Source organism: Sandarakinorhabdus cyanobacteriorum (assembly GCF_002251755.1).
GTDB lineage: Bacteria > Pseudomonadota > Alphaproteobacteria > Sphingomonadales > Sphingomonadaceae > Sandarakinorhabdus > Sandarakinorhabdus cyanobacteriorum.
Genome location: NZ_NOXT01000095.1, coordinates 1 through 42737, shown reverse-complemented (window position 1 = coordinate 42737; position 42737 = coordinate 1). Strand labels below are relative to the sequence as shown.

The 42737-nt window shown below is 67.3% G+C and carries 42 protein-coding genes and 1 tRNA gene; 27 read left to right on the top strand and 16 right to left on the bottom strand.

Going from position 1 to position 42737, the window contains the following annotated elements:
- A partial coding sequence (locus CHU93_RS05725; protein ID WP_207759231.1) for a DUF6733 family protein occupies positions 1 to 586 on the top strand: 586 nt, incomplete at its 5' end.
- A 64-nt stretch (positions 587 to 650) separates the two neighbouring features.
- On the opposite strand, the gene CHU93_RS05720 is transcribed toward CHU93_RS05725, so the two are convergent.
- Positions 651 to 2999: a putative bifunctional diguanylate cyclase/phosphodiesterase gene (locus tag CHU93_RS05720; protein ID WP_094473162.1), complete on the bottom strand. Its 2349-nt coding sequence runs from the start codon at positions 2997 to 2999 to the stop codon at positions 651 to 653.
- A gap of 113 nt (positions 3000 to 3112) precedes the next feature.
- On the opposite strand from CHU93_RS05720, the gene CHU93_RS05715 reads away from it, so the two are divergent.
- On the top strand, positions 3113 to 5452 hold the full coding sequence (locus CHU93_RS05715; RefSeq protein WP_094473161.1) for an ATP-dependent helicase: 2340 nt from the start codon (positions 3113 to 3115) through the stop codon (positions 5450 to 5452).
- Between the two features lie 66 nt (positions 5453 to 5518).
- Here the strand turns inward: CHU93_RS05715 and CHU93_RS05710 are convergent.
- From CHU93_RS05710 to CHU93_RS05685, 6 genes are all read right to left on the bottom strand, one after another.
- A tRNA-Lys gene (locus CHU93_RS05710) sits at positions 5519 to 5594 on the bottom strand.
- 97 nt (positions 5595 to 5691) lie between these two features.
- A complete protein-coding gene (gene rodA / locus CHU93_RS05705; protein WP_094473160.1) occupies positions 5692 to 6801 on the bottom strand; it encodes a rod shape-determining protein RodA in 1110 nt (369 codons plus the stop codon).
- Positions 6802 to 6811: 10 nt separating this feature from the next.
- The gene (gene mrdA / locus CHU93_RS05700) at positions 6812 to 8812 is read right to left on the bottom strand and encodes a penicillin-binding protein 2 (protein ID WP_094473159.1); all 2001 of its coding nucleotides are present in this window, start codon (positions 8810 to 8812) and stop codon (positions 6812 to 6814) included.
- Complete coding sequence (gene mreD / locus CHU93_RS05695; RefSeq protein WP_133064329.1) at positions 8805 to 9365, bottom strand: rod shape-determining protein MreD; 561 nt, start codon at positions 9363 to 9365, stop codon at positions 8805 to 8807. The genes mrdA and mreD overlap by 8 nt, the downstream gene beginning before the upstream one ends.
- Positions 9362 to 10351, bottom strand: coding sequence for a rod shape-determining protein MreC (gene mreC / locus CHU93_RS05690; RefSeq protein WP_094473157.1), 990 nt, complete (start codon positions 10349 to 10351; stop codon positions 9362 to 9364). The genes mreD and mreC overlap by 4 nt, the downstream gene beginning before the upstream one ends.
- A gap of 31 nt (positions 10352 to 10382) precedes the next feature.
- Entirely contained in the window at positions 10383 to 11423 is a 1041-nt protein-coding gene (locus CHU93_RS05685; RefSeq protein ID WP_086116894.1) for a rod shape-determining protein, read from the bottom strand.
- 155 nt (positions 11424 to 11578) lie between these two features.
- Between CHU93_RS05685 and mutL the strand changes: the two genes are divergently transcribed.
- The 3 genes from mutL to bfr all read left to right on the top strand — a co-directional run bounded on the left by mutL (position 11579) and on the right by bfr (position 15151).
- Positions 11579 to 13363: a DNA mismatch repair endonuclease MutL gene (gene mutL / locus CHU93_RS05680; RefSeq protein WP_094473156.1), complete on the top strand. Its 1785-nt coding sequence runs from the start codon at positions 11579 to 11581 to the stop codon at positions 13361 to 13363.
- 180 nt (positions 13364 to 13543) lie between these two features.
- Positions 13544 to 14083 (top strand): DMP19 family protein, encoded by a 540-nt coding sequence (locus CHU93_RS05675; RefSeq protein WP_133064328.1) that lies wholly within the window; start codon positions 13544 to 13546, stop codon positions 14081 to 14083.
- Between the two features lie 588 nt (positions 14084 to 14671).
- Entirely contained in the window at positions 14672 to 15151 is a 480-nt protein-coding gene (gene bfr / locus CHU93_RS05665; protein WP_086116791.1) for a bacterioferritin, read from the top strand.
- A 73-nt stretch (positions 15152 to 15224) separates the two neighbouring features.
- Here the strand turns inward: bfr and CHU93_RS05660 are convergent, their stop codons facing one another.
- Positions 15225 to 16319 carry a tetratricopeptide repeat protein gene (locus CHU93_RS05660; protein ID WP_094473154.1) on the bottom strand — a complete coding sequence of 365 codons (1095 nt, stop codon included), beginning with the start codon at positions 16317 to 16319 and terminating at the stop codon, positions 15225 to 15227.
- Positions 16320 to 16572: 253 nt separating this feature from the next.
- Here CHU93_RS05660 and fabD point away from each other — a divergent pair, with 253 nt between their 5' ends.
- The 9 genes from fabD (at position 16573) to CHU93_RS05615 (ending at position 24599) form a co-directional block, all read left to right on the top strand.
- A complete protein-coding gene (gene fabD / locus CHU93_RS05655; protein ID WP_086116893.1) occupies positions 16573 to 17511 on the top strand; it encodes an ACP S-malonyltransferase in 939 nt (312 codons plus the stop codon).
- Between the two features lie 26 nt (positions 17512 to 17537).
- Positions 17538 to 18278 (top strand): 3-oxoacyl-[acyl-carrier-protein] reductase, encoded by a 741-nt coding sequence (gene fabG / locus CHU93_RS05650; protein WP_094473153.1) that lies wholly within the window; start codon positions 17538 to 17540, stop codon positions 18276 to 18278.
- A gap of 437 nt (positions 18279 to 18715) precedes the next feature.
- On the top strand, positions 18716 to 18952 hold the full coding sequence (locus CHU93_RS05645; RefSeq protein WP_086116788.1) for an acyl carrier protein: 237 nt from the start codon (positions 18716 to 18718) through the stop codon (positions 18950 to 18952).
- 149 nt (positions 18953 to 19101) lie between these two features.
- Entirely contained in the window at positions 19102 to 20364 is a 1263-nt protein-coding gene (fabF, locus tag CHU93_RS05640; RefSeq protein WP_094473152.1) for a beta-ketoacyl-ACP synthase II, read from the top strand.
- Between the two features lie 50 nt (positions 20365 to 20414).
- A complete protein-coding gene (gene mltG / locus CHU93_RS05635; protein WP_094473168.1) occupies positions 20415 to 21338 on the top strand; it encodes an endolytic transglycosylase MltG in 924 nt (307 codons plus the stop codon).
- The gene (locus tag CHU93_RS05630; protein WP_341476562.1) at positions 21335 to 21958 is read left to right on the top strand and encodes a YdcF family protein; all 624 of its coding nucleotides are present in this window, start codon (positions 21335 to 21337) and stop codon (positions 21956 to 21958) included. Before mltG ends, CHU93_RS05630 begins: the two co-directional genes overlap by 4 nt.
- A complete protein-coding gene (locus CHU93_RS05625) occupies positions 21916 to 22677 on the top strand; it encodes a lysophospholipid acyltransferase family protein (RefSeq protein ID WP_243375291.1) in 762 nt (253 codons plus the stop codon). Before CHU93_RS05630 ends, CHU93_RS05625 begins: the two co-directional genes overlap by 43 nt.
- Positions 22678 to 22718: 41 nt before the next feature.
- A complete protein-coding gene (locus CHU93_RS05620; RefSeq protein ID WP_133064327.1) occupies positions 22719 to 23636 on the top strand; it encodes a hypothetical protein in 918 nt (305 codons plus the stop codon).
- Between the two features lie 96 nt (positions 23637 to 23732).
- A complete protein-coding gene (locus CHU93_RS05615; RefSeq protein ID WP_094473150.1) occupies positions 23733 to 24599 on the top strand; it encodes an SH3 domain-containing protein in 867 nt (288 codons plus the stop codon).
- A gap of 30 nt (positions 24600 to 24629) precedes the next feature.
- Here CHU93_RS05615 and CHU93_RS05610 read toward each other — a convergent pair whose 3' ends face one another.
- Both CHU93_RS05610 and hisC read right to left on the bottom strand, forming a co-directional pair.
- On the bottom strand, positions 24630 to 25529 hold the full coding sequence (locus tag CHU93_RS05610; protein ID WP_094473149.1) for a prephenate/arogenate dehydrogenase family protein: 900 nt from the start codon (positions 25527 to 25529) through the stop codon (positions 24630 to 24632).
- The gene (gene hisC / locus CHU93_RS05605) at positions 25529 to 26629 is read right to left on the bottom strand and encodes a histidinol-phosphate transaminase (protein ID WP_243375288.1); all 1101 of its coding nucleotides are present in this window, start codon (positions 26627 to 26629) and stop codon (positions 25529 to 25531) included. Before hisC ends, CHU93_RS05610 begins: the two co-directional genes overlap by 1 nt.
- Positions 26630 to 26722: 93 nt before the next feature.
- On the opposite strand from hisC, the gene metX reads away from it, so the two are divergent.
- Genes metX through CHU93_RS05590 form a run of 3 tightly spaced genes read left to right on the top strand, consistent with a single transcriptional unit; the run spans position 26723 to position 28843 of the window.
- On the top strand, positions 26723 to 27826 hold the full coding sequence (metX, locus tag CHU93_RS05600; protein WP_094473147.1) for a homoserine O-acetyltransferase MetX: 1104 nt from the start codon (positions 26723 to 26725) through the stop codon (positions 27824 to 27826).
- Positions 27823 to 28416, top strand: coding sequence for a methionine biosynthesis protein MetW (metW, locus tag CHU93_RS05595; RefSeq protein ID WP_094473146.1), 594 nt, complete (start codon positions 27823 to 27825; stop codon positions 28414 to 28416). The genes metX and metW overlap by 4 nt, the downstream gene beginning before the upstream one ends.
- 28 nt (positions 28417 to 28444) lie before the next feature.
- The gene (locus CHU93_RS05590; protein WP_094473145.1) at positions 28445 to 28843 is read left to right on the top strand and encodes a DUF1905 domain-containing protein; all 399 of its coding nucleotides are present in this window, start codon (positions 28445 to 28447) and stop codon (positions 28841 to 28843) included.
- A 141-nt stretch (positions 28844 to 28984) separates the two neighbouring features.
- Here CHU93_RS05590 and CHU93_RS05585 read toward each other — a convergent pair whose 3' ends face one another.
- The 4 genes from CHU93_RS05585 to CHU93_RS05570 all read right to left on the bottom strand — a co-directional run bounded on the left by CHU93_RS05585 (position 28985) and on the right by CHU93_RS05570 (position 32306).
- Positions 28985 to 29386: a PaaI family thioesterase gene (locus CHU93_RS05585; RefSeq protein WP_094473144.1), complete on the bottom strand. Its 402-nt coding sequence runs from the start codon at positions 29384 to 29386 to the stop codon at positions 28985 to 28987.
- 30 nt (positions 29387 to 29416) lie between these two features.
- The gene (locus CHU93_RS05580) at positions 29417 to 29935 is read right to left on the bottom strand and encodes a class I SAM-dependent methyltransferase (protein ID WP_094473143.1); all 519 of its coding nucleotides are present in this window, start codon (positions 29933 to 29935) and stop codon (positions 29417 to 29419) included.
- Between the two features lie 123 nt (positions 29936 to 30058).
- Positions 30059 to 31234, bottom strand: a complete 1176-nt coding sequence (locus CHU93_RS05575) for an acetyl-CoA C-acetyltransferase (protein WP_094473142.1) — start codon at positions 31232 to 31234, stop codon at positions 30059 to 30061.
- 73 nt (positions 31235 to 31307) lie between these two features.
- Positions 31308 to 32306, bottom strand: a complete 999-nt coding sequence (locus tag CHU93_RS05570; RefSeq protein ID WP_243375285.1) for an alpha/beta hydrolase — start codon at positions 32304 to 32306, stop codon at positions 31308 to 31310.
- 80 nt (positions 32307 to 32386) lie between these two features.
- Between CHU93_RS05570 and phaR the strand changes: the two genes are divergently transcribed.
- Together phaR and dksA are read left to right on the top strand one after the other, a co-directional pair.
- Positions 32387 to 32974, top strand: coding sequence for a polyhydroxyalkanoate synthesis repressor PhaR (phaR, locus tag CHU93_RS05565; RefSeq protein ID WP_086116776.1), 588 nt, complete (start codon positions 32387 to 32389; stop codon positions 32972 to 32974).
- Positions 32975 to 33111: 137 nt separating this feature from the next.
- Positions 33112 to 33633 carry an RNA polymerase-binding protein DksA gene (gene dksA, locus CHU93_RS05560; RefSeq protein ID WP_243375282.1) on the top strand — a complete coding sequence of 174 codons (522 nt, stop codon included), beginning with the start codon at positions 33112 to 33114 and terminating at the stop codon, positions 33631 to 33633.
- Positions 33634 to 33697: 64 nt separating this feature from the next.
- Here the strand turns inward: dksA and CHU93_RS05555 are convergent, their stop codons facing one another.
- On the bottom strand, positions 33698 to 33856 hold the full coding sequence (locus CHU93_RS05555; RefSeq protein ID WP_094473141.1) for a YdcH family protein: 159 nt from the start codon (positions 33854 to 33856) through the stop codon (positions 33698 to 33700).
- A gap of 216 nt (positions 33857 to 34072) precedes the next feature.
- Here CHU93_RS05555 and CHU93_RS05550 point away from each other — a divergent pair, with 216 nt between their 5' ends.
- Positions 34073 to 34270 carry a YdcH family protein gene (locus CHU93_RS05550; protein WP_086116774.1) on the top strand — a complete coding sequence of 66 codons (198 nt, stop codon included), beginning with the start codon at positions 34073 to 34075 and terminating at the stop codon, positions 34268 to 34270.
- Positions 34267 to 34830 (top strand): tetratricopeptide repeat protein, encoded by a 564-nt coding sequence (locus tag CHU93_RS05545; protein WP_094473140.1) that lies wholly within the window; start codon positions 34267 to 34269, stop codon positions 34828 to 34830. Before CHU93_RS05550 ends, CHU93_RS05545 begins: the two co-directional genes overlap by 4 nt.
- Here CHU93_RS05545 and CHU93_RS05540 read toward each other — a convergent pair whose 3' ends face one another.
- The gene (locus CHU93_RS05540) at positions 34831 to 35304 is read right to left on the bottom strand and encodes an Hsp20 family protein (protein ID WP_094473139.1); all 474 of its coding nucleotides are present in this window, start codon (positions 35302 to 35304) and stop codon (positions 34831 to 34833) included.
- Between the two features lie 64 nt (positions 35305 to 35368).
- Between CHU93_RS05540 and CHU93_RS05535 the strand changes: the two genes are divergently transcribed.
- From CHU93_RS05535 to CHU93_RS05510, 6 genes are all read left to right on the top strand, one after another.
- The gene (locus CHU93_RS05535) at positions 35369 to 35812 is read left to right on the top strand and encodes a DUF1465 family protein (RefSeq protein WP_094473138.1); all 444 of its coding nucleotides are present in this window, start codon (positions 35369 to 35371) and stop codon (positions 35810 to 35812) included.
- Positions 35809 to 36222 (top strand): VOC family protein, encoded by a 414-nt coding sequence (locus CHU93_RS05530; protein ID WP_086116770.1) that lies wholly within the window; start codon positions 35809 to 35811, stop codon positions 36220 to 36222. Before CHU93_RS05535 ends, CHU93_RS05530 begins: the two co-directional genes overlap by 4 nt.
- A 240-nt stretch (positions 36223 to 36462) precedes the next feature.
- Positions 36463 to 37212: an ABC transporter ATP-binding protein gene (locus tag CHU93_RS05525; protein ID WP_094473137.1), complete on the top strand. Its 750-nt coding sequence runs from the start codon at positions 36463 to 36465 to the stop codon at positions 37210 to 37212.
- Between the two features lie 6 nt (positions 37213 to 37218).
- Positions 37219 to 39777 carry an FtsX-like permease family protein gene (locus CHU93_RS05520; RefSeq protein WP_094473136.1) on the top strand — a complete coding sequence of 853 codons (2559 nt, stop codon included), beginning with the start codon at positions 37219 to 37221 and terminating at the stop codon, positions 39775 to 39777.
- Positions 39777 to 40823 carry a lipocalin-like domain-containing protein gene (locus CHU93_RS05515; RefSeq protein ID WP_094473135.1) on the top strand — a complete coding sequence of 349 codons (1047 nt, stop codon included), beginning with the start codon at positions 39777 to 39779 and terminating at the stop codon, positions 40821 to 40823. The genes CHU93_RS05520 and CHU93_RS05515 overlap by 1 nt, the downstream gene beginning before the upstream one ends.
- A gap of 59 nt (positions 40824 to 40882) precedes the next feature.
- A complete protein-coding gene (locus CHU93_RS05510) occupies positions 40883 to 42121 on the top strand; it encodes a Coenzyme F420 hydrogenase/dehydrogenase, beta subunit C-terminal domain (protein ID WP_243375278.1) in 1239 nt (412 codons plus the stop codon).
- The last annotated feature ends 616 nt before the right edge of the window (positions 42122 to 42737 follow it).

Sequence of the window (42737 nt, the reverse complement as noted above, 5' to 3'; positions counted from 1 at the left end):
TCAGGCCGCTATTGGCGAGGGGTTTTTGGAGGTGCCCACCTTCTGGACCCGCCCGGCCTTTGGCATCACCGGCACCGGTGACAGCCTGTGGACCGAATTCGGTGTGGGCGCCGCCTTCCGCCCCAGCGATGGTCTCATCATCAAGCCGCAGATCGGCCTGACCAACGGCTCGCTGCTGTCGGGCGGGGCGCGTGGTGCCGCCGGCGCGCGCGGCGCCGCCTTTGGCGATGGCATCGTGCCCAGCCTGACGGTGAACTACAGCGGCGACAAGATCGAAGCCGAATATTATGGCGGCTATTATGCCGCGCTGCGGAACCGCAACAACACCAGCGGGCTCGATTTCCTGCACACCTGGATCAACATTGGCTACAAGGCGTCCAGCACCGTGTCGTTCGGCCCGCATTACGAGCTGCTGTCCAACACCCGCAACCCCGGCGGCCGCGCCAACAAGACCTATGAATGGCTGGGCGCCTATGTGCAGTTCACCCTGCCCAAGGGCTTTTTCGCCCGCTTCACCGCCGGTGCCGATCTGGACAAGGACAACACCGGCGATTTCTACAAGATGAGCGTTGGCATGAGCTTCTGATCCCCCCTGTTTCAGGAGCATGGTGCCCGGATGGGGCGCGTCCTGCCCGACGCGCCCCATTTCTTCATGCCGGCGCCAGATCGGCGACCAGCGCGGTGGCCTGTTCCGGCGGCATCGGCCGGCCGAACAGAAAACCCTGCACCTGGGTGCAGCCGAGATCGCGGCACAGTTCGAAGGCGGCGCGGGTTTCGGTGCCTTCGGCGGTGGTGGCCATGTCGAGGCTGGCGGCCAGCCGCACGATGGCCTGGATGATGGCGCTGGCATCATCGCCCAGCGCGGTGGCGCGTTTGACGAAACTGCGATCGATCTTGATGCGGCTGAAGCTGGCATTTTGCAGCGTGCCGAGCGCCGAATAGCCGGTGCCGAAATCATCCAGCGCGAAGTTGAGGCCCAGCGCGGTCAATTCGGCCAGCAACTGCTGCACCACCGGCTTTTCGGCGAGGAACAGGCTTTCGGTGATCTCCAGCTCCAGCCGGTCGGCGGTGACGCGGTGGCGGGCCAGCGCAGCGGCGATGTGGACGGGCAGATCGACATCCTCCATCTGCACGGCGGACAGGTTGACGGCCACGCGCACATGCTGGGGCCAGCGGGCGGCCCAGGCCAGCGCCCGGTCGATCACCCAATGGCCGATGGGGACGATGAGGCCGGTGTCCTCGGCGATGGGGATGAAATCCAATGGCGGGATGGTGCCCAGTTCGGGATGGTGCCAGCGCAGCAGCGCCTCAAACCCGGTGATGCGTTCGTCGGCCGCGTCCACCACCGGCTGGAACATCAGGGCCAGTTGATCCTGATCGAGCGCGGCGGCGAGATCGCCTTCCAGCCGGCGGCGGTGGGCGGCAGCTTCGGCCATTTCCGCCGAATATTGGCAGGCGGCGCCGCGGCCCTGGCCCTTGACCTGATAGAGGGCAAGATCAGCGCAGCGCAGCAGGCTTTCTGGCGTGCGGGCATCATCAGGCACGCGGGCCCAGCCCACCGACGCGCCGACCACGGCTCCGGCGCGGCCGGTGTCGCCCAGCGGGAAGGGCCGGGCCAGATCCTTGACGATGCGTGCCGCGAGTCGATCGGGCCGGTCACCACTGCCATCGGGCAGCAGTATGGCGAATTCGTCGCCCCCCAGCCGGGCGATGGTGGCGCCGCCCTTCACCAGCCCCTGCAGCCGTTGGGCGACCTGGCGCAGCAGATAATCGCCGGCAGCATGGCCAAAGCCATCATTCACCGCCTTGAAGCGATCGAGATCGACAAACAGCAGCGCCGCCGGCCGGCCGCTGGCGATGGCGCGATCGACCACATCCTCCAGCGTTTCGCGGAACAGGCTGCGGTTGGCCAACCCGGTGAGCGGATCGAAGCGCGCCAGCTGGGCGATGCGTTCCTGGCTGCGGCGCACCTCGGTCACATCACGGCCGACACCGCGGAAGCCGGTGAAATTGCCCTTGCCATCCTGTTTCGGCGTGCCCGACAACGCCCACCACCGAAGATCGCGGCCCAGCGGCACCGGCACCACCAGATCGCGGAACGGCTGCGCATCGTTCAGCGCGCGGGCCAGCGCCACCGCCGCCGCGCCGCCCTGGGTGGGATCAATCAGGCTGAGCAGCGGCTGGCCGATGAGATCGCCGCGCGGCCGCCGCGCCACATCGGCAAAGCGCGTGGTGACATGGGTGAGCCGGCCGTGCGCATCCAGTTCCAGCAGCCAGTCACTGCCGTTGGATTCATATTCGTTGAGCAGCAGGCGCACCACCTCGCCCTGGTCTTTCAGATCGGCATCGCTCTTCAGCCGCGCCATGGTTTGATAGGTGGTGGCCAAGGCCGCGCGCAGCTTGATCAGGGCAAAACTGGCCAGCCCCAGCGCCACCATCGGATGTTCCAGCGGTGCGCCGGCCGGCAGCGCCGCCCACATTGCGCTGGCAATCGCCGCCACCACCGCCAGCACCGCCACCGGCATGGTCGCCGCCGCGTTGCTGATGGCGCCCATGAAGATCAGCGAGAAGATCATCAGCACCGCCTGGCGATCGGCCGGCAGCACCGGCAGCAGCGCAAACAACAGCCCGGCCCAGCACAGGCCAAGGCTGCTGATTTCCGCCGTCACCCGCCAGAAGCGGCCGTGGCTGGCTGTGCCCGGCACGCCGGCCCGCCCGCGCCTTATGGCCCGCACGGTCCACATCAGCGACAGGCCGGCAAAGCCCGCCAGACAGGGCGCCAGCTGGGCAAAGGGCACCGCCGGGCCGAACAGGGCGAGGAGAACGGCCATGTTGATCACAAGCAGGCCGATGTTGAAGGGGATGGCGGCATTCAGGAGCAGCAGTTGCTGGCCGCGCACATGCGCCCAAAAGCCATCGCCGCTCTGCCCGGCGCCCAGCACCTGGCGCCACCCCAGATTGCGCGCCACCTGCACTGGCGGTTTCAGCATGGCTGTCATCGTGCGTCCGCTCCCATTGGTCGTGCCGGCTGAAACGGCGAGGCGCGCGGCAGATTGAATCAATCGGGCGGAGAGGCTTGGCAGGCGAGTTTTTGTTCCATACTCGTTCACCCATGCTGCCTGCCCCCACGCCTGATTCGTTGCAGGGCCCGCCCTGGCTGGCCGGGCTGAACCCGGCCCAGCGCGACGCGGTGACGACGACCGAAGGGCCGGTGCTGATCCTGGCCGGCGCCGGCACCGGCAAGACCAAGGCGCTCACCGCCCGGCTGGCGCACATCTTGTTCAACCGGCTGGCCTGGCCGTCGCAGGTGCTGGCCGTCACCTTCACCAACAAGGCGGCGCGCGAGATGCGCCACCGCACGGAGCTGCTGCTGGGCAGCATGGCCGAAGGCCTGCCCTGGCTGGGCACCTTCCACGCCCTGTCGGCCAAGATGCTGCGCCGCCATGCCGGGCTGGTGGGCCTGAACCCGCAGTTCACCATCCTTGATACCGATGACCAGCTGCGCCTGCTGAAACAGGTGGTGACGGAGGCCGGGCTGGACGAGAAGCGCTGGCCGGCCAAGCAGCTGGCCAGCCTGATCGACCGCTGGAAAAACCGCGGCCTGTTGCCCGAACAGGTGCCGCCGGGCGAAAGCTTCGCCTTTGCCGATGGTGCCAAGGGCGGCGGCGCGGCGCTTTATGCCCGTTATCAGGAGCAGCTGGTGCAGCTGAACGCGGCGGATTTCGGCGATCTGCTGCTCCACATGCTGACCATCTTTGCCCGCCATCCCGATGTGCTGGCCGATTATCGCGAGCGCTTCCGATACGTGATGGTGGACGAGTATCAGGACACCAACCAGGCCCAATATCAATGGCTGAAGGCGCTGGTGGGCGATCGCCGCAACATCGCCTGCGTGGGCGATGATGACCAGTCGATCTACAGCTGGCGCGGGGCGGAGGTGGCCAATATCCTGCGCTTTGAAGCGGATTTCCCCGGGGCCAAGCTGATCCGGCTGGAGGAGAATTACCGTTCCACCCCGCACATCCTCGCCGCCGCCAACCATCTGATTGCCCACAACAATGGCCGGCTGGGCAAATCCCTGTTCACCCAGCACAGCACCGGCGAAAAAGTGGCGGTGACCGGCGTTTGGGACGGGCCGGAGGAAGCCCGCAGCGTGGGCGACGAGGCCGAACGGCTGGGCCGCGAGGGCGTGTCATTGAACGACATGGCGATTTTGGTGCGCGCCCAGTTCCAGACCAGGCTGTTTGAAGACCGGTTCATTGCCATTGGCCTGCCCTATCGCATCGTTGGCGGCTTCCGCTTTTATGAGCGGGCCGAAATCCGCGATGCGCTGGCCTATCTGCGGTTGGTGCAATCCCCCGATGATGCGCTGGCGTTTGAACGCATCGTCAACGTGCCCAAGCGCGGCCTGGGTGACAAGGCGATGGGCACGCTGCACGCCGCCGCGCGCCGGCTGAACCTGCCGCTGTCGCGCGCCGCCGCCCATGTGGCCGAAGGCGATGATCTCACCCCGGCGGCGCGGCGGGCGCTGCGCGGCTTCCTGACCGATGTGGCGCGCTGGCGCGATGCTGCCGACACGCTGAACCATGCCGAGCTGGCCGAGCTGGTGCTGGAGGAATCGGGCTATGTCGCCATGTGGCAGGCCGACAAGTCGACCGAAGCCGATGGCCGGCTGGATAACCTGAAGGAACTGGTGCGGGCGATGGGCGATTATCCCAGCCTGACCGCGTTCCTGGAGCATGTGTCGCTGGTGATGGACAATGAGGCGGCGGCCGATGGCGAGAAGATCACCATCATGACCCTGCATGCCGCCAAGGGGCTGGAATTTGATCATGTTTTCCTGCCCGGCTGGGAGGAAGGCGTGTTCCCCAGCCAGCGCGCGCTGGATGAAGGCGGCACCGCAGCGCTGGAGGAGGAGCGGCGGCTGGCCTATGTCGGCATCACCCGCGCCCGGGTGCGCGCACATGTGCTGCACGCCGCCAACCGGCAGGTTTATGGCCAGTGGACGGCGGCGCTGCCCAGCCGCTTTGTTGCCGAACTGGGCGAGGCGCATGTTGATGAACGCTCCACCCTGTCGGGCGGGCCCAGCCTGTGGCGCGCGGCGCTGGCCGGCGGCGATCCCTTTGCCGATATGCAGCGCGGCACCGGGCGCGGGCCAGGCTGGGACCGGGCGCGATCGGGGCAGACGGGTTCAGGCTGGCAGGCCGCCAAGCAGGGCTTCAGCCAGTCCGGCCGCGATTTCGGCCCGCGCAGCGCCGCCCCGCCGCGCGAGGCGCGGGTGAGCGCCATCAGCCTGGCGCCCATGCCGGGCTTCAAGCGCGGCGCCCGCGTGTTCCACGCCAAGTTCGGCGAAGGCACGGTCGTGCATGTGGATGGCAACAAGCTGGAAATCGATTTCCCCGCCGCCGGCCGCAAGCGCGTGCTCGACAGTTTTGTCAGCCTGAAGAACTGAACGCACCGCGCCAGCTCAGGCCAGTGTTCCGGCTGGCTGGATGAAATGGGCAATCAAAAAAGAAAATGGTGGACGCACTAGGGCTCGAACCTAGGACCCGCTGATTAAGAGTCAGCTGCTCTACCGACTGAGCTATGCGTCCATCCTGCCGTTGCGGGCATCGGAACCGGCGGGGTGCCGCCGTTCGGGAGCGCGCCTTTAACAAGGGGCTTGGGGGTTGTAAACCGGTTTTTGCGTGTTCAATCGCGGTTCGGGCGATTGGCGCGGGCGACGCCCATCACCAGGCTCAGCAGGATCATCACCGTCATCATCGAGCTGCCGCCCCAACTGATCAACGGCAGGGGGATTCCGACAACCGGGGCGAGGCCCATGACCATCATCATGTTGATCGCCAGATAGAAGAACAGGGTGGACATCAGGCCCAGCGCCAGCAAGCGCTGGAACTGGCTGCCGGCGTTCACGGCGGTGCGGATGCCCCAGGCCAGCACCAGGCCATAGAGGATGATGACGAACAGGCCGCCCATCAGGCCCCATTCCTCGGCCATGGTGGCAAAGGCGAAATCGGTGTGCAGTTCGGGCAGATAATCCAGATGGCTTTGCGTGCCCTGCAGGAAGCCCTTGCCGGACAGGCCGCCCGAACCGATGGCAATCTTGCTCTGGGTGATGTGATAGCCGGCGCCGCGCGGATCGCTTTCGGGATCAAGGAAGATCAGGACGCGCTTGCGCTGATAATCGTGCAGAAGATTCCACGCCACCGGCAGCAGGGCGCCCACCCCGGCGATGGCAGCGCCGAACAGCCACAGCCGCACGCCGGCCAGGAACATCACGACAATGCCGCCAAACATGATCGACAGGGCGGTGCCCAGATCCGGTTGCAGCATCACCAGCCCCACGGGCATGGCAATGATCGCCAGCGCGGGCAGCAGCACATCGGGTTTGCTTTCATAACCCTTTGGCACATATTGGAAATATCGTGCCATGGCGAGAATGATGGCCAGCTTCATCATTTCCGATGGCTGGAATTCCATGAAGCCCAGGTTGAGCCAGCGCTGGCTGCCGCCCTTCACGGCGCCCACCAGCTCCACGCCGACGAGCGCCAAGAGCAGCGTGAAATAGATCGGCCAGGCCAGCGCCAGCCAGCGTTCAGGCGGCAGCATTGCCAGCGCCAGCGCGCCGACCAGCAGGATGGCAAAGCGCACCCCATGCTTCAGCGCCCAGGGATCGAGCGAGCCGCCACCAGCGGAATAGAGCACCATGGTGCCAAAGCCGGCGATGGCGCTGATCAACAGCACCACGCCCCAGGGCAGGCGGGCCAGTTCGCGGCGCCACGGGCCGTTGAGCAGATCCATCGCCCGGCCCCTATTCCGGTTCGCGCGGCGGTTGCGGCGCGTCGGGATCGGCCACTTCGAACACCGGCGGCTTGATGTCCAGTTTGAGCCAGCTGGGCATCAGGCGGCGGTTTTCCTCGGCGATGCTGTCGGCCTGCTCCAGGCTGGCACGGCTCGCGCGCCGCTCGGCCACCTCGGCCTCGATCGCCGGCAACACGGCGAGCGCGCGTTCGGGCTCGAACAGATAGGTGAGGACATCGCGCGCGACAGGCGCGGCATAGCGGCCGCCGGCAATGCCATGTTCCAGGATCACCGACACGGCATAGCGGGGTGCGCCGGCCGGGGCAAAGGCGACGAACAGCGCATGGTCGCGCTGCTTCCACGGCAGCGCTTCGTTGCGGATCACGCCGCGCTTGCGTTCGGCCATGCTGATGCGGCGCACCTGGGCAGTGCCGGTCTTGCCGGCGATCAGCACATCGGGCACCGGGCTGCGTGCGGCGCGGGCCGTGCCGTAACCGGCGTTCACCACATCCACCATGCCCTGGCGCACGATGGCCAGATGCGATTCCGGGATGCCCAATGAGGGGAAGTCTGGCGTCTGGCCATCATCGATCAGGCGCGGCAGCACCGCCTTGCCGCTGGCCAGCCGCGCCGTCATCACCGCCAGCTGCAGCGGATTGGTGATGATATAGCCCTGGCCGATGGATGCGTTCAGCGTTTCGCCCTCGCGCCAGCTTTTGCCATAGCGCTTCTGCTTCCAAGCCTTGTCGGGCACGATGCCGCCAGCCTGGCCGGGGATGGGCAGGGGATATTCCTGGCCCAGGCCCAGCCGGCGGGCCATGGCGGCGATGGCATCCACGCCCACCCGGCGGCCCATGGCATAGAAATAGGTGTCGCAGCTCAAGGGCAGGGCGCGGTGCATGTTGACCCCGCCATGGCCGCGGCGGGCATGACAATGCCAAGTGTTGCTGCCCAGCCGATAGGCGCCCGTGCACAGCACCGCCTCATCGGGATCGATCCCGGCCTCCAGCGCCGCCAGCGTGCTCACCATCTTGAAGGTGGAGCCGGGGGGATACAGGCCCATCGCGCTCTTGTTCAACAGCGGGGTGTGGTCATCCTTTTGCAGGGCGTTCCACAATTTCGCCGGCACGCGGGTGGAAAAGATGTTGGGATCATAGGCCGGCATCGAAACCATCGCCAGCACGTCGCCGGTCTGGCAATCCATCACGATCACGCTGGCCGAATTGTCGCCCAACCGGCGGGCGGCATAGTTCTGCAGGTCGCGATCGATGGTCAGCTTCAGCGTGTCGCCCGGCTTGTCGGGCCTTGTGCCCAGCTCGCGCACCAGTTCGCCGCGCGCCGTCACCTCCACCCGGGCGGCACCGGCAGACCCGCGCAGCCGCCGATCCTCGTGGCGTTCGATCCCATCCTTGCCGATGCGATAGCCGGGATAGATCAGCAGCGGGTTCTTCTCCGCGCGATACTGCTCCGGCGTCGGTGCGCCGACATAGCCGATCAGATGCGCCAGCCGCTCACCCTCGGGATAGTGGCGGGAAAAGCTCTGCACCGCCTCCACACCCGGCACCGTGGCCAGTCGCACGTTGCAGGCGGAAAACTCCGGCCACGACAGGCCCTGCCGCACCACCACCGGCATGAAGCGCGGCTGGCTGGCGATGTCGTCGCGGATGCGCAATTCGTCGTCCGGGCTGATGTCGATCACCTGGCGGATGGCGATCAGGGTCGCATCAAGATCGCGGCCAGCATCGATGATGTCGGCCGGCCGCAGTTCCAGCCGGTAATCCGGACGGTTCATGGCAATCGGTTTGCCATGGCGATCAACGATCCAGCCCCGGCGCGGCGGCACCAGCCGGTTCTGCACCCGATTGCCTTCGGCCTTCAGCCGATATTCATCGCCGTGGAACAGCGACAGCCAGGCCATGCGCCCAGCCAGCAATGCGCCGGTGCCGGCCATGCCGGCCCCCAGCAGCAGCGCCCGACGGGAGAAGCTGGCCCGGCGAACGGGATCATCCATGGCGCCAACTGGGGGCACTGCGCGCCAGCCGGCGCTGCACCGCGACACAGGCGCTGAGCAGCAGCGGCCAGGCAATCATGCTGGTCAACACCTGCCACAGCATCGGCAGCACCGGCACCGGCCGCCCCGCCAACGCCATCAGCGGCCCGGTGGCCAGCGCGCAGGCCAGCACCAGCAGGCTGGCCCCCAGCCAATCCACCAGATGGCTGCGATCGACCAGCAACAGATCAAGCAGGCGGATCGACCCGGCCGCCACCGCAAACAGGGTGGCGTTCACCCCCAGCGGCATGCCGAACAGCAGATCGCCGAGCGCGCCCACCACAAAGGCCAGCCACGGCGGCATCAGCGCCGGTTGCAGCATCACCCAGGCCAGCACCGCCAGCAAGGCCAGATTGGGCATGGCCGGCACCGGCAACGGCAGCGGCGCCAGCATCAGCACCATCATCAGCGCCGAGATCAGGGCCGGCACGGCATAGCGCCACAGGCTCAACAGCCAGCGCCGCCGTTCATCCGGCGTCATCAGCAGGGCCGGGGGAGGGGGGGATGCGATCATGGCACCCCTGCCGGCGATGCGGGCACGGCTGTGGGCGGGGTTTCGGCGCTGCGCAGGCGCGGCGGCGGGGCACCGCGGCGACGGGCCTCCACCGGCACCGGCGCGTCGAACACCGGCCCCTTTGGTGCGGTGTCGGGAATGGGCAGCCAGGCGCGTTCCACCGCCACATAGCCGGCACCAAGCGGGCTGGCTGCCAACCGGATCACCGGCGCATCTCGGCGCGGATCGGTGACAACGCCCACCAGCACGCCGGGCGGGAACACGCCGCCATCGCCCGACGTCACGATCCGGTCACCCACCAGCAACGGCACCTCGGGCCCGATGCGATCGGCCAGCACCAGGCTGGGCAGGCCACGCCCGGCCGCAAGCCCGGCCTGGCCGGTGCGCTCGACAATCACCGGCACCCGGCTTTGCGCATCGGTCAACAACAGCACGCGGGCGCTGTGGCTGCCGGCCTCCACGGTGCGGCCAATCAGGCCGTCGGCGGCGATCACCGGCAGATCGCGGGTGACGCCATCCGCCATGCCCACGGCCAGCATCGCCGTGCGCACCACGCCGCCGGATGTCGCGGCAGCGATCCGGGCGGTGGCCACCACCTGGCGGCCCGGTTCACGCACGGCCATCAGCCGCTTCAGCTGGGCCAGTTCGCGGGCCTGGGCGCGGGCGATGCGCAGCCGGGCATTGGCCTTGTTCAGTTCGGCCTCCAGCGCGTCGGCGCGGGACACGGCACCAAAATAATCCCCGACATGGCCGCCCACTCGGGCGGCGCCATCAATCGGGGCGCGCACCACATCCCACACCGGGGCGACAAGATCGCTGGCCACGGCGCGCACACCGGCCCCGGTTTCCGGGTTCACCCGCGCCACCAGCAACAGGATCAGCCCGGCTGCCACCACGGCGCCCGACACCACGGCCGACACCAGCGCAAGATTCTGCTCCCGCCGGATGGCGGTCGGTCGGCGCGGGGATTGGCTCCAGTCCAGCACAGGCAGGGGCTCCGGGCCGAGAGGGGGCGGCTCAGGCGGTGATCAGCACACCGCGGTACATCGGATCTTCCAGCGCACGGCCGGTGCCGATGGCGACACAGGTCAACGGCTCTTCGGCCACGGTCACCGGCAGGCCGGTGGCTTCGCGCAGCACCACATCCAGATCGCGCAGCAGCGCACCGCCGCCGGTCAGCACGATGCCCTGGTCCACGATGTCGGCGGCCAGCTCCGGCTGGGTGTTTTCCAGCGCGGCGCGCACGCCTTCCACGATGGTGGCCACCGGTTCGGCCAGCGCTTCCGCCACCTGGGCCTGGTTGATCTGGATCTCGTTGGGCACGCCGTTCATCAGGTCGCGGCCCTTGATGTCGATGGTTTCGCCAACGCCATCGGCCGGCCGCTTGGCGGTGCCGATTTCCTTCTTGATGCGCTCGGCGGTGGCTTCACCGATCAGCATGTTGTGGTTGCGGCGGACATAGTTGATGATGGCTTCGTCCATCTTGTCCCCGCCCACGCGCACGCTGGTGGTATAGGCGAGCCCCTTCAGCGACAGCACGGCAACTTCGGTGGTGCCACCGCCGATATCCACCACCATTGAACCAATCGGTTCGGTCACGGGCATGCCGGCGCCGATCGCGGCGGCCATCGGCTCCTCGATCAGATAGACCTGGGTGGCGCCGGCATTGTTGGCGGCATCGCGGATGGCGCGCTTTTCGACGCTGGTCGAACCCGACGGCACGCAGATGACGATTTCCGGATAGCGGCCGAACCGGCTCGACTGCACCTTCTTGATGAAGTGCTTGATCATCTGTTCGGCCACATCGATGTCGGCAATCACACCATCGCGCAACGGGCGGATGCACTCCACATTGCCCGGCGTGCGGCCCATCATCACCTTGGCCTCGTTGCCCACCGCCTTGACGATCTTGTTGCCGCGGATGGTCTCGATGGCGACCACGCTCGGCTCGTTCAGCACGATGCCGCGGCCGCGCACATAAACCAGCGTGTTGGCGGTGCCCAGATCAATGGCCATATCCTGGGCAAGGAAGGAAAACATCCGGGAAAAAGGCGACATGGCGGTGGTTACCATCAGGGCATGAGAAAGGGATTCGCGAACGGGCGCGACGGATGGGCCGCCATAGTCACGCCAACGGGGTTTTTGCAAGGCCGCTCGCCATTTCGGCAGCGCCAATGGCTGACAACACGCCCATCTGCCCCTAAAACAGGCCAGTGCCCATTCGCCGCCTGCCCGAAACCCTGATCAACCAGATCGCCGCCGGCGAGGTGGTGGAACGGCCGGCCAGTGCCCTGAAGGAACTGGTGGAAAATGCGCTGGATGCCGGCGCCACCCGCATCGCCATCCGGCTGGCCAACGGCGGCATCGACGGGCTTGAGGTCGCCGATGATGGCCATGGCATGGCGCCCGATCAGCTGCGTCTCGCCGTCGAACGCCACGCCACCTCGAAACTGCCCGATGATGATCTGTCGGCCATTGCCACCATGGGCTTCCGAGGGGAGGCGCTGCCCTCGATCGGCTCGGTCGCCACCCTGGCCCTGACCAGCCGGGCCGGTGGGCAGGAGGGCTGGCGGCTGGTGGTGGACAATGGCCGCATCACCCACGACGGCCCGGCCGCCGCCGCACCCGGCACGGTGGTCAGGGTGGATGGCCTGTTCGCGGCGGTGCCGGCCCGGCGCAAATTCCTGAAATCGCCGCGGTCCGAACTGGCAGCCTGTCTTGATCATGTTCGCCGGCTGGCCATGGCCAATCCCGATGTCGGCTTTTCACTCGAATCCGAAGGCCGGCGGCTGCTCAATCTGCCGCCCTTGCCCGATGCCACCCCGGCCTCGCTGCTGGCGCGGCTGGCGGTGATCATCGGCAGTGATTTTGCCGACAATGCGGTGGCGGTCGATCTGGAGCGGGAGGGGCTGCACCTTGGCGGCCTGGCAGGCCTGCCCACCTACAACCGCGGGGTGGCCGATCACCAATATCTGTTCGTTGGCCGCCGGCCGGTGCGCGACCGGCTGCTGCTGGGGGCGCTGCGCGGGGCCTATCAGGATCTGCTGGCGCGCGATCGCCACCCGGTGGTGGCGCTGTTCCTGGATGTGCCGGGCGACTTTGTCGATGTGAACGTGCACCCGGCCAAGACTGAGGTGCGCTTCCGCGATGCTGCCTTGGTGCGCGGCCTGATCGTGTCGGGCGTGCGCCGGGCGCTGGATGCTGCCGGTCACCGCGCCGCCACCACGGTGGCCGATGCAGCACTGGCGGCCTTCGTCAGCGAACCGGCCTTGGCGCCGTCCAGCTGGGCTCCGCCTGCCATGCAGCCACCCAGCCTCGCAGAGCCACCCCGCCTGTTCACCGAACTGCCACCAGCCTTTGCCCCCAACGGCATCGCCGGGCAGACGGCGCCGCCTGCGCCGCCGTCGCCGGCGACTCGCTTCCCGCTCGGCGCGGCGCGCGGCCAGGTTGCCGCCACCTATATCATCGCCGAAACCGATGATGCGCTGGTGCTGGTCGATCAACATGCCGCCCACGAACGCCTGACGCTGGAGCGCATGAACCGCGCCCTGGCCGGCGGCCGGGTCGCCACCCAGGCGCTGCTGGTGCCCGAGGTCATCGACCTTGATGATATTGCCGCCGCCCGTATCACCGCCCGCGCCGAGGAACTGGCCGAACTGGGCCTGGAGATTGAGGCCTTTGGCCCTGCCGCCGTGCTGGTGCGCGGCACCCCGGCGCTGCTGGGGACGTGCGATGTGAAGGGGCTGATCATCGATCTGGCCGATGATCTGGCCGCGTTTGGCAAGGCGCTCACGCTCAAGGAACGGCTCGACGCCGTGGCCGCCACCATGGCCTGCCACGGCAGCGTGCGCGCCGGCCGGCATCTTTCGATCGCCGAAATGAACGCCCTGCTGCGCGAAATGGAAGTGACCCCGCACAGCGGCCAGTGCAACCACGGCCGCCCGACCTGGGTGCGCCTCGCCAAGACCGACATCGAGAAATTGTTCGGCCGGCGGTGAGAGTGGGTCTGACAATCGGGGACATTCTCTGAATTGATGAAGCGATAGCGCAGCTTCGGGCATTCATTGCCGAAAATGACAAGATATAGCTCAAATATTGAAGTCAGCATCCGGATGCTATACGCATTGCCGGTACCTTATGTTTTGGAAAATGCTGACATGAACGATACGCGACCGATCATGAGTGATGCTGAGTTTGATCAGGCAGCAAATTATGTGGACGAAGGTTGGTGGATGACAGGCGAAAGCCTGATCCACGTTAAATCTGTCATGGACGTATTCGGATGGGATCGATATGGCCATCCAGGGAATTTGTCGCTTACTCCGGCCCAGCGCGTCTTGATGATGTGGTCTGACATCGTTGGCCAGGTCGCCAACGGCGGCTTTGAGCAGTATTGCGACAACTATGCCAAGGATCTTGCACTGGGCTTGGCGGCCGTTCGGGCGCTGAAATGGCCAGATCTGCAGGCGCGTTTTGAACGAGCGATGATCGAACAAGCCGGGAGTTTGGCAGATCCAGTGCTGAAGCAGCCTGTGGCACTGACGGACGAGCCTGAAAAATGGCAAGCCAGTCGAAAGCGGCTGATCCGTCATCTCGCTGGCTTGCGCAAGCCTTGGTGGAAACCGATAACCCGGGCAAATCTGGCCTTTGTGGAAGAGCATTACTGGGAGGTTCGGCTGCAGTTGGCTTATCAGCAATTGGTGTTGTCGGGCGAATAGAAGAGCGGCGGTGAGCGCCTGTTCGATTTTGTGCCGCCACCAACGGTCGAAGCCGATGCCTTCGATAGCTGGTTTTACGAACACAGCACCAGGGCAGCGTCCGCCATCCATGTCGGCAATTTCATCAGGCAGAATCGGGATGAGCTGTACCGGAAAGCATGAACGCATGGCTTCAGCCCCTCGCCATCCCCGCCCGCGTCACAGCCGGCCAGCGCTGTCAACTCAGATAGTGCGAACCACTTGCATTAGCGGTGGAGATCATTGATAACGTCTCGCAAGAGCAAGCCTCTGGCGATTCGAAAGGGCGTCCGTGTTCGTTTGTGTGTGCAATGCGCTGAAGGAACGGGATGTGCGCGAAGCCGCGCGCGCCGCTGGCAAATCCTGCCCCAAGGCCGCCTTTGCCCAGCTGGGTTGCAAGCCCAAGTGCGGTCAGTGCTTGCCTTTTGCCCGCGAAGTTGTGGAAGACGCACACGCCTGCCGTTGATACTGCAAGTGCGTTGCAGTACTAAGCATCAGAAAAATCACGCTTTTTCTTGACCGCCGTCAAATTTGCAGGCATCTCCTCCGCAACAGTGAGGAGATGGTGCCATGCGTGGCGATGCCAAGGTGATCGAATTTCTGAACGCCGTGCTCAAGGGTGAGCTGACGGCGGTCAACCAATATTGGCTGCATTATCGCTTGCTCGACAATCTCGGGATCAAGCGGCTGGCCGATTATGAGCGGCACGAATCCATCGACGAGATGAAGCATGCCGACCGGCTCATGGAACGGATCTTCTTCCTCGAAGGCCTGCCGGGCATGCAGGCGCTCAATCGCTTGCGCATCGGTGAGACGGTGGAAGAGGTGTTGCAGGCCGATCTCGAACTGGAGTTCGAAGCCATCGCCCTGTTGAAGGATGCCATCCAGCATTGCGAGGCCGTGCGCGACTTCGCCAGCCGCGACCTGTTCGCCGAAATCCTCAGCGCCGAGGAAGAGCATGTCGATTTCATCGAAACCCAGCAGACGATGATCAAGCAGATGGGTCTGGCCAATTATATCCAGTTGCAGTCGCGGCCCGCCGGCGAATAGGCGCCCCGGCGACGCACGGAAAAAGGGCCGCCGTGGCATCCCACGGCGGCCCTTTTCACATATGGCCTGTCGCTCAGCGGGTGCTGGCGTAGAGGCTCCACAGATTGGCGACGTCCTTCATGCCGCCCTTTTCGTCAACCGCCTTGAACGCGGCCTGGGCCACGGCCTTCTGGCCACCCTTCACCGCCGCGATGCCCTTGAAAACGCGGGCAAAATCGGCATCCGGGCCATTGGCGGCAATCGCCTTGTCATAGGCCGCGATGGCCTTGGCATATTCGTTCAGGCCCAGATAGGCGTTGCCGCCCTTGAAGGCGGTGTTGGGCGCGGCCGAAAGCTTGACCGCCTCGCCGGCTTCCTTGGCCACACCAGCCGTCGCGGCGGCGGCCAGCTTCTGGCTCATGGTGTCGCTGCCACCGCCGGCCTTGTCCAGCGCGGCCTTGGCCACGGCGGCCTGGCCGGCAATCAGCGCCAGCTTGGCGAATTCGGTATAATCCTGCGCGCGGTTCAGCGTGCCGGTGGCCATCATCAGGTGGAACAGCGCCAGCTTGGCTTCGCTGCGCATGTTCTGGCCCTGCATCTCGGTCAGCAGCACCTTCCAGCGTGACGGCGACGGATCAGATTTGATCAGGCGGGTGGTGGTGGCGAGATAACCCGCCTTGTCGCCGGCCTTGAACTGGGCGCCGGCCAGATTTTCCAGATAGACGCTCTTGGCGCCATTGCTGGCGATCAGCTTGTTGTAGGCGGCAACAGCGGCCTTGTGGTTGCCCTGGCGCGACATCGACTGGGCGACCAGGATCTGGCTGGCCTCACCCGGGCAGCCCTTGGCGATGGCGACCGCCTTGTCGAGCTGACCAGCGCGATAATAGAGCGGACCCAACTGGCCGCAGGGAGCGCCGACCTGTTCCAGCGCGGCAGCGGCCTGGCCATATTGGCCCACCGCGGTGAAGGCAAAGCCGGCCATTTCCGCCGTCTTCTGCTTTTCTTCGGCCGTGCTGGCCGCGGCGCGGGCCTGGGCAATCGCAGCGGCCACGCCGGCGGCGTTGCGCGACTTTGCGGCAGAGGCCGCCGCATTCAGCGCATTGCCAACCGCCTTGGAAACAGCCGCGTGCGCAGGCATGGCGGCAACAATCAGGCTGGCGGCGATCAGCAGACGGGCATTGATCGACATTGGCTCTCCTTGGTCTTCTTGTTCCAAACCCTGTCAGCCGGCCCGTTGTCACGCCGGCCCCACACACAGGCGAACCAAAAGGGAATGGCCGTGGCGAATCCCTCCCGCTCCCTCCCTGAGCGCGAGGGGCAGCCCATAAAGCAAAGTTGCGCCCGCGCAACGGGGCAAATGGCCCCAACTGCGGGCGATGGTTGCACGGCAGCGGCGAAGCGCCTAATCGCGCCCACACAGCAGCGACATGAGGAGAGGGACCATTCGCGCCTTCATTTTCCCCGGACAGGGCAGCCAATCGGTGGGCATGGGCAAGGGCCTGGCCGATGCCAGCCCGCACGCCCGCGCCGTGTTTGAAGAGGTGGACGAGGCGCTGGGCCAGCATCTCACCCGTCTGATGTGGGAGGGTCCGGAAGACGAGCTCACCCTCACCGCCAATGCCCAGCCGGCCATCATGGCTGTCGGCATCGCGGCGCTCCGCGTGTTGGAAAACGAAGCCGGCATCCGCCTCGCTGACAAGGCCGCCTTTGTCGCCGGCCACAGCCTTGGCGAATATACCGCCCTGTGTGCCGCCGGCTCGCTCAGCCTGGCCGACACCGCCCGCCTGTTGCGGCTGCGTGGGGAGGCCATGCAGGCCGCCGTGCCGCCCGGCGTTGGCGCCATGGCCGCGCTCCTCGGCCTGGATTTCGAAACGGTTCAGGCCATCGCCGCCGAAGCCGCCGGAACGCAGGTGTGCGCCGCCGCCAACGACAATGCCAACGGCCAGGTCGTCGTCTCCGGCCATGTCGAGGCAGTGGCCCGTGCCATGAACCTGGCCAAGGCCAAGGGCGCCCGCCACTCCGTGCTGCTGCCGGTCTCGGCCCCCTTCCACTGTCCGCTGATGCAGCCGGCTGCCGATGCCATGGCCGCCGCGCTGGCAGCCGCACCGATCGTGGCGCCCACCGTGCCGCTCGTCGCCAATGTCACGGCCGCCCCGGTCAGCGATGTCGACATGATTCGCACGCTGCTGGTCGAACAGGTGTGCGGCACCGTGCGCTGGCGCGAATCCGTGCTGGCCATGGCTGGCCTTGGCGTCGAACAATTTGTCGAACTTGGCGGCAAGGTGCTCGGCCCCATGATCCGCCGCATCACGCCTGATGTGCCCACCATCACCGCATCCGACATGAGCGGTGTGGAAGCCATTGCGAAATCAATTGCCTGAGGGGCCATCGCCCGAGGAGACCCAGCATGTTTGATCTTTCCGGCATGACCGCGCTTGTCACCGGTGCCTCTGGCGGCATCGGCAGCGCCATCGCAAAGACGCTGGCCGCCCGCGGCGCCCGTGTTGCCCTGTCCGGCACCCGCGCTGAAGCGCTTGCCGCCGTGGCTGCCGAATGTGGCCCCGATGCGGTGATCCTGCCCTGCAACCTGTCTGACAGCGCTGCTGTCGATGCGCTGGTGCCCCAGGCCGTCGAGGCGCTGGGCGGCCGGCTCGACATCCTCGTCTCCAACGCCGGCATCACCCGCGACAACCTCGCCATGCGCATGAAGGACGAGGAGTGGGCGGACGTGATCCGCATCAACCTTGAAGCCACCTTCCGCCTCTATCGCGCTGCGGCCAAGCCGATGATGAAGCAGCGGTTCGGCCGGCTGATCTCCATCACCAGCGTGGTGGGGGCAACCGGCAACCCTGGCCAGGCCAATTATGCCGCCTCCAAGGCTGGCCTGATCGGCATGACCAAGGCGCTGGCCCAGGAACTGGCCAGCCGCAACATCACCGTCAACGCCGTCGCGCCGGGCTTCATCGTCTCGGCGATGACCGATGCGCTGCCAGACGCCCAGAAGGAGGCGCTGACCGGCCGCATCCCCGCCGGCCGTCTGGGGGCAGGTGAGGATATTGCCGCCGGTGTCGTCTATCTGGCGTCGAAGGAGGCGTCGTACGTGACGGGGCAGACGCTGCACATCAACGGCGGGATGTACCTGGCGTAACGCCGCGAGCGTGCAGTGCGCAGCACTGCACGCCGACAGGCGCAAGCCCGGCCGGCGACCAAAAATGGCGGCGCTCCGGTCGACATTTTCGTGTGTCGTCCGACGGCGTGGCTCTGCCACGCCGCACCTGATCCTCGGCCTGTGGTAGGCCAAGGCGACGGAGGGGGCGGCGGGCGCTCTTCGTGCGAGGTCGGGCGGAGCCGCCGAGTCTGCTTGGCTGTCGGAATCAAGGAAGAAAGAAAGAGCGTGGCGGAGCCACGCCGTCGAAGCTGTTCCGCCGGCCTGCTGCCGGCAGCCAGCCCGGCCGAGCTTCCGCCTGTCGGCGCGCATTGCTGCGCGCACGAGGCGCTGCGCTCTTGCCACAATTCCGCCATCAGGCTATCGCGCCAGAGCAAGCTGAATGGCGCCCCGGCGCCGCAACCCAAGGGGACATGCAAATGAGCGACGTTGCCGAGCGCGTGAAGAAGATCGTGGTGGAGCATCTGGGCGTGGAAGCCGACAAGGTGACCGACACCGCCAGCTTCATCGACGATCTGGGCGCTGACAGCCTCGACACCGTCGAGCTGGTGATGGCCTTTGAAGAGGAATTTGGCGTCGAAATCCCGGACGATGCCGCCGAAAAGATCCTCACCGTCAAGGACGCCATCGATTTCATCGCCGCCAACGGCAACTGAACTCAGGCGCGAAAGGCCGCCCGGCTGTGCCGGTGCGCTTTGCCGGAACGGCCTTTCGTCCACCACGGGCGAAGGGCCGTTCGCATTTTGAATTGCGAAATTGAACCACGCGGCCGCGGCAGGGCCGGCAAGGGATGAATGGAGCGCATATGCGCCGTGTTGTTGTTACCGGTCTGGGCCTCGTGACGCCGTTGGGCGGCAGTGTCGAAACCACCTGGGCCAATATCCTCGCCTCGCGCTCCGGCGCCGGGCCGATCACCCGCTTTGATGCCAGCAACCAGGCCTGTCGCATCGCCTGCGAGGTGAAGGCCGGCGATGGCAGCGGCATGACCTTCGATGCCAACCAGCGCGTTGACTACAAGGTGCAGCGCCAGGTCGATCCCTTCATCGTCTATGGCATCGATGCCGCCGGCCAGGCCATTGAAGACGCCGGCCTGACCGACATGACGGAGGAGGAACGCTTCCGCGCCGGCTGCTCGATCGGGTCGGGCATTGGCGGCCTGCCGGGCATCGCCTCCGAATCGATCATCTGCCACGAAAAGGGCCCGCGCCGCGTCTCGCCGCACTTCGTGCACGGCCGCCTGATCAACCTCATCTCCGGCCAGGTTTCGATCAAATATGGCCTGATGGGCCCCAATCATGCCGTGGTCACAGCTTGCTCTACCGGTGCCCATGCCATCGGCGATGCCGCGCGCATGATCGCGCTGGGCGATGCCGATGTGATGCTGGCCGGTGGTTCCGAAAGCGCGCTGTGCCCGCTGGGCATCGCCGGCTTTGCCCAGGCGCGTGCGCTCTCCACCGCCTTCAACGATGATCCCACCCGCGCCAGCCGCCCCTATGACAAGGATCGCGACGGCTTTGTGATGGGCGAAGGCGCCGGCGTCGTCTGCCTCGAGGAATATGAGAAGGCCAAGGCCCGCGGCGCGAAAATCTATGGCGAAGTCATCGGCTATGGCCTGTCGGGCGATGCCTATCACGTCACTGCGCCGCACCCGGAAGGCTCGGGCGCGTTCCGTTCCATGGAAATGGCGTTGAAGCGCGCCGGCCTCAGCCCGGCCGACATCGATTATATCAACGCCCACGGCACCTCCACCCCGATGGGGGACGAGCTGGAACTGGGCGCGGTCAAGCGGCTGTTCGGCGCGGCCATCGACAATGTCTCGATGTCGTCGACCAAATCAGCCATCGGCCACCTGCTCGGCGGCGCCGGCGCGGTGGAGGCGATCTTCTGCCTGCTCGCCCTGCGCGATCAGGTCGCCCCGCCCACCCTCAACCTCGACAACCCGTCCGACAGCTGCATCGGCGTTGATCTGGTGCCCCATGTTGCCAAGCAGCGGCGCATCCGCGCCGTGCTCAACAACAGCTTCGGCTTCGGCGGCACCAACGCGACGCTGGTGATGCGCGGCGTCTGATCGGCCACGCCGTGCGCCGCCTTGGCCTTCTGATCCTGACCGTCGGGGTGATGGCCGGCCTGTATCTGCTGGCCCCCTGGTATGGCTGGGGCGCCAGCCCGGCCAAGCCGCAGGCCTTTTCGGTGGCCAAGGGCGCCAGCCTCAATCGCGTTGCCCGCGATCTCGAGGCGCAGGGCATCATCGCCGACGGCGGCCGTTTCCGGCTGGCGGCGCGGCTACTGGGTGGCGATGCGGCGGTGCAGGCCGGCACCTATCGCCTCCGCCCCGGTCAGAGCTGGGCCAGCATCCTGGCGGCCCTGCAGAAGGGCGAGGTGCAGCGCTTCACCGTTACCATTCCCGAAGGCTGGCCGGCGGTGCTGGTGGCCGAGCGGCTGAACGCCATTCCCGGTCTGAAGGGGACAGTCAGCGCGCCGCCCGAAGGCAGCGTGCTGCCCGACACCTATGAGTATCAGCCCGGCGAACCCCGCGCCGCCGTGCTGAAGCGCATGCAGGCGGCGATGGACAAGACGCTGGCCGATCTCTGGCCCAAGCGCACAGCCCGCGCAGTGGTGAAAAGCCGGCAACAGGCCGTGATCCTGGCCAGCATCGTCGAAAAGGAAACCGGCAAGGCCGAAGAGCGCCGCACCATTGCGGGCGTCTATTCCAACCGGCTGCGCATCGCCATGAAGCTGGATGCCGATCCCACCGTGATCTACCCGATCACGCAAGGGCGCCCGCTCGGCCGGCGCATCCGCCGCTCCGAACTCAATCGCGACACCGGCTACAACACCTATCTGAAGCCCGGCCTGCCCAAGGGCCCCATCGCCAATCCGGGGCGGGACAGCATCATGGCCGTGCTTGATCCGGCTGACACCGATGCGCTCTATTTCGTTGCCGATGGCAGCGGCGGCCATGTCTTTGCCAAAACGCTCGCCGAACAAAATGCCAATGTGGCGCGCTGGTTTGCCCTGCGCCGGCAGCGGGGCGAGATGTGAGCCGCAGGCCCGCCTCGCGGCCGGCGGTGAAGCCTTCCACCCGCACGCGCGCGCAACGGCGCAGCCGGCTGGCCGTGATCGGCCTGTGGGCGGCGCGCCTGCTGGCCATGCCGGTGCTGGCCTGGATGCTGGGCCTGTTGTGGTTCAGCCTCACGCTGCCGGGCGCTGCGCCGCTGTCGGTCAAATCCGATGGCGTGGTGGTGCTCACCGGCGGCGTGGGCCGCTTTCAGCGTGGGCTGAAGGTGGTGGAAAGCGGCGCTGCCCGGCGCATGCTGATTTCCGGCGTTGGCCGCACCACAACGCGGCGGCAGCTGGCGGCGGCCTATCACATCGGCACCCGCCGGCTGCGCACCACCGATTTGGGTTATGAAGCCATCGACACACGATCGAATGCCGAGGAAACCGCGCGCTGGGTGGCGGCCAACAAATTCGCCTCCATCCGGCTGGTCACCAGCGCTGGCCACATGCGCCGCGCCCGGCTCGAACTGGCGCGCGTGCTGCCGGCCGGCATCGCCGTGCTGCCCGATGCGGTGCCATCCGAACCCAAGGCGCCCAGCCTGGCGGTGGAATATTCGAAATGGCTCCTGCGCCGCGCGGCGCTGCTGGCGGGGGCGGCCTGATGGGCGTGGCTCGGCTGGTGCTGGCGCTGATCCGCACCATCATCTTCCAGATCGCCTTTCTTGGCGGCTCCCTCGTGCTGGTGCCGCTGGCGCTGCTGCTCGGCCTGCTCTCCGGCCAGGGTCCTTTGCTCTACATCGGGCCCAAGCTGTGGGCCGGCTGGTTCCGCCTCACCAGCCGGGTGATCACCGGCATCCGGATCGAGATTGACGGCGAAATCCCCGCCGGCCCGCATCTGTTTGCGCTGAAGCATGAAAGCGCGCTGGAAGCCATCCTCACCCTCTGGTGGTTTGAACGCCCGGCGGTGGTGATGAAGCAGGAATTGCACCGGATCCCGATCTGGGGCCTGGCCTCGGCCCGGCATGGCTCCATCTTCGTTGATCGCGCTGGTTCGGCCGCCATGCTGCGCGAAATGATGGCCCGCGCCCAGGCCGCCGTGGCGCTGGGCCGGCCGGTGGTGATCTTCCCCGAAGGCACGCGGGTGGAGGTCGGGCAGACGCCGGAGCTCGCCGCCGGTTTTGCCGGCCTCTACAAGATGCTGAAGCTGCCGGTGGTGCCGATCGCGCTCGACAGCGGCAGCGTCTGGCCGAAAAGCTTCATCAAATATCCCGGCACCGTGCGTCTGTTGGTTGGCGCGCCCATTCCGCCCGGCCTGAAGCGGGACGAGGTGGAAGCCCGCGTGCACGCTGCCATCAATCTGTTGCAGGGAACCCGGCCATGATGCGCCGCCGCTGGCCCCAAAGGGCAACCTTGCTGTTCTCGTTGCTGCCGCTCCTACTGGGGCTGGCGGCCTATGCCTGGGCCTGGCGCGGCTGGGCGGCGGATTTTGAAACCACGCTGGCCGGCTGGTTCCCCGGCCGCACGCTGGTGGCGACCGGCTTCCCTTATCGGCTGGAGGCGGAACTGGCCGGGGTGGAGCGGCGCCATGATGGCCCGGTGCAACTGGTGCTGCGGGCGGAGCGCTTGCGCCTCAACCGCGGGCCATGGCGGCCGGAACTCACCGTGTTCCAGGGCCAGGGCGTGGCGCTTGCCACAGCGCTTGGCCCGCTGGCGGCGCGGGTGGTCGCCGGCAGCGGCAATGCCAGCCTGCACCTTGTCGATGGCCGGCTGCGGCGTCTGTCGCTGGTGCTGCCCGCCGCCAAAGGCAACGCCGGCTTCGGCCCGGATTTCACCACCAGCGCGCTGGAACTCCACCTGCGCGAACGCCAGCCCGGCGCCGCCGCCGATGCCGCCCAGCCGCAACCGCGCGGGCAATTGGTCATCGGCGCCACCGGCCTGCGCCTGGGGCAGGGCGCAGCCTTGTCGCTGGATGCCGATCTGGTGGCGCGCGGCCGGGCCCGGTTGACCGATTATCGCGCCTGGGCCAGCGATGGCGTCATCGATGCCAGCGCCACGCTGCGCGACGCCACGGGCGAAGTGTTGAAACTGGATGCCAGCATCGTGCCGCTGGGCAGCGCCATGCGGCTGGCTGGCACGATCACCACCGTTTGCCCGCTGGCGGTGCAGGCGCTGCTGGCCGGCACCGCAGCGCCGGCCGAAGCCCGGCTGCGCGCGCCCGTGCGGCTGGCGGTGGAAACCGCCTTGCCCGCCGGCGGCCCCGTGGCGCTGTCGGGCCTTCCGGCTGATCTGGCGGGCCGGTCGCGGCGCGGCCAGCTGCCGCCATGCCCGCATTTGCGCTGAATTCCGCCCCAAACTGTCCGTTTTTTACAATCCTGCCGGCCCGACCAGGCGCAGCATTCCCCCCCGCGCGCGACCGCGCCACAGATTGGGGGACTCATGACAAGCAAGACCATCGCCGCCGCCCTGGCCACTGCCCTTCTGGCCATGCCGGCTGCGGCCAAGGATCCACCGCCCACGCTCACCAAGTGCCAGGCCTCGCTCGGCACCGTGGCCGTGGTGGATGGCGACACCCAGGGCTGGACCAAGTTCGGTCTCGGCTCGCCCCGCCCGCTGCTGGCGGCGCTGGCCAATGAATCGGACTGTTTTGCCATCCATGATCCGGCCAGCGGCAAGCCGGCCAATTTCCTGATGAGCGCCATCGCCGGCAGCCAGGAGGACATCGACAAGGGCGTGGAGGTGGCAAAAAGCGTTGCCACCGAAGCGCTGGTGCGGTCGGGCGCGCTGGGCCGCGTGCCTGGGGTGGGCGGCATGATGGGCATGTTCGGCGGCTTTGGCGGCAAGAAAAAGACCATCGCCGCCGCCATCCGGGTGATGAGCCCGGCCACCGGCATGGCCCTGGCCAGCGGCAGCGGCAGCTCGCAAAGCAGCAGCGTCACGCTGGGCGGCATGGCGGGCGTTGCCGCCGGCATGGCCCAGGCCGGCTATGCCAGCAAGGATGGCCAGATGCTCACCGAAGCCTTCATCAAGGCGTTCAATGCCGTGGTGGCGCAAGGATCGGCGCTGCAGGCCGGGGCCCAAGCCTCCATGATGCAGGTGGCGGCCAGTGCGCCGGCCGTCGCGCCCGGTGCCACGGTGGCGGTGGACACATCGATGCGTGCCACCCCGGCGATGGATGGCGCCGTGGTGCGCACCCTGCGCGCTGGCACCAGCCTCAAGCCCACCGGCAAGCGCGAGGGCAAATTTGTCGAACTGGCCGACAGCTTCGGCACCAGCGGCTGGGTGAATGTCGAAGATCTGAAATAGGCGGGGGAAGGGCGGTCCGCCGGGCCGCCCTCACCGACCGAAATCGGCCTTTTCGGTGTCCTGGCCTTCATCGATGATGCTGCGGCGGATGGCGCGGGTGCGGGTGAACAGCGCCTCCAGCGTGTCGCCCTCGCCCCAGCGGATGGCGCGCTGCAGCGCCACCAGATCCTCGGTGAAGCGGCCCAGCAGTTCCAGCACCGCCTCGCGGTTGTTCAGGAACACGTCGCGCCACATCACCGGATCGGATGCGGCGATGCGGGTGAAATCGCGAAAACCGCCGGCCGAATATTTGATCACCTCGGCCTTGGTCACCGCTTCCAGATCGCTGGCGGTGCCCACGATCGAATAGGCGATCAGGTGCGGCAGGTGGCTGGTCACCGCCAGCACCCGGTCATGATGGGCAGCGTCCATCAACTCCACCCTGGCGCCCAGCCTGCGCCAGAATTCCGCCAGCTTCTCCACCATCATGGCATCGGCGCGCGGCGGCGGGGTGATGATGCACCAGCGGCCCTGGAACAGGCTGGCAAAGCCGGCATCCGGCCCGGATTTCTCGGTGCCGGCCACCGGGTGTGCCGGGATCACATGCACGCCGGGCAGAGCGGCACCCAGCACCTTGGCCACGCTTTCCTTCACCGAACCGACGTCACTCACGACCGTGTCGGGGCTCAATTCCGGGCCAATCTCGGCCGCCACCGCTGCCATCGCCCCCACCGGCACGCACAGGATGACGAGATCGGCATCCACCACGGCCGCGCCGGCGCCATCGGTAACATCATCGGCCAGACCCAGCTGGATCACCCGCTCGCGCACATCCTCGTCGGCATCGCTCACCACCAGCTGCACGGTCGGCATGGCGGCGCGGATGGCGCGCGCCAGCGACGAGCCGATCAGGCCCATGCCAATGATGGCCACCCGCGCAAACGGCAGCATCAGGCCGGCGCTCCCGTCGCGCCTTCAACATAATCGCGCAGCGCCGCGGCCACGGTGCGGGTTTCGGTTTCGGTGCCGATCGAGATGCGCAGGGCCCGCGGCATGTTCTGCACGGCGAGGTATCGGCAGATGATGCCGTGATCCAGAAGATACTGGTTGCACGCCGCCGCTGTCACCGGTCCGTCCTCCGGAAACTCCACCAGGATGAAGTTGCAGGCCGATGGAATGGCGCGCAGGCCGGCATTGCCCAGTGCCGCGATTTCGCCGGCCAGCCAGCCGCGCAGGCGGATGGTTTCGGCCCGCACCATGGCGATATGGGCATCGTCGGCCAGGCTGGCCACCGCGCCGGCCTGGCCGGTGCTGGTCACGTTGAACGGCCCGCGCACCCGGTCCATCGCGGCGATCAACGGCAGCGCCGCCACCGCCCAGCCGATGCGCTGCGCCGCCAGGCCGTGAATCTTGGAAAAGGTGCGGGTGACGATCAGGTTGGGCAGCGTCTGCGCCAGCGCCAGCCCATCCTCATATTCGCCGTCCACAAACTCGGCATAGGCGCAATCCAGCACCAGCACGACGTTCGCCGGCACCCCGGCAATCAGGCGGCGGATATCGGCCGCCGGCAGCAGCGTGCCGGTGGGGTTGTTGGGATTGGCGACATAAATCACCCGGGTCGCCGGCGTGATGGCCGCCAGGATGGCATCCACATCGCCGGTATAATCCACGTCCGGCACCACCACCGGGGTTGCTCCAACGCGGCGGGTGGCGCCTTCATAGACGGCAAAGCCATGGCGCACGTGGATGATCTCGTCCCCCGGCCCGGCAAAGGCGGAAGCGATCATGTGCAGGATCTCGTCGCTGCCGGTGCCGCAGATGATGTGGGCCGGGTCCACGCCATATTTGGCGCCCAGCGCTGCTCGCAGCTGGGTTGAGGCCGGATCGGGATAGCGATGGCCTTCGGCCAGCACCGCCTGCATCGCCGCCACCGCCTTGGGGGAAGGGCCCCACGGGTTCTCGTTGCTCGACAATTTCGCCACCACCGGCGCGCCATCCGCCTTGGCCTTGCCGGGCACATAGGCGTGCATGGCCTCGATCCAGGGCTTCATCACAGGTGCTGGGGCGGGTGCGGCGTTGCTCATGCGGGCGCGTTAGCGAATATCGCTTCCCCCGTCACCCCCACGGCTTTATCTGGGCGCCCGATGGACCAACGTTTCGGCCTCGACAAACGCATCATCCTGCCCGGCGACTTCCCGCTCGCCGGTGGCGGCGTGCTGCCCGAACTCACCGTCGCCTATGAAACCTATGGCCGGCTGAACGCCAACGCCAGCAACGCCATCCTGATCTGCCACGCGCTCACACTGGATCAATATGTGGCCAGCACCCACCCGCGCACCGGCAAGCCGGGCTGGTGGACACGGCTGGTTGGCCCCGGCAAGCCGGTTGATCCCGAACACTGGTTCGTCATCTGCGCCAATGTGCTGGGTGGCTGCATGGGCTCTAGCGGGCCGACTTCGATCGATCCGCGCGACGGCCAGCCTTATGCCATGCGCTTTCCAGTCATCACCATCGGCGACATGGTGGCGGCGCAGACCCGCCTGCTCGATCATCTCGGCATCGCGCAATTGCATGCCGTGATCGGCGGCTCGATGGGCGGCATGCAGGCGCTGACCTGGGCGGTGAATCACCCCGCACGTGTGCAGAAGGTCGTTGCCATCGCCACCGCCGCCCGCCATTCGGCGCAGAACATCGCCTTCCACGAAGTCGGCCGCCAGGCGATCATGGCCGATCCCAAGTGGCAGGGCGGGCTCTATGCGCCCGATGCACCGCCTGCCGATGGCCTCGCCGTCGCCCGCATGGCCGCGCACATCACCTATTTGTCCGAAGCCGGCCTCACCGAAAAATTCGGCCGCCGCCTGCAGAACCGCGACGCCGTGTCGTTTGGCTTCGATGCCGATTTCCAGGTCGAATCCTATCTGCGCCACCAGGGTCTGTCGTTCGTGGAGCGGTTCGACGCCAATTCCTATCTCTACATCACCCGCGCCATGGATTATTTCGATCTGGCCGAGCCCTTTGGCGGCAATCTCGCCCGCGCCTTTGCCGGCAGCCCCTGCCGCTTCGCGCTCGTCTCCTTCACCTCCGACTGGCTTTATCCCACCGCCGAAAGCCGCCGCATCGTGCGTGCGCTCAACGCCGCCGGGGCGCCGGTGTCCTTCGTCGAGCTGGAAAGCCCGTTCGGCCATGATGCCTTCCTGCTCGACGCGCCGGAAATGAACCGCGTTGTCCATGGGTTCCTCGCGGCATGACCCCAATTCCGCTGCGCCCCGATCTCGCCGCCGTCGCAGCCGCCGTGCCCGAAGGCGCGCGCGTGCTCGATATCGGCTGCGGCAATGGCCAGCTTTTGGCCTGGCTGCGCGACACCAAGGGGGTGGAAGGCCGCGGCATCGAACTGGACGCTGCGGACGTGGCGAGCGCCGTCGGCCGGGGCCTTGCCGTGGTGCAGGGCGATGCCGATACCGATCTGGCCGATTATCCCGATGCCGCCTTTGATGTCGTCATCCTCTCCAACACGCTGCAGGCGATGCAGCGGCCGGCCGCGGTCCTTGCCGAACTGGTGCGCATCGGCCGCAGCGCCATCGTCTCCTTCCCCAATTTCGGCCATTGGCGGGTGCGGTTGAGCCTCACGCTCGGTGGCCGCATGCCGGTCACCCGCTCGTTGCCGGTCAGCTGGCACGAAACGCCCAACATCCATTTCTGCACCATCGCCGATTTCGAGGCGCTGGCCGCCGAAATGGGGCTGACGGTGGAACGCGCCACCGGCCTGTCTGCCGGACGACCGGTCAGTCTTTGGTCCAATCTCCTGGCCGATACCGGGGTGTTCGTCCTGCGGCGATAGGCTATCATCGCGCCGATGGAGCCTGATCTTGGACCCTGATCTCGATCCCGAACTGATCCGCTTCCTGCGCGAGGAACTGGGCCATGATCTGCCGGCCGGCGGCGCATGGACCTTCACCGGCCCGCTGTGGATCTGGAAGGGCAAATCGGCCGACAATGCTGCGGCCGGCGGCAAGCCCAGCCCGATGAGCTGGCATTTCCTCACCATCACCGGCCCGGTGGCCGATGGCATCCGCGCCGGCGCGCCGGGCCGGTCGGCGGCCTGGGGCAGCGTCTATGTGAAGGTGCGGCTGGGCGGCACCTCATGGGCGACCTCGGTGTTCCCCTCGAAAGAGGCCGGCGGCTATCTGCTGCCGGTCAAGGCCGCCGTGCGGAAAAAGGAAGGCGTGGGCGAGGGGGACACGGTGACGGTGGAGCTCAGTCTCTGAACAGGATCCTCCCCAAACTTGTTTGGGGAGGTGCCGAGCGCAGCGAGGCGGAGGGGCTGCGATGAAGAGGGCGGCAAGGACCACACACGCCAGCCCCCTCCGCCCTTCGGGCACCTCCCCCAGAGGGGGAGGACCGCCACGTCACAGCGCCATCTGCGTCTGCGTCGTCACGCTCGCCAGCTTGCCCGCCGCACTTTCCACCCGCGTCACCCACACGCTGGTGCGCCGGCCAACATGCAGCGGCGTTGCGGTGGCCACCAGCGTGGTTCCAACCGGGATGGCCCCCATCATGTTGGTCTTTGATTCGATCGTCGTCGTGCCCTTTGCGCCTTCGGGCAGCACCTGGAAGGCCGCCACCGCACCGGTGAAATCGGCCAGCGCCATCAGAAAGCCGCCATGGGCGGTACCGCCCGATGTGCAAAATTCCGGCCGGATGACGGCATGCACCACCACCCGTTCCGGCCCCATTTCCTTGATCTCAAAGCCGAGATGCGCAGAAAACGGCACCATCTTCACCACGGCGGCCAGGGCGGCGTCATCCATTGCGGTTCCCAATCGTCAGTTGATGAGGCGTCAGTTTATCAGTCGGGGCACCATCGCCGGATCGGCGGCGCCCACCAGCACCGGCTTCTGCCAATCCGTCTTGGCGACCAGCACGACATGATAACGCTCGGGCAGGGTTTCCACCCGCCAGTCGATCACCTCGAACATAGCTTCGTCCAGCCGCAACTGCAGCGGCTCGCGCAGCCAGCCGATATCCTTCTGGTGCCAGGGCCGCCGCGCCCGCACGATCAGCACGGCCAACCCCGCCGGTGACAGCACCCGCCACAATTCGCGCAGCATCAGCCGCGGCTGCAGCAAGGGCGCCGACAGCAGCGCCTTGTCGAACAGGGCTTCATGAAACGGCAGATGATGGGGATCGGCGCGCACCGTGCCGGGTCTGATATCCTCATCCCGCGCCGCCACGCAGGCCAGCCGCTCCCACCCCTCCAGGTTGAGCGGCACCCGCTCCGGCGGGCGGCCCAGCACCAGCAAGCGGCCATGGCCCTTCCCGGCAAACAGGCGTTCCAGCGGAGTGGCGTCGCGGATCATGGCCCGGGGTTATGGCGCGGAATGGCCGAGGCGGGAAGGGCCTTCAGATCCTCTCCAAACTTGTTTGGGGAGGTGGCGGCCGCAGGCCGACGGAGGGGCGCTGCCGGCACCGGCCGCCGCGCCTCAGCCCCGCTCAACGGCCATCGCAATGCCCATGCCGCCGCCAATGCACAATGTCGCCAGGCCCTTCTTCGCATCACGCCGGCCCATTTCGTGCAGCAATGTCACCAGCACGCGCGCACCCGATGCGCCGATCGGGTGGCCGATGGCGATGGCACCGCCGTTGACGTTCAGCTTGGCCGGGTCCAGTCCCAGTTCCTGGCCCACCGCCAGCGCCTGCGCGGCGAACGCCTCATTGGCTTCCACCAAATCCAGATCGGCCACGCTCCAGCCCGCCTTGGCCAGCGCCTTGCGGCTGGCCGGCACCGGGCCGATGCCCATGATCTTCGGATCGACGCCCACGCTGGCAAAGCCGGCAATGCGGGCGAGGATGGGCGCGCCGCGGCGCAGCGCCTCGGCCTCGCTCATCAGCACCAGCGCGGCGGCGCCATCGTTGATGCCGCTGGCGTTGGCGGCCGTCACTGTGCCGTCCTTCTTGAAGGCGCCCTTCAGGCCCGACACGCCATCGATGGTCACGCCGTCGCGGATATATTCATCGGTGTCGATGATGGTATCGCCCTTGCGGCCCTTCACGGTGACGGGCGCGATTTCGGCAGCAAAGCGGCCGGCGGCGCGCGCCGCGCTGGCCTTGTTCTGGCTGGCCACGGCAAATTCATCCTGGGCGGCGCGGCTGATCTGATACATTTCAGCCACGTTTTCCGCAGTGATGCCCATGTGATAGCCATTGAAGGCATCCCACAGGCCATCCTTGATCATGGTGTCCACCAATTCCATGTGGCCCATCTTCTGCCCAGCGCGCAGGGCCTGGGCATGCATCGAAAGGCTCATCGATTCCTGGCCGCCGGCGACCACGATGCCGGCATCGCCATTGGCAATCGCCTGGGCCGCCATCGCCACCGCGCGCAGGCCCGAACCACAGACCTGGTTGACACCATAAGCCGGCGCATCCTGCGTGATGCCGGCGGCGAGCGACGCCTGCCGGGCCGGGTTCTGGCCGTAGCCGGCGGTCAACACCTGGCCCAGGATCACCTCGCCCACCTCGTCGGCGGCCACGCCGGCATCGGCCAGCGCAGCCTCGATCGCCGCCTTGCCCAGCAGATGGGCCGGCGTGCTGGCAAAGCTGCCCAGGAAACTGCCCACGGCGGTGCGGCGGGCGGCGGTGATGACGATGTTGCTCATGGGGTCTCCTCTGGTTTCGAGTCGCAGTCCAAAGCCTAGGCAAGTTTGCCGCGCTGCACCATGGCCCTTTGGATCAAGCCTGCAGCCACCGGGTCAACGGCGCCCACAACCGCTCCGGCGCCCGGCCGCCCACCACCATGCCGACATGGCCGCCCATGATCTCCAGCCGGCGGGCATCGCCCGGGTCGGTCAGCGCGGCGGCGGCCGGCACGATGCGATCGGCCATCGCCACCACATCCAGCAGCGGGATAGCTGGCAGCGCATCGCCGCCCAGCCCGTGCGCCCCGGCCTCGAACAGGCCGGCCAGATCGGCGGCGGCGGCCAGGCTGATCGGCGCGCCGCCGTTGGCCCAATCCTCCAGCCGGGCAAAGCCGGCCACCGCCGCATCATCGGCCGCCGCCAGCCGCTCATATTTCGCCACCAGGCTGGCCGGATCCAGGGACCAGAAGGCCGGTTGCAACAGGTCCATCGGCACGGCGCCCAGCGGTTCGGCCAGCGGCCGTGCCTGTTGCCACCACTGGCCCAGTGCCGCCCGCCCGGCATCGCCATAGCCGCCAAAGCGCCAGGGCGCCGCCAGCAACGCCAGCCGGCTGGCCACCCCGGCGCGCGCCGCCGCCAGCGCCAGCGTGCCGCCCAGGCAATAACCCAGCATCGGCACCGCTTCGCCCAGCCCCGCGATCAACGGCACCAGCCGCTCGTCCACCAGCGCTGCCAGCCCCAGCGGTTCCGGCTGCAGCCCCCAATCCACCAGCAACGGCCGGAACCCGGCTGCGGCCAGGTGCGCCGCCAGGCTCTGCCCCGGCCCCAGATCCAGCACATCAGGCGCGTTGATCAGGGATGGCACCAGCACCAGCGGCTGGCCGCGTTCCGCCCCGGCGCGCAAGGCAACGCCGCCCACGCGCGCCAACTCGGGCCAGGCGGCGCGCGGCGGCGGGGGCGGCGCCTGCTGATAGCGCGCCAGCGCGGCCAGCACCCGTGCCAGCCGCGCCCGGTCATCCCCGCACACCGCCTGCACCGTGCCCAGGAACAGCGGCAGCGGGTGCGGCCCCCGATCTCGCCGATGCTCAGCCATGGCAGTGCTGCACCTGCGGCATTGCACCGCAACACATGACCGTGCTAGCGATAATGACAGAGACCGTTCCGGGAGTCCTCATGGCCGCTGCTTCCTCCTCCGACGCCAAGGCGGGCAAAGCGCCCATCGTCATCAAGAAATACGCCAACCGTCGGCTCTACAACACCGAAACGTCAAGCTACATCACGCTGGAACATCTGGCGGAGATGACGCGCGACGGCCGCGATTTCCAGGTGTTCGACGCCCGTACCGGGGAGGATATCACCCGCTCCGTGCTCACCCAGATCGTGATGGAAGGGGAAGCCGGCGGCCAGACCATGCTGCCGGTGTCGTTCCTGCGCCAGATCATCGCCATGTATGGCGATTCGATGCAGGCGATGGTGCCCCACTATCTCGAAGCCTCGATGGCAGCCTTTGCCGAGAATCACGCCAAGTTCCGCGACGCGGCGATGAAGCCGTTCGAACAGCTGGCCAAGCAGAATCTCGCCATGTTCCAGGCCGCGACCGACATGATGACGGGCGGCCGCTTCCGCACGACCGAACGTGCGCCGCCGCCACAGCCGACCCCGCCGCCGGCCGAAAAGCCGGCCGCCAGCGCCGAGGAACTGGCGCTGCTCAAGGAACAGTTGGCCGCCCTCCAGGCCCGGCTGGACGGCATCAAGGGCTGAATCTGCCCTGCACCACTGCATCGCCCCTTGCTGCTCTCGCGGCTTGTCTATATGGGCGGCGGTGGGAGAAAGCCTGATCGGAGGGGTCTGATCAGGCAGATGGTTCGGGTTTGGCACTGCCACCCGCCTTGGGGGGCATGGCCAGCGCGATTGGTGGGATGCTGGCGATGAAAAGTGGGTATCAAGGTGTATTTTCCGGGCCAGACAGCAACAGTGACGACGGGCCGCTGATCGTGCCGGCCCCCGGCGATGATCTGCCCCCCGGCTATCGGCCATCGGCCGACGAAGAGTTCATGAACCCGCTGCAGCTGGCCTATTTCCGCAAGAAGCTGCTGGCGTGGAAAGACGAGATCCTGAAGGAATCGGAAAGCACACTGGAAGCGCTGAAGGCCGAGCCGCTGCGCGAGCCTGATCTGACCGACCGTGCCGCCAGCGAAACCGATTGGGGCATCGAGCTGCGCACCCGCGACCGCCAGCGCAAGCTGATTTCCAAGATCGATGCCGCCCTGCGCCGCATCGAAACCGGCGATTATGGCTGGTGCGAGATCACCGGTGAGCCGATCAGCCTCGCCCGGCTGGAGGCCCGTCCGATCGCCACCATGACGATCGATGCCCAGGAACGCCACGAGCGCGACGAAAAGATCAGCCGCGACGAATAGTTTGGCGCTTGGCGCCGCCGGGCTGCGCTATCAGCGCAGGCCGGTCGGCGCGGCATCATCCCGCTCAATGGATGCGGGACAATTCGTCCTTCACTTTCAGTTTTTCGGCCTTCAATTGCCGCAGGATGGCAGCATCAGGCGCGGGTCGCTTCAATTCGGCACCCAGTCTGGCGTCCAGCCTGGCATGGCGGGCGGCCAGCATGTCCCGGTGGCTGTTGGGCATTCATACTCTCCCTTCGCTCACAGGCGCTGCCCGGATTGGGCCGCGTCGGGACTGGAGAGTGCATCATGCTTCGCACCGCGAGTCCATCACCCGTGCGGCGATTCACCGCCATATTGGCAGCATTCGCCGCCAGGGCCCCGGCCACCCTTGAGCCGGCCCGCCCTTTTGGTTAACCGATAGTCTCTTGCCGCGCGCAACAACGGAGCCTGCCCAGCCGTGGACGAAGCGGAGATCCGCGCCCGCATCGAATATCTGAGGATGGAGCATCGCGATCTGGATGCCGCCATCGATGCCCTGCGCCTGGTGCCGATGCCCGACATGATCCAGCTGCAACGCTTCAAGAAGCGCAAGCTGCGCCTGAAGGACGAGATCAGCCTGCTCGAGGATCAGCTGGTCCCCGACATCATCGCATGATCGCGGCCCTGTTGCTGCTTGCAGCGGCCCAGGCCGCAGCAGACCCGGCGGCCGGCGCCGCTGCCGCTGAGGACCCGATTGCCCGCCCCTGCCGCGAAGCCGCCGATGCGGCGCGGCCCAGCCGGGGCCAGCTGGCGCGCTGCAACCGGGCCATCGGCCGGCCCGGCATCGCGCTGCCGGTGCGCCTCGCCATGCTGATGAACCGCGGCGCCGCCCGGGTGAAGGCGGGCAAGCTGCTCGAGGCGGTGGCCGATTTCGATCTCGCCATCCAGGCGGCGCCGGGCCTTGCCGAAGCCTGGATCAACAAGGGTATTGCCATGTCCCGCATCGAAGGCCGGGCCAGCGAGGCCATTGCCCTGATCAGCCGTGGCCTTGAAATCGGACCGAAAAGCCCGGCCCGCGCCTATTTCGCGCGGGCCCAGGCCCATGAAGTGGCCGGCAATCTGAAAGCAGCGATGGAGGATTTCGCGGCCGCCGCCCGTGCCGATCCGGATTGGCCGGCGCCCGCCGAGGAGCTGAAACGCTTCCACGTCGAGCGCCGGAAGGTGCTCAAGGCCTGATCATTCGGCTGCCAGCCGCGCCTCCCCGGCCGCCGGCAGCGCGTCCAGCCCGGTGCCGATGTCCACCTTGCGCGGCTTCTTGTGTTCGGGGATCTCGCGCACCAGCTCGATGTTGAGCAGGCCATTTTCAAAGCTGGCGCCCGTCACCTTGATGGTGTCCGCCAGCTGGAAGCGGCGTTCAAAGGCGCGCTTGGCGATGCCGCGGTGCAGATACTGGCGCTCCTTGCCGTCAACCTCGGGCGCCGCCTGGCCCACCACGATCAGCGTGTTTTCCTGCACGGTGATGTCCAGCTCGCCGCGGGCGAAACCGGCAACCGCCATCTGGATGCGATAGGCGCCATCGCTCAGTTTTTCGATGTTGTAGGGGGGGAAGGCATCCCCGGTGTCGATCCGGCTGGCATAATCGACCAATCGGTTCAGATTCTCGAATCCGATGGACGAACGCAGCAACGGCGAAATATCAAATCCACGCATGGCACATTCCTCTTCAAGCAAAGGTGCATCTGGTCCCGCCCATCCTGGGCCGGGGGTTGCCGCCGTGCCTCCTGGCCCCGCCGGCAATCTCAATCTGGGCATGGTCCGCCCGCTTTCAAGAGGGGGTGGGCCGCCACTGCGGCCGCAGCTTGATGCCCTGTTCCGCGATGTGCTGGCCGTTGGCGATGCGGCGCGCGGCTGGTTTGACGGGCCGTGCCTGGCCTGGCGCGCCACGTTGGCGCCCGATGCCGCACTGGCCGTCGGCACCGAATCGCTGGCCGTCACCGCCGGCCTGCTGGCGGTGATGAACTGGCTGCTCCGCCCCGAACATCAGGGCCAGCCGCAACAGCTGCAGCCGTTCCGCTTCGATGATCCGCCGCCGCTCGCCGCCGATCATCCCTTGACCGGCACGCCCGGCCACGCAATCGCCATCGCCAGCCGCCAGTTGCTTGCCCGCGCCGAAGCGTTGTCGGCCCTCAACGCCCCGCCAGAAGGACATGAGCCATGAACCCGTTCCACCTTGCCATCCCGGTCGATGATCTGGCCGCCGCCCGCCATTTCTATGGCACGGTGCTGGGCTGCCCCGAAGGCCGCAGCTCCGAAACCTGGATCGATTTCGATTTCCATGGCCATCAGCTGGTGGTGCACAAGGCCCCGAAAAGCGCCATCCATCGCAACCCCGTCGATGGTGATCAGGTGCCGGTGCCGCATTTCGGCCTGGTGCTGGATTGGGCCGGCTGGGAAGCGCTGGGCGAACGCATCAAGGCGGCCGGCGTCGCCTTCGAACTGGAACCCCATGTGCGCTTTGCCGGCAAGCCGGGCGAGCAGGGCACCTTCTTCCTGTTCGATCCGGCCGGCAACGCGCTGGAATTCAAGGCCATGCGCAACCCCGCCAACCTCTTCGCCAAACAGGCCTGAAAACCGATCCTCCCCCTCTGGGGGAGGTGCCGACCGAAGGGAGGCGGAGGGGGCAGCAAGGTCAGCGCGTGGCGGCCCCCTCCGCCCTGCGGGCACCTCCCCCAGAGGGGGAGGATTGTCCGCTGTGATCAGGCGGCTTGCTTGGCTCAGGCGGCCGGCCTTGCTCTGCCAACCCCACCCCACGCGCCATGGTGCCACACCCGCCTGCCAATCCGCCCCGGCTCGGCTACACCGCTGCCCATGCGTCCCGAAACGCCCTTTGCACCCACTGCCCCGGCGGTGCGCACGGCGCCTGCCGTGCTCACGGCCCGGGGTCTGGCCAAATCCGTGCCCACCGCCGCTGGCCAGCGCCGCCAGCTGTTCGCCCACGTCGATCTTGATCTTCATGCCGGCGATGTCGCCGCCATCACCGGCGAATCGGGCGTCGGCAAATCCACCCTGCTCAATCTTTTGGCCGGGCTGGATCAGCCTGACGCCGGCAACGTCACCATCGGCGGCCAGGCGCTGTCGGGCCTGAACGAAGCCGCGACCACGGCGATCCGATGCCGCCACATCGGCTTTGTGTTCCAGGCCTTCCACGTGCTGCCGCACCTTGATCTTGCCCGCAACGTCGCGCTGCCGCTGGTACTGGCGGGCGCTGCGCAAGGCCCGGCGCTGGAGGCCGCCCGCGCCATGCTGGACCAGGTTGGCCTTGCTGGCCGCGGCAGCGATCATCCAGCCGTGCTGTCTGGCGGCGAGTTGCAGCGCGTCGCCATCGCCCGCGCCCTCGTCCACCGCCCGCCGCTGGTGCTGGCTGATGAACCCACCGGCAATCTTGATCCCGACACCGCGCGCCGCATCCTCGATCTGCTGCTGGCCAGTGCCCAGCAGGCCGGCAGCGCCGTGCTGATCGTCACCCACAGCGAGGCGGTGGCACAGGCCGCCGGCCGGGCGCTCAGCCTGTCGGCCAGCGGCCTCGCGCCCCGCGCACCCGGCGCCTTGGGGGCCTGATCGGCCATGGCGGCGCTGGCGCCTGTTGCCACGGGCTGGCTGCTGGCCGGCGAATGGCGCGCGCAGCCGGTGCGCATGGCCATTGCCGTGCTGGCCATCGCCGTGGGCGTGGCGCTCGGCTTTGCCGTGCATCTGGTCAACAGCGCCGCCCTGGGCAGTTTCGGCCGCGCCATGGCCAGCGTGCAGGGCAGAGCCGATCTGTCGGTCCGCGCCGTCGCCGCCACCGGCATGGACGAGGCGCTTTATCCCCGCCTTGCCCGTCTGCCCGGTATAGCCGCGGCCTCGCCGGTGGTGGAGGTGCCTGCCAGTTGGGGCGAACTCGCCCGACCGGGCGCACCGGCCAAGACCGGCGGCCGCTTCACCCTGTTGGGCACGGATTTCCTGCGCGCGATGCAGGTGACGCCGGGCCTCATCGGCGTTTCGGCCGCCGGCCTGTCGGGTGTCGGAACAGGCAATGGCTGGCTGGAAGGGCGCATCTGGCTGTCGCCGGCGCTGATGGCGGCCTGCCGCTGCCGTGCCGGCCAGAATTTCCGCTTCACGGCGGCCGGGCGCGGCCATGATCCGGTGGTGGCCGGCACGCTGGCCGCCAGCGGCCAGGATGCGCGGCTGGCGGTGATCGACATTGCCGAAGCGCAAGACCGGCTGGGGCAGTTCGGCCGGGTGCAGCGCATCGATCTCAAACTGGCCGAAGGCGCCGATCCCGCCGCCATCACCGCCCGCATCGCCAGGGCGCTTCCGGCCGACGCCCTGGTCGCCACCCCGGATGGGGAGGCGAGCCGCGCCGATGCGCTCAGCCGCGCCTATCGCGTCAATCTCGGCATGCTGGCGCTGGTGGCGCTGCTCACCGGCGGCTTTCTGGTGTGGTCGGCCCAGTCCCTCAGCGTCGCGCGCCGCCGGCCGCAATTTGCCCTGCTCGCCGTGCTCGGCCTGTCGCGGCGCGGGCTGGTCGGGCAATTGCTGGTCGAAGGGCTGGTGCTGGGCGTGGCGGGCGCCGGGCTGGGCCTGGCCTTGGGCTATGGCCTTGCCGATCTGGCCGTGACCCGCCTCGGCGGCGATCTGGGTGGCGGCTATTTCAACGGTGCGCAGGCGCGGCTGGCCTTTCCGCCGCTGGCTGCTGCCGGCTTTGCCGGGCTTGGGCTTGCCACTGCGCTGGCCGGCAGCCTGGTGCCGGCACTGGCCGCCGCGCGCGTGCCGCCGGCCCTCGCCCTGAAGGGGCTGGGCGATGGCATTGATCCCGGTCGGCGGCCGGCGGCCTGGCCGGGCCTCGCCCTCATCGCTGCCGGCACCGGGCTGGCCATGGCGCCACCGGTCGCTGGCCTGCCCATCCTTGCCTATGCCGGCATGGCGCTGCTGCTGGCCGGCGGCGTTGCCCTGATGCCGGCGCTGGCGCGGGCGCTGCTGGCGCCGCTGGCGCGAGCGGGCAGCCGCTGGCTGCCGCTGGATCTCGCCATCCGCCGCCTGTGGGGCGCGCCCCAGGCCGCCAGCCTCGCCCTGTCGGGCATTGTCGCCTCCACCGCGCTGATGGTGGCGATGGCGGTGATGGTCGCCAGCTTCCGCCAGAGCGTCGATGATTGGCTGGTCGCCGTGCTGCCGTCGGATCTCTATCTCCATCTGGAGGCGGCGGAGGCTGGCGGCATCAGCCCCGATGCGCAGGCGCGGCTGATGGCGGTGCCGGGCATTGCCCAGGTGCGGATGCAGCGGGTGATGAGCATCCGCCTCGCCCCCGGCCAGCCGGCGGTGGCGCTGATGGCGCAGGGTGGGCACGCCGCCGTGCCACTGCTGCAGCGCGCCGGCGGCCCCGCCCCGGCCGGCACCACCCCGGTGCTGATTTCCGAACCCATGGCCTGGCTTTATGGCTGGCAGGTCGGGGATCGCAGCACCCTGGCCATCGCCGGCCGGCCACGCCCCGTGTTCGTCGCCGGCGTGTGGCGCGATTATGCCCGGCAATTTGGCGCCATCATCCTGCCGCTGGCCGATTATCGCCGGTTGACCGGCGACCTGACGATGACCGATGCCGCCTTCGACCTCGCCCCCGGCGCCCAGCCGCACGCGGTGCAGCAGGCGCTGGCCGCCGCGCTGCCAGCGGCGGTGCGCGGCCAGGCCCAGTTCGGCCGCCCCGGCGAAATGCGCCGCATCGCCCTGCAGATTTTTGATCGCAGCTTTGCCGTCACCTATGCGCTTGAAGCCATTGCCATCCTGATCGGCCTGATCGGCGTGGCCACCAGTTTTTCCGCCCAGGTGCTGGCCCGCATGCGCGAATTCGGCATGTTGCGCCACATCGGCGTGGCGCGCGGCCAGGTGTTGGCCATGCTGGCGCTGGAAGGCGCCGGGCTGGGGCTGGTCGGCGCGGCTGCCGGCATTGCGCTCGGCCTTGGTCTGGCCATCGTGCTGGTGATGGTGGTCAACCCGCAGAGCTTTCATTGGACAATGGATCTGGCGCTGCCCTGGCCGCTGCTGGCCGGGCTGGCCGCCGCGCTGATCGCCTGCGCCGCCGGCACTGCCGTGTTGGCCGGCCGGCGGGCGCTGGGGCAGGGGCCGCTGCTGGCCGTGCGGGCGGATTGGTGATGCGGCGGTTGGTGCTCCTGTTGCTGGCGCCGCTGCTGCTGGCGGCGGATTTTGCGCCCGTGAAACCCGGCGTTCCGTTCCGCTTTCCGGCCGATCATGGCGCCCATCCGGCCTTCCGCACCGAATGGTGGTATGTCACCGGTTGGGTGCAGCCGAAATCGGGCGCCAGCGCGCAAGCTGCGGGCATCCAGATCACCTTTTTCCGCACCCGCCTGCCACGCGCCAAGCCAAATCGGTCACGCTTTGCCACGGAACAGGTGATTTTCGCCCACGCCGCCATCGCCGATCCCGCCACCGGCCGGCTGCGCCATGCCACCCGCATCGCCCGTTCCGGCTTCGGCCTTGCCCAGGCCAGGGTGGGGGACATGGATGTGGCGGTGGACGATTGGCGGCTGTGGCGGGGTGCCGATGGCCGGCTGCACGGGCATGTGGTGGTCGATGGCCAGCGGCTCGATCTGGCCTTCACGCCGCGCCAGCCGATCATCCTGCAAGGCCGCGCCGGCTATAGCCAGAAGGGGCCAAACCCCTCAGAAGCAAGCCATTATTACAGCTGGCCCCAGCTTGCCACCAGCGGCACGCTGGCTGGCAAGCCCGTTATCGGCACCGCCTGGCTGGATCGCGAATGGTCCTCCACTTTGCTCAACCCGCGCGCTGTGGGCTGGGATTGGTTGGGCATCAACCTCGATGATGGCGGCGCCCTCACCCTGTTTCGGGTTCGTGATACCAACGGCCGGGCGCTGTGGGCCGGCGGCAGCCACCGCGACCGGGCCGGAAAAACCCAGATATTCCAACCACAAGACGTGGATTGGCAGGCCGCTGGCTGGTGGAAATCCCCACGCAGCGGGGCGCGCTGGCCGGTGCGGCCGATCGTGCGCTACCGCCTCGGCAGCCAGTGGCAAGCCCTTGAAATCAAACCGCTGATGCCGGATCAGGAGCTTGACAGCCGCAGCGGCGGCGGCCCGCTCTATTGGGAAGGCGCCGTCACGGTTCCAGGCGGCCGCGGCTATCTGGAACTCACCGGCTATTCTGCCCCCTTGCGGATGTGAGGGCGGCCAAGCTAACAGCGGCGCCAGGCAGGGGTGCCAAACCGGATCGGGGCAAACAAGTGATTGAAAACACTGGCATCATCGCGCCTGACTTTGCGCCTGCCGCCCCGCGTGGCCTGTGCACCGATTGTGGCGTGTCGCGCACCAGCACACCCACCGATTGCGGCAGCGCCTGCCAGTTCATCAAGCCCGATTATGCCGCGATGGAAACCCAGGTCCACGGCCGGCCCCGCGACGAAAGCCGGGCAGACGAACTCTTCTTCGGTCCCTATCAACGCATGGCAAAAGCCCGGTTGAAACAACCACTTGCCGGCGCGCAATGGACAGGGATCACCAGCCGGCTGGGCCAGCGCCTGCTCGAAACCGGGGCAGTGGATGCCATCCTGACCATGGCACCCGACCCCAATGACAAGTGGCGCCCGCGCCCGGTGATGGTGACCAAGGCGGAAGCCATGGCGCAGGTGCGCGGCATGCGCATGGGCTATGCGCCGCTGCTCGCGCTGCTCGAACCCGCGCGCGCTGCCGGCTTCAAGCGCATTGGAATCATTGGCATTCCTTGCCAGATCCACGCCTTGCGCCGGCTGGAGGCCAAGCTGGGCTTTGAACGGCTCTACGTGATCGGCACGCCGTGCAGCGACAACACGACGACCGAGAATTTCCACGAATTCCTGTCCCTGCTCTCCGACAAGCCGGAAACCATCACCTATCTGGAATTCAAGGCCGATTATCATGTCGAGCTGCGCTTTGACGATGGCCGGCGCAAGGATATTCCGTTCCTGATGCTGCCGTTGTCAGACCTGCGGCCGGATTTCTTCCCGCTCACCTGCCGCACCTGCGTGGATTACACCAACAGCCTGGCCGATATCACCGTCGGCTATATGGGCGGCACCGGGGACCAGTGGCTGCTGATCCGCAACGATCGCGGCGCCGAATTGCTTGATTTGCTTGGGGATGAAGTCTCGCTGACGGAGCCGGAGGATAACGGCAAGCCCGATGGCAGCAAACGCGCCGGGCCGGTGAAAGGCTTCCTCGCCAACACCGAACGCGCCGCCGGCGGCCTCCCCTTGCGCCGCATGCCGAAATTCATCCGGCCGCTGGTGGGCAAGCTGATGCCCCTCGTCGGCCCCAAGGGCAAGGAATTCGCCCGCACCCGCGTCGAGATGAAGGCCATCGAAACCATCCTCCACCTGCGCCGCGAAGCGCCCGCCATGATGAAGAACATGATCCCGCCGCACGTGTGGACCCTGGTGGCACGCTATGGCCTCACGCCGGGGAAGGGCGAGACGAAAGACACGTGATCCGACGCGCCAGCGCGATTGCGGCCGAATTTGGCCAATTTTCGCTGAGAAAGAGCCCAATTTGATCGCCCAGCAGCGTTCAAACACCAAAACCCGCTGCAATTCGACGTGACTTTTTCCACTTTTTCCGCATCTCGCCGGTTTTTGACGCCACCCGGCCCCATTTGACACACTTGACGAAAATCGCGGGATTCCGGATTTTTTCCCTTGGCTTTCAATGCCGAAATCCAACAGCCACGCCGTGATGATAAGCTGTTTGGCCTGTGTAGGACAGAGGGCCAGGAAAGCGGCCTCCGGCGGGCAGGGACCGTCCCTGCACCCGTGCGTTTTTGGGCGGCCCTTCCACTTCAACGTGCATTGGACGGCTGAATTCGCCGTGATATTACTTTGCTATGCTTCACACGCGTAAGCTTGGCGGTTCAATCGACGTCGATGGTATGCGCTACGACTGGGCTTTGGAGCGGGAGCCCCAATGGTCCACAGTCGACGGGTGGAGGGGCATGGCAGTTGCTGTTCGCCTGCGAGGTGCCCAGCGCCAAGCAATTTTGGAATTTCCAATGCCATCTGCGCGTCGGTCTAACCCGGATTATTCACCGGCCGGGTGATTTCGGGTTGG

Excerpts from the sequence above, each read along its gene's own strand:
- CHU93_RS05645 (WP_086116788.1), top strand. The coding sequence starts at position 18,716 with ATGAGCGACGTTGCCGAGCGCGTGAAGAAGATCGTGGTGGAGCATCTG.
- CHU93_RS05660 (WP_094473154.1), bottom strand. The coding sequence starts at position 16,319 with ATGTCGATCAATGCCCGTCTGCTGATCGCCGCCAGCCTGATTGTTGCC.
- CHU93_RS05530 (WP_086116770.1), top strand. The coding sequence starts at position 35,809 with ATGAACCCGTTCCACCTTGCCATCCCGGTCGATGATCTGGCCGCCGCC.
- CHU93_RS05715 (WP_094473161.1), top strand. The coding sequence starts at position 3,113 with ATGCTGCCTGCCCCCACGCCTGATTCGTTGCAGGGCCCGCCCTGGCTG.
- CHU93_RS05525 (WP_094473137.1), top strand. The coding sequence starts at position 36,463 with ATGCGTCCCGAAACGCCCTTTGCACCCACTGCCCCGGCGGTGCGCACG.
- CHU93_RS05555 (WP_094473141.1), bottom strand. The coding sequence starts at position 33,856 with ATGCCCAACAGCCACCGGGACATGCTGGCCGCCCGCCATGCCAGGCTG.
- metX (WP_094473147.1), top strand. The coding sequence starts at position 26,723 with ATGGACCAACGTTTCGGCCTCGACAAACGCATCATCCTGCCCGGCGAC.
- bfr (WP_086116791.1), top strand. The coding sequence starts at position 14,672 with ATGCGTGGCGATGCCAAGGTGATCGAATTTCTGAACGCCGTGCTCAAG.
- CHU93_RS05585 (WP_094473144.1), bottom strand. The coding sequence starts at position 29,386 with ATGGATGACGCCGCCCTGGCCGCCGTGGTGAAGATGGTGCCGTTTTCT.
- rodA (WP_094473160.1), bottom strand. The coding sequence starts at position 6,801 with ATGGATCTGCTCAACGGCCCGTGGCGCCGCGAACTGGCCCGCCTGCCC.
- CHU93_RS05540 (WP_094473139.1), bottom strand. The coding sequence starts at position 35,304 with ATGCGTGGATTTGATATTTCGCCGTTGCTGCGTTCGTCCATCGGATTC.
- fabG (WP_094473153.1), top strand. The coding sequence starts at position 17,538 with ATGTTTGATCTTTCCGGCATGACCGCGCTTGTCACCGGTGCCTCTGGC.
- CHU93_RS05580 (WP_094473143.1), bottom strand. The coding sequence starts at position 29,935 with ATGATCCGCGACGCCACTCCGCTGGAACGCCTGTTTGCCGGGAAGGGC.
- fabF (WP_094473152.1), top strand. The coding sequence starts at position 19,102 with ATGCGCCGTGTTGTTGTTACCGGTCTGGGCCTCGTGACGCCGTTGGGC.
- CHU93_RS05625 (WP_243375291.1), top strand. The coding sequence starts at position 21,916 with ATGGCTCCTGCGCCGCGCGGCGCTGCTGGCGGGGGCGGCCTGATGGGC.
- CHU93_RS05575 (WP_094473142.1), bottom strand. The coding sequence starts at position 31,234 with ATGAGCAACATCGTCATCACCGCCGCCCGCCGCACCGCCGTGGGCAGT.
- CHU93_RS05615 (WP_094473150.1), top strand. The coding sequence starts at position 23,733 with ATGACAAGCAAGACCATCGCCGCCGCCCTGGCCACTGCCCTTCTGGCC.
- mrdA (WP_094473159.1), bottom strand. The coding sequence starts at position 8,812 with ATGGATGATCCCGTTCGCCGGGCCAGCTTCTCCCGTCGGGCGCTGCTG.
- CHU93_RS05520 (WP_094473136.1), top strand. The coding sequence starts at position 37,219 with ATGGCGGCGCTGGCGCCTGTTGCCACGGGCTGGCTGCTGGCCGGCGAA.
- CHU93_RS05570 (WP_243375285.1), bottom strand. The coding sequence starts at position 32,306 with ATGGCTGAGCATCGGCGAGATCGGGGGCCGCACCCGCTGCCGCTGTTC.
- CHU93_RS05515 (WP_094473135.1), top strand. The coding sequence starts at position 39,777 with ATGCGGCGGTTGGTGCTCCTGTTGCTGGCGCCGCTGCTGCTGGCGGCG.
- CHU93_RS05610 (WP_094473149.1), bottom strand. The coding sequence starts at position 25,529 with ATGCTGCCGTTTGCGCGGGTGGCCATCATTGGCATGGGCCTGATCGGC.
- mreD (WP_133064329.1), bottom strand. The coding sequence starts at position 9,365 with ATGATCGCATCCCCCCCTCCCCCGGCCCTGCTGATGACGCCGGATGAA.
- CHU93_RS05545 (WP_094473140.1), top strand. The coding sequence starts at position 34,267 with ATGATCGCGGCCCTGTTGCTGCTTGCAGCGGCCCAGGCCGCAGCAGAC.
- metW (WP_094473146.1), top strand. The coding sequence starts at position 27,823 with ATGACCCCAATTCCGCTGCGCCCCGATCTCGCCGCCGTCGCAGCCGCC.
- mltG (WP_094473168.1), top strand. The coding sequence starts at position 20,415 with ATGGCCGGCCTGTATCTGCTGGCCCCCTGGTATGGCTGGGGCGCCAGC.
- hisC (WP_243375288.1), bottom strand. The coding sequence starts at position 26,629 with ATGAAGCCCTGGATCGAGGCCATGCACGCCTATGTGCCCGGCAAGGCC.
- CHU93_RS05675 (WP_133064328.1), top strand. The coding sequence starts at position 13,544 with ATGAGTGATGCTGAGTTTGATCAGGCAGCAAATTATGTGGACGAAGGT.
- phaR (WP_086116776.1), top strand. The coding sequence starts at position 32,387 with ATGGCCGCTGCTTCCTCCTCCGACGCCAAGGCGGGCAAAGCGCCCATC.
- CHU93_RS05685 (WP_086116894.1), bottom strand. The coding sequence starts at position 11,423 with ATGTCGCCTTTTTCCCGGATGTTTTCCTTCCTTGCCCAGGATATGGCC.
- dksA (WP_243375282.1), top strand. The coding sequence starts at position 33,112 with ATGGCCAGCGCGATTGGTGGGATGCTGGCGATGAAAAGTGGGTATCAA.
- CHU93_RS05720 (WP_094473162.1), bottom strand. The coding sequence starts at position 2,999 with ATGACAGCCATGCTGAAACCGCCAGTGCAGGTGGCGCGCAATCTGGGG.